The sequence below is a fragment of the Bradyrhizobium sp. LB8.2 genome (assembly GCF_040548035.1).
Taxonomy (GTDB): domain Bacteria; phylum Pseudomonadota; class Alphaproteobacteria; order Rhizobiales; family Xanthobacteraceae; genus Bradyrhizobium.
Genome location: NZ_JBEPQV010000019.1, coordinates 57,672 through 114,061, shown reverse-complemented (window position 1 = coordinate 114,061; position 56,390 = coordinate 57,672). Strand labels below are relative to the sequence as shown.

Below are 56,390 nucleotides of genomic sequence, written 5' to 3'. Positions count from 1 at the left end.
GAGAAACAGATCGTCATGGCCCGGCACCACGGCCGAGAAGTGGTTGCAGATGCCCTCCTCGAAGCCGTTGCGCGCCGCCATGCGGAAGCAGGCAGCGAGATCCTCGCGCGCGCTCCGGATCGCGTCGCTGACGAGATCCGGCCGGTTCGAGCGGAATGGCGCCGGCGTGGATGACGAAGAGTGAAGGCTGTGCGCCATGGCGGGAGGACACCTCTGTCGGTCGGGAGAGCTGCCCGCGTTGTACAGCGGCTGCGCCTGCGCGTCAGCCCCTGCGGGCGCCACCCTGCCCTTCGCAGCCCGCGCGGCGGCTTATTGCCGCCGCGGCACGCCGCCGGCGTTCATGCCGCCGTCGATGACGAGCTCGCTGCCGGTGACGTAGCGCGAGGCATCGGAGGCCAGATACAGCACGCCAGAGGCAATCTCGGCGGCCTGGCCGGCGCGGCCGAGCGGCGTGACGACGCGCGCACGCTCGTCCGGATCGATCGGCGCGTTGCCCTGGTTACCGGTCGCGCCGGTCGGGATCTTGCCCCAGATCGGCGTGTCGATGATGCCGGGATGGACGGAGTTGACGCGGATGCCGTCACCGGCGGCCGCACACTCCATCGCGATCGATTTTGCGAACAGCCGCACGCCACCCTTGGTCGCCGAATAGGCCGACAGCCCGGGCGAGCCGCGCAAGCCTGCGAGCGAGGACATCATGACGATCGAGCCGCCGCCGGTTTTGCGCATCAAGGGCAGGCAATGTTTGACGGAGAGAAACACGCCGTCGAGATTAATGGCGTTCTGCTTGCGCCAGTCACCGAGTGTCATGTCGACGATCGAGGGCACGGCAATGCCGATGCCGGCATTGGAGACCATGATGTCGAGCCGGCCATGGCGCTTTGCGATCTCAGCGACAATCTCGATCCAACGCTCTTCGCTGGTGACGTCCTGCTCCAGGAAAATCGCCTTGCCGCCGGCCTTGGTGATGCGACTGGCGAGTTCGGGGCCGCGCAACTCGTCGATGTCGGTGGCAATGACGGTGGCGCCCTCGCGCGCGAACAGCTCGACGATGGCTTCGCCAATTCCGGATGCGCCGCCGGTCACCAGCGCGACCTTGCCCTCAACCTGCCCTGCCATGTTTACTCCCTTTTTTGTTGTTTGCTTTTTGGTTGTTTGCCGGACCTATCTAATCATGGATGGTCCTTGGTCGGGTAGCGCGACGTCGATGACGCGGAATTGCACGCGCTCGGCGCCCTGGTAGCGATCGACCGACAATGATCCCGCGACATGCAATTGCTGGCCGCGATTGGCAACAAGCGCGTTGCCGAGCTTCTGTCCGATCGAACGGAACGCGATGCCGTTGACGATAGCACCGTCGCCCGACTTGAAGCGCAGCCTCAAATGCGCCTGTCCGACCTCGTCGGCATAGACGAGCTGATGCGCCGGCAGCGCCAGCACGGCTTCCGGATTGCCGCTACCGAAAGGACCTGCACGGTTGAGCGTGGTCGCAAGCTCCGTCGTCACCGCGCGCGCGGAAACCGCGCCGTCGATGTAGAGCTCGTTGACGTGGCGGGCCTCGGCAACATCGCGCGCCAATGCATTCTCGAGGTAGGCGCGAAATTCGGCGAGCTTCTCTTTTTTCAGCGTGACGCCCGCGGCCATCGCGTGGCCGCCGCCCTTGAGCAGAATGCCATCTGTCACCGCCTGCCGAACCGCCTTGCCGATGTCGACGCCGGCGATCGAGCGACCCGAGCCGGTACCGATGCCGCCCGGCTCCAGCGCGATCGCGAAGGCGGGCCGCGAGAACTTCTCCTTCAACCGGGACGCGACAAGACCGACCACGCCGGGATGCCAGCCTTCGGAGGCCGTGACGATGACGCCGAGCTTGTCCTCGAACCCGATCGAGGCGAGTGCCTCGGCTTCGGCCTGCGCTTCGGCGCCCTGCTCGATGACGCGGCGCTCGCTGTTGAGGCGGTCAAGCTCGGTGGCGATCCGCGCGGCCTCGACGCTGTCACCTTCGAGCAAGAGCCGCACGCCGAGGTCGGCGCGGCCGATGCGACCGCCGGCATTGATGCGCGGCCCCAGCATGAATCCGAGATGCCAAGCCTCCGGTGGGCCGTTGAGCCGCGACACGTCCATCAGCGCGGTGTGGCCGACATGGTCGCGCCGCCGCATCGCGATCAGGCCCTTGGCAACGAAAGCGCGGTTGAGACCGATCAGCGGCGCGACGTCGGCAACCGTGCCGAGCGCGACGTGATGCAGCATGCCAAGCAGATCAGGCTCAGGCAGCCCCGCACTCCAGAAGCCGCGCCGGCGCAGCTCGCGATTGACCGCGACCAGCGTCACCAGCACGAGGCCAACGGCGGCGAGATGACCGAGGCCGGAGAGATCGTCGAGCCGGTTCGGATTGACCAGCGCATCGACCTCCGGAAGCACGTCGCCGGCCTGGTGGTGGTCGATCACGACAACGGACATGCCGAGACGTTTTGCCTCGGCGAGCGGCTCGATGCTGGTGGTGCCGCAATCGACGGTGACGAGCAGCGTGGCGCCCTTCGCGGCCAGCCCGCGAACCGCTTCGACGTTGGGGCCGTAACCTTCAAAGATGCGGTCGGGAATGTGGATCAGCGGATCGAGACCGCAATGGCGCAGATGCCAGGTCAACAGCGCCGCCGAGGTCGCGCCGTCGACGTCATAGTCGCCGAAGATCGCAATCTTCTCGCCATTCGCGGCGGCATCCGCGATCCGCTTCGCGGCGGCTTCCATCTCGGTCACCGTGAACGGATCCGGCATGAGCTTGCGGATGGTCGGATCGAGGAAATCGGCAACCGCATCGGTGTCGACGCCGCGGCCCGCCAGCACCCGCGCCAGCAGCTCGGGCAATTGGTGCTGCTGCACGATGGCGAGCGCCTTGGCCGCCCCGCGCGCGTCCAGCCGGTCGCGCCAGAGCTTGTCGGTGAGCGAGCGCGCCACTCCCAGGAACGCCTGGGGTGCTTCGACAGGCAAGGCGGTGGCGGGCGGCGTCATGAATAGCTATCGGTTTGAGGAACCTGGGAGCCGGAGCCATCGCATCGCCCGGCCAGCGGGACGATTGACCCGGAATCGCTCGGGCTTTGCAATGTCTGCGCCGCACAAAGCGGTGGATTGCCGCTTTGCTACGCGGACTGACTATCATTTGAGCATTCCACAAAACAGCAAATTAAGCAGGCGTTAGGCGGAATCTTCGAAAAAGACTCGTATTCGATCTGTCAGTGATTGTTCCGGGTTCGTTGCAGATCAGACCTCATTGCCAAGGGAAGTCCCCCGATGTCTGCTGCGCTGGGTCTCAAAGCCAAGCCGATCGCGACCGAACCCGCCGACGATGATTCCGACATCTCCGCGCTGATCAACCGCCTCACGGCGGAGGTCAACCAGATCGCGGTCGACAAGACCAAGGCGATCCAGCAGATCACCAACCAGATGAAGATGCTGGCGCTGAACGCGCTGATCGAGAGCTCGCGCGCGGGTGCGCAGGGTGCGGGCTTCGCAGTGGTGGCGCAGGAGGTACGCGGCGTCGGCCAGCAGGTCGAGACCATCGCCCGCGAGCTCGAAAGTCAACTGACGAAACGCACCGGCGATCTCGTCGCCTCGATCGACCGCATGAGCCAGCGCTCGCGTGGCGAGCGCATGGTCGATCTGTCGCTCAACGCCATCGAGCTGATCGACCGTAACCTCTATGAACGTACCTGCGACGTCCGCTGGTGGGCGACCGATTCCGCTGTCGTCGATTGCGCGGCCTCGCCCGGCACGGCTGCCGTGTCCCATGCCTCGCAGCGCCTCGGCGTGATCCTCGGTGCCTACACCGTCTATCTCGACCTTTGGCTCTGCGACCTCGACGGCAATGTCATCGCCAATGGCCGCGCCGACCGCTTTCGCGCCGTCGGCCAGAACGTCGCCCACACCAAATGGTTTCGCGATGCGAAGACCTTGCGCTCCGGCGACGACTATGTCGCCGGCGACGTCGAGAACCAGCCGCTGCTCGGCAATGCGCAGGTCGCGACCTATTGCGCCAGCGTGCGCGCCGGCGGCCAGGCCAACGGCGCGCCGATCGGCGTGCTCGCCATACATTTCGACTGGGAGGCACAGGCCCGCGCCATCGTGCAAGGCGTGCGCGTCGGCGACAGCGACAAGGCGCGCGTGCTGCTGGTCGATTCCAATCTTCGCATCATCGCCGCCTCGGACGGCCAGGGCATTTTGAGCGAACGTATCTCGCTCTCGCTCAACGGACAGCGGGCAGGCTTCTATCAAGACCGCTCCGGCACGCTGGTCGCGTTCCATGCGACGCCCGGCTACGAGACTTATCGGGGGCTCGGCTGGTACGGCGTGATCGTCTGCGGGGCGTAGTGCCGATCGGTCAAGCCGACGACGGTCCGGCTCGCCTGCCAGACAAAAAAACCGGAAAACAACCCCATGCAAAGTAGCGCAGGGTGCAGGCATGATGCACGCTCACGCTGCATAAGCGTTTGATAGGTCAGGCAGAACGATGGCAGCTGCGCATCGCCCGCGAGATGCGGCGATCATATGCCTCCATCAGTTGGAAGTGACCGATGCATGGATCACGACACCATGCTGCTCGGCGATCGTCGCGACGGCCTGGACAGGCGGCATGCCTCCGCTGCGTCGTCCAAGCTCGTCGAAGGCGGCAAACATGCGATCGAGACCGGCGCCCGGCATCGCGAACACCAGCAGGCGCGCCGTATCCGTGCCGACATTGCGATAGCCGTGACGCCGATGGCGCGGAGCGAAAAGAAATGCACCGGTGCCAAGACGCAACGGACCGGTCGCACCTTCGATGTCCATAACCACCTCGCCGCTCAGCACATAGAATGCCTCGTCCTCGCGGCTGTGCGTATGCGCTGGCGCCCCGCGACCCGGCGGCACGATCGATTCCCACACGGAGAATTGTTGGCCGGTATCGCTCGCCATCGCCTTGTAGCTATGCGTCACACCGAGCACGTCGAGCGTGGGTCCGCTCCCCGGCGCCCGGAACAACGCGCTCAATGACGGACAATTGCGGGTTGCATCGCTGCTCATGGCAGTTCCCTCCAAGGATCGGGTTGCGATGCGCTGTCTTCCAGCGAAAATGAACCCGCCCGACGCCATAACGTTCCGCACCCAGATGGGCTTCGCCCACCGATATCGCGCAGCGGCGGAACCGGCGTATCCCCTGCTGGAACGACACTTGCCGCACCTCCAGCGCTTCCCAAATGAACGGGTGGTCGCACCGCTTGAATTCCGAAAAAGCGGGAGGCCCGTCTCAGGATCTCCTCCGAGGAGACCAACATGCCGTCACCGGCGCCCACAAACGAAACAGAACGGCTCGCCGCCCTGCGCGCACTCGACATCATCGACAGTGCGCCGGAGGCCGCTTACGACGAAATTACCGAGCTTGCGGCGCAACTCTGCGGCTGCCCGATCTCCTATGTCAGCTTCATCGATGACGACCGGCGGTGGCTCAAGGCGAGATATGGCCTGCCGGCCGAAGTCACCGACGCACCACGCGAGAGCGCCATCTGCGCAACGACAATTTGCGGCGCCGAACTGCTCGTCATTCCCGACTTGAAACAGGATCCGCGATTTCAGAACAGTCCGATGGTCGCGCTAAGGCCATCCTGCCGGTTCTATTGCGGCATGCCGCTGATTACCGATGAAGGCTATGCGCTCGGAACGCTCTGTGTGATGGACTTCGAGCCGCGGCAGCTTTCCTTCGAGCAGACGGAAGCGCTGCGAATGCTTTCGCATCAGGTGCTGGCGCAACTGGAGCTCCGCCGCAAGCTGCTCGAGTACGGCCAGACCATCAGGGAGCTCGAGCAGGCACGACTGGAGGCCGCTGCCGAGCGCGCGCGTGCTGAAGCCCTGCTGCGCAATGTCCTGCCGACGTCGATCGCCGACGAACTCAAGCGCAGCGGCAGGGTCCAGCCCAGATACACGCGATCGGCGACCATCCTGTTCGCAGATATCCAGGGCTTTACACTGCTGGCCGAACGGACCGAGCCGGCCCGGCTCATCAATCTCCTCGATGAGTATTTCTCGACCCTGGACGAAATCGGCGCCCGATATGGTCTGGAGAAGGTCAAGACCATAGGCGACGCCTACATGGCGGTGGCCGGCGTGCTATCGCCCGGCCGGCGGCACTCGATTGATGTTTGCCTGGCGGCGCTGCAGATGCGCGCCCGGCTTGATCGCCTGAAGGCGCAATACGAAGCAGTTGGCGAACATGGCCCGCAACTGCGCATTGGTATCCATACCGGGCCCGTCATTTCTGGCGTCGTCGGCCTGCGCAGGATGACCTTCGACATCTGGGGCGATGCAGTCAACACCGCATGGTTCATGGAAGCGTCTGGAGTCGCAGGACGGATCAACGTGTCGGAAACCGTGGCCGGACATGTCCACGGGCTGTTCGCGCTGGAGTCACGCGGCGCTGTCGAGGCCAAGCACGAACGCGCCCATCAAATGTTCTTCCTCAATGGCTTGAAGACCGAGTATTCGCGCGATGGCGGCGGCCATTTGCCGAATGACCAGTTTCTTGCCGAGTATCACCGTATCGGCGGTTCCCGGTTGGCGCCGGATTGACGGGAGCGCGCACGGTCCGTCTGATACGTCGGGCAAAACAGCGGCAACCTGAGATCGTCGTGCAGTCCGCAAACGCGGCCGTTCACCTCGTCTAAAGTCAGGCGCCTGCGTGAACACCCCGACGATGCGACGCTTATGTGCGCTTCTCCGCGAGGTGGGCTGACGTCGCCAAAAGGGGAACAATCCCTTACCAATTGTCGTATCGCGACGAAATCTCTGGAGCATTTTCCGGCAAGGCAGGCCCGTTACAGGCAAGAGCTTGCCCCATTGCTCGGGTAAGAGTCGCTTCGCATTGCGTTCATCGACGTGAGAGCGTGAGTACCCATTGGCTTTGACCATCCCACACTCGCAAAATACCGAGGAGACATGCCATGAAGATCGTCGTGATCGGCGGGACCGGATTGATCGGATCCAAGCTCGTAGCGAAGCTCAAGCAGCAGGGCCACGAGGCCGTGGCAGCTTCGCCGAAATCAGGCGTCAACGCCGTGACCGGGGAAGGCCTCGCAGCAGTGCTGGCGGGCGCGGATGTCGTCGTTGACGTCGCTAACGCGCCGTCGTGGGAGCCTGCCGCCGTGCTGGAATTCTTCGAGCGTTCGAGCAAGAACCTCGCCGCGACCGAGGCGGCCGCCGCCGTGAAGCATCACGTGGCGCTCTCGATCGTGGGAACCGATCGATCGCCCGACATCGCCTATTTTCGTGCAAAACTCGCGCAGGAGACCATCGTCAAGGCATCTCCGGTGCCCTACTCGATCGTCCGCGCCACCCAGTTCTTCGAATTCCTCGGCGCCATCGGCGATATGGGTGCGACCGAGGACCGGATTGTCGTTCCATCGGCGTTGTTTCAGCCGATCGCGGCCGAGGACGTCGCCGATCGCCTCGCGGAGGTCGCGATGGGCCAGCCGCTCAACGGCACGATCGATATCGCAGGGCCCGAGAAGGCTCCCTTCAATGAATTTATCGCACGGCGCCTGAAGGCGTCTGGCGACGCCCGACCTGTGGTGGGAGATCCAAAAGCAACCTATTACGGCGCTCCCATTGACGACAGATCGCTGAACCCGCTCGGCGAGGCGCGGCTCGGAAAAACCCCGCTCGCGACATGGCTCGAGACGCTCTGAAGACTCGCAAGTCCCACAGATCACGACAGAAACGGCAATAAAGGGAATCCCATGCGCAGATTGCTGATCGCAACGGCGATTTATACCGCATCTCTCCTGACGGCACACGCCGCCGAGACCGCTACGCCATCGGCCAAGGTGACGGTCGTGTTCGATCAGGCGCTGCCGAATGTCCCGGGCAAGAGCATGAAGGGCGTGCTGGTCGAATACGGCCCTGGAGGCTCCTCGCCGGCCCACGTGCACCCGCGCTCCGCATTCATCTATGCCACCATCCTGGAAGGAGCGATCCGCAGTCAGGTCAATGACGAGCCTGCCAAGGTTTATCACAAGGGAGAGAACTTTTCCGAAAAGCCCGGCGACCGCCATTCCGTTAGCGCCAACGCCAGCGACACCGAGCCCGCGAAGCTGCTGGCGGTCTTTGTGGTGGATACAGCGGACAAGGAGCTCGTGACGCCTGTCGCGAAGTAACGCCAGGTCAGCGCGTGCAATCAGGCAGCACGCGGCGCGGCCATCTCCGCCGCGAGCAGCACCGCGGCGCGACTGGCGCCGATCGACGCGGTGCCCTGGCCTGCGATGTCGTAGGCAGTGCCATGCGCCGGTGTGCAGATCGGGAACGGAAAGCCGCCGAGCAACGTCACGCCGCGATCGAAACCCATCAGCTTCATCGCGATCTGGCCCTGGTCGTGATACATCGTCAGCACCGCATCGAAGGCGCCGCCCTTGGCGCGCAGGAATACGGTGTCGGCGGGAAACGGTCCCTCCACGGCGATGCCATCCCGCTGCCCGGCTGCGACGACCGGCGCAATAACATCGATCTCCTCACGGCCGAAATTGCCTCCGTCGCCGGCATGCGGATTGAGCCCGGCGACCGCGATGCGCGGCCGCGCGAAGCCCGCATTGCGCATGCAGGAATCGGTCAGCTTGAGCGCGCGATGGATGCGTTCGCTGGACAGTCGCGCGGCGACGTCCTTGAGCGGGATGTGGGACGTCACGCGTGCGTTCCAGATCCGGTCCAACACATTGAATTCGCTTGCAGGGGTTTTGAGTCCGACCACTTCCGCGGAGAACGCGATCTCGTCGTCATACTCGGCGCGGGCGAGCCGCATCGCCTGCTTGTTGAACGGGGTGAAGCAAACGGCATCGACGCGGTTGTCGCGGCCGAGTTCGAGCGCGTGCTTGTAGTTGGCAAGCGCGAACCTGCCGCCGGCAAGGCTGGCAACTCCCCGCTGGACGTCGTTGGGATCGAGGTGGCCGAGATCGACGAACAGCGTCTCGCCCTTCGCTGCGCGGAAGTCGGCTCCCTGCTCCATTGTCTTCAGCTCGGGCTTGACGCCGGCAATGCGCGCGCCCTGGTCGAAGATGCGGCGGTCACCGACCACGACGATCCGGCTGCAGGCGCGGATATCGTCCTGCACCACGAGCCTTGCAGTCAGCTCCGGGCTGATGCCGGCGGGATCTCCCATTGCCAGTGCAATGAGCGGCTTTGCGGTCATATGATCACCTTCTCTCGAGCTGTCTCTTGAGCTGTCTCTTGAGCTGTCTCTTGAGCTGTCTCTTGAGCTTTCTCTTGGGCCGTTGTCCCGGTCGCGGCAGATGCGGGTTTGCGCCAGAGGCGCGGGAGCTGCAGCACGAGCGGAAGCAGCAACAGCGTGATGCCGGCCACGATCAGGCACGTCACCAGCTTGTTGGCAAAGAAGATTCCGAGCGATCCCTTGGACATCAGCATCGACTGCCGAAACGCGTCCTCGGCCTTGTCGCCGATGACGATCGCGAGCACGAGTGGCGCCAGCGGATAGAACAGCTTCTTGAAGAGATAACCGACGATGCCAAAGCCGAGCATCATGACGACGTCGAGATAGGAGTTCGACACCGAATAGGCGCCGACGACGCAGATGATCACGATCAGCGGCGCGATGATCACGAAGGGAATCCGCATCAGGGCGGCGAAGACCGGGACGGTCAGCAGCACCAGCGCGACGGCGACGATGTTGCCGACATACATCGAGGCGATCAGGCCCCAGACAAAGTCCTTCTGGTCGACAAACAGCATCGGCCCGGGATTGAGACCCCAGATCATCAGCCCGCCCATCATGACTGCCGCGGTCGCCGAGCCGGGAATGCCGAGCGAAAGCATCGGCAGCAGCGCGCTGGTGCCGGCGGCGTGATCTGCCGTCTCCGGCGAGATGATACCTTCGACCTCTCCGGTGCCGAAGTATTTACCACGGCGCGAGAAGCGGCGGGCGATGCCGTAGCTCATGAAGGATGCCGCGGTCGGGCCGCCCGGCGTGATCCCCATCCAGCACCCAATCGCCGCGCTGCGCAGCAATGCAACACTATGCCGTGGCAGGCGGCCGATCGCGCGAAACACCTCGCGCCACTCGATCTTCGAGGAGACCGCGCGGGCATGAAATTCTTCCTCGACCGCGACCAGCAGCTCGCCGATGCCGAACAGGCCCATCACGGCGACGACGAAGTTCACGCCCTTGACCAACTCGTCGACGCCCATGGTGAGGCGCACGCTGCCGGAGACGGTGTCGATGCCGATCGCGGCAATGGCAAAACCGATCGCGAGCGCCACGAGGGTCTTGCTCGGCGCCGCGCCGCCCATGCCGACGAAGCTCGCGAAGGCGAGGAAATAGACCGCAAAATATTCCGCCGGCCCGAAGGCAAGCGCGACCTGCGCCACCCATGATGCGAGGAAGGTGATCAGGATGACGCCGACCAGCGCACCGAACGCCGCCGAGCCGAAGGCGGTCGCGAGCGCCGTGGTCGGCCGGCCGTCGCGGGCCATCGGATAGCCGTCGAAGGTGGTCGCGACCGACGACGGCTCGCCCGGAATGTTGAATAGGATCGAGGTGACCGAGCCGCCGAACAGCGCGCCCCAGTACATGCTCGAGAGCAGGATGATCGCCGACACCGGCTGCATGCCGAAGGTCAGCGGCAGCAGCAGCGACACCCCATTCGGCGCACCAAGCCCTGGCAGCACGCCGACGAGAATACCGAGCAGCACGCCGACAACCATCAGCACCAGATGCGGCACTGTGATCGCGATGCTGAAGCCGTGAAGGAGTTCCCTAAAATTGTCCATCGGCCTCTCCGTCAGAAGCCAAGCGCCGCGGCGAGCGCGCCATGCGGCAAACTCACCTGGAACATGCGCTCGAACACGACATAGAGCGCGAGCGCCGTTCCCGCCGCCATGGCCAGAGCACGCGGCAAGGATTGGTACTTGGGGATCGCAAGCACTGCGAAGACATAGAGCGACGAGGCGACATACATCCCGGCCAAGGGGATCGCGGCAACGAAAATCGCGGCCGGCACGAACAGGCCGGCAAGCCGGCGCAGCTCGATCGGCGTGATCGCGATGGGAACATTTGCGAGTGCCGCAACCGGCACGACGCCTCGCACCAGATTGTAGACGCTTCCGAGCACGATGATGATTCCGGTCAGGAACGGGAACGTCCCGGCATCCACGCCCGCGCTGGACCAGCCGATGCCGTTGTCGAGACTGGAGACGACGACGGCCACGCCAAAGCTGCCGGTGAGGATGGCGGTCGCAAGTTCAAGCGCACGGCGCGAGATCATCGAGGGCTCCGGTTCGTCACGAGACGTCAGAACATCGTTGCGGTATCACCGCCTTACTTGACCAACCAGCCCTGCTCGCTCGCAACCAGCCTGACGCGCTCGAGGTCCTCCTTGATGAAATTGTCGAACTCGGTGCCGGTCAGGAACGTGTCGATCTGGGAGCTCTTCTCGATGTAGTCCTTCCATTCCGGCGTCGCCTGCACCTTCTTCATCAAGTCGATATAGAACGCGGTCTGGTCCGGAGTGACCTTGCCGGGCAACCACACCGTCCGCGGCTGCTCATATTGCTTGATGTCGAGGCCCTGTTCGACACAGGTCGGAACGTCGCCCCAGCCTTCGGTCGCGGTGATTTTGGCGCCCTGCGGCAGTCGCTTCGGACTGAAAACGCAAAGCGGGCGCTGCGTTCCACCGCGCCATTGCCCAAGGCTCTCGCTGGGATTGTTGACATGGGAATCGAGGTGTCCGCCGGCGAGCTGCACGGCGGTTTCAGCGCCGCTCTTGAAGGGGATGTAGGTCATCTTGATATGACCTGCCTTCTCGATCATGCGGGTCAGCACCTCGTCGGTATCCTTCGACTGAGCGCCGCCCATCTTGAATTCGCCCGATGCGGCCGCCTTCAGATAGTCGCCCGCCGTCTTGAAAGGCGAGTCCTGCTTGACCCAGAGCAGGAACTCGTCCTGCGCCATCGCCGCGATCGGGGTGAGATCGGTGTAGTTGAAGGCGACCCTGGAGACGAGCGGCTGCTGCCAGGCATTCGACGTGCCGAAGATCACCTTGTAGGGATCGCCGGCGGACGCCTTGCCGTAGACATAGCCTTCCGCGCCGCTGCCACCGCCCTTGTTGACGACGACGATCGGCTGCTCCGTCATCTTGTGCTTGGTGATGATGTTCTGCACGGCGCGCGCGAGATTGTCGGTGCCGCCGCCGGGCCCGGCGGTCGCCACGAACTCGATCGGCTTTTGCGGCTGCCAGGCCGAGAGCGCCGGCATCGTGCCGGCGAGCAGGGTTGCGGCTGCGGAGAGCAGAGATATTGACGTCCGACCCATGATGTCCTCCAGCTGATTTTTGTCTTTTGTTCTTGTCGTTTTCGACGCCCGGTCAGGCGACGCGTTCCTCGCGTCTTCCTGAGGCCAGGACGATTGCGCCTTCTTGTTCGAGCGCTTCGATCTGCGTCTGGTCGAACCCGTGCTCGACCAGCACCTCGCGTGTATGCTCACCGTAGACCGGCGCGCCCGTGCGCACTTTTCCTGGGGTCTCCGAAAACTTGACGGGAAGACCGATCGTCTTCACCGGACCGAGCGTGGAATGCTCGACCTCGACGACCATCTCGCGCGCCAGCGTCTGCGGATCGCTCAGGGCCTCCAGCATGTCGTGGACGGGTCCGCACGGCACGCCCTTCTCGTCCAGCGCCGCGAGCCAGTGCGCCCGCGTCTGGGTGCGGAAGCGCTCGCTCAGGACGGCTTCGAGCTCCTTCAAATGCGCCATGCGGTCGGCCCCGGTGACGAAGCGCGGATCGGCGGCGAGTTCGCTCGCGCCGAGGGCCTCTAGCATCAACAGCCAGTGCTTCTTGTTGGCGCCGCCGACCACGAGCCAGCCGTCCGAGGCCTCGAACGCCTGATACGGCGCGTTGAGCGGATGCGCAGAGCCCATCGCGCGCGGCGCGGTGCCCGCGGCCAGCGCAATGGTCGATTGCCAATAGGTCTGCACCAGCGCGGCCTCATAGAGCGAGGTCTCGACCCACTGCCCTTCGCCGGTCTTGAGGCGGTGCGTATACGCCGCGAGGATTCCCATGCTCGCGAGCAGTCCAGCGGTGATGTCGGACAGCGGCGGACCGCACTTCACGGGCGGACCGTCGGGACGTTCGCCGGTAAAGCTCATGATGCCGCTCATGGCCTGGGCGACCAGATCGAAGCCGCGGCGGTGCTTGTAAGGACCGGTACGGCCGAAGCCCGACAGCGAGCAATAGATCAGCGTCGGGAATTTTTCGTGCAGCGCCTCGTATCCGAAGCCGAGGCGCTCCATCGCGCCGGGCGCAAAGTTCTCGACCAGCACGTCGGCGTCCGCGATCAGCCGTCGCAGCACCGCTTTGCCGCCGTCGGTCTTGAGGTCCAGCACGATGCCGCGCTTGTTGCGGTTCATCATCAGGAAGGAGGCCGCCTCATCGCCGATCTTCGGCGGCACCGAATGGCGGGTGTCGTCGCCATTCGGCGATTTCTCGATCTTGATGACGTCGGCGCCCATGTCGGCCAGCATCAGGGTGCAGGTCGGCCCGGCCATGACATGGGTGAGATCGATGACCTTGAGGCCGGCAAGCGGCCCCGAACGGCGGGAGATTGATTGCGATCGATCGCTTTGCATCGGCCCGTCCTATTGGCCGCGCCATTGCGGCGCGCGCTTGGTGAGGAAAGCATCGAGCCCTTCGCGAAAATCCTGGCTCGTGTAGCACATCAGGATGAGGTCTTCGCCCTCGTCCCGCGTCAGCCGCCTTTGCAGGCGCGCCACGGCCTGCTTGGTCGCATTCAGCGTCAGCGGCGCATGGCTGGCGACGAGCCGCGCGACCTCGTCGGCACGCCGGTCGAGCGCGGCAAGATCCTCGACGACCTCGCCGAGCAGCCCGACGCTTGCGGCCTCCGTGGCGTCAACGAGGCGCGCGGTGAAGATCAGATCCTTGACGCGCGCGGCGCCGATCAGCGCCGTGAGACGGCTGACATTGGACATCGACAGGCAATTGCCCAGTGTCCGGGCGATGGGAAAGCCGATTTTCGCGCTTCTGGTGCCGATGCGAAGGTCACAGGCCGCCGCAATGCCCGCACCGCCGCCGGTGCAGAACCCGTTGATCGCCGCGATCGTCGGCACCCGGCACGCCTCGAGCGTGGTCAGCACCCGATCGATCCGGTTCTCGTAGTCGATCGCGTCCTGCGGCGACTTGAACTCGCGGAACTGATTGATGTCGGTGCCTGAGGCAAACGCCTTGTCGCCGGCCCCGCGCAGCACCAGCACCTTGATCGCATGATCGTCATTGACCTCTTCGCAGATCGCGGCGAGCCGCTCGTACATCGCGAAGGTGAAGGCGTTGCGCGCCTGCGGTCGGTTGAAAGTGATCCGCCCGATGCCGTCCTGGCGCTCGAAAACGAGGTCTTCCGCCTCGACCTGCTGGTCCATTTCCTCATGTCCTTCTGTTTTTTACATTTTTGAATGCAAAATTATCGATTTTCAAGCTAAAACTTGCAATACTTCGCATGTATCTTCGATTTTGCATTCAAATGGACCTGAGACCCATGCTTCATGAGGACGTCGTCGGCCGTATCCGCGCCATCCTGCTCGACGGCGAAATCCCGCCGGGTGCGCGGATTCCCGAGCGCGAGCTGTGCGAGCGGCTCGAGATTTCGCGCACACCGCTGCGCGAGGCGCTCAAGGTGCTCGCAGCCGAAGGGCTCGTGCAGCTCCTGCCCCATCGCGGCTCACGCGCGGCGAAACTGACTGACAAGGACATGCGCGACCTGTTCGAGGTCTGCCAGGGTCTCGAGGCGCTCGCCGGGGAGCTCGCCTGCGAACGCATCACCGATGCCGAGATCGACGCGATCGCCGCCGCGCACGCGGACATGGTGCGGCATTATCGCGAGGGCGATTTGATCCAGTACTATCGCGGCAACCGCGCCATTCACGAAGGCATCGTCGCTGCGGCCGGAAACCCGGTGCTTGCGGGGCTGTATACGTCCGTGACCGCGCGCATCCGCCGCGCGCGCTATGTCACGCCGATGACGCCGCAGCGTTGGGCATTTGCCGTCAGCGAACACGAGGCGATCCTGAACGCGCTGCAGCGGCGCGATGGCGCCGGCCTCTCGCACATCCTGCGTGCGCATCTGCGCCACAAGCGCGAAGAGGTCTTGCAGGCGGGCTTTGCAGAGACGGAAGGCAATGACCTCACGCTGAGAATTGCGTGAGACAGCGTTCGCGACGTAAAAAATCTTACCGTCCCATCGCATGGCGCGGTTAGGCGACATAATCGCGACACAATCATTGACTGCATTGCGGCAAGCTTGACCGGATCATGCTGACGACAAAAATCAGCAACGAACGTCTTTTGTCGCGCGCCGGAATTGCACCGCCAACTGCGACAAGCCGCGATCATCCGCAAACCAATTCCACTTGCTAGCGTGTCTGAACCGGCGCAGCATCTCACCGCTGGCTTCAGGCCGACATAACGCGCGACAAATTCGCTTAGCTCAAAAGAAAAAGTGGAGGAAACGAATGACACTCAATGTCTCACGTCGATCCTTGCTGTCGCTTGGCGCCGGACTTGGTGCCAGCGCCATGTTCGGCAGCAGCGCGATGGCGCGCGCTCCCAAGCTCGGCACGCAAACGCCCTACTGGCACCGCTTCGTGCTGGGCGACGCAGAAGTCACCGTCGTCTCCGACGGACCGCTGCCGCTCGGCGATCCCTCCGGCACCTTCACCGGCGTTTCCAAGGAAGAGGTGAAGAAGATGCTCGCCGACAATTTCCTGTCGCCGGACAATGTCGTGCTGGAGCAGAATTCGCCGATCGTGAACACGGGCGACAAGCTCATCCTGTTCGATACCGGCATGGGCTCATCCAAGATGTTCGGCGCCACCACCGGCCGGCAGCAGAAGAGCATGACCGAGGCTGGCATCAAGCCTGATGACATCGATGCGGTGGTCTGCTCGCATGCCCATATCGACCACATCGGGGGCATCGTGGACGACGGCGGCAAGCCGCTGTTTCCGAACGCGCAGATCTACATTTCGCAGACCGATTTCGATTTCTGGACCGACGAAGGCAAGCTTGGCAACCCGGAAAAGGACTTCGTGGTTCACGCCCGCAAGAACCTGCTGCCGGTCCGTGACCGCATCGTGTTCTTCAAGGACGGCCAGGAATTCCTGCCCGGCATACAGGCAATCGCAGCGCCCGGTCACACCGTCGGCCACACCATCTTCATGGTCTCGTCGGCCGGCAAGTCCTTCGCCTTCCTCGGCGATCTCTCACATCATCCCGTGCTGCTGCTCGAGCGGCCGCGGATGGAATTCTCCTACGACACCGACCCGAAGCAGGCGGCCGAGTCGCGCGTGAAACTGCTGACCATGCTTGCGGCGAACAAGACCCCCGTGATGTCCTATCACTTCGCCTGGCCCGGCTACGGCCATGTCGCCAAGGCCGGTGACGGCTTCCACTATTATCCCGAACCGATGCAGATGACGTTGTAGATCGTCGGATCAGGTCCGGGTGGCGCACGCGCCGCCCGGACCATCCGAACGATCACCGCCGTCCGGCCGACCGGCAAAGAACTGCAATTCGTGAGGCCTCCGGCGGCGTTGGCAAACGGGCATTTTGGGGCTGCTGAACTGCACTTACTAGTTGCAAATGAAGCTAATTTCACGCGGTTGTGTTTGGGAGCGTCAATGTCCCGCGAGAACGATGGTTTTGTCTTCCATCGTGACCTGCTCCAAGGGGTCTAGGACGTTGTCTATCGGGCCATCAACTTCTTTGTCACATGGGACAAACTGCCGACCCTGCTCGGAGCTGCCAATCTTTCGGCGTTCCGCGACCGGCTGCGGAAGCACAATCTGCACCATACCGGCTACGGCACGACATTGCCTGGCTGGAGCACGGGCAATGACCGGTGGCGCTCCGCCGACGGCTCCTTCAACAGCCTCGACCATCCGCGCATGGGGATGGCTGGTGCCCGGTTCGGACGCAATTTCGCGCTGCCGGAATGCGTGCCGGACAGCGTAGACGATCTGCTCGAACCCAATCCGCGCGTGATTTCGAAGGAATTGCTGGCGCGCGACGAATTTATTCCCGCGACCAGCCTCAATCTGCTGGCTGCGGCCTGGATCCAGTTCGAAACCCATAACTGGTTCAGCCACGGGGTGCCTGGGTCGGGAAGCGAGTTCAAAATCCCGCTCAAGCCGGGCGACACTTGGCCCAAGGAGGAGCGGATCGACGGCTGCATGAAGATCCGTCGGACCGTTTGCGACGAGACGCCACGTGAACCATGGCTCGGCGCGATCCCCACGTTCCGCAACCTCAACTCGCACTGGTGGGACGCCGGACAGATCTACGGCAGCGACCGCGCGAGGCAGATGCAGATCCGTTCCGGGCTCGATGGAAAGATCACGGTCGGCGATGATGGGATGCTTCCAGCCGATCCAGTCCATCCGGGCGCCGATCTCACTGGCTTCAATGACAATTGGTGGGTCGGGCTCAGCCTGCTGCACAACCTCTTCGCACGCGAGCACAATATCATCTGCGACGGCTTGAAGACGCGGTATCCGACCTGGGATGACGAGGAGCTATTCCAGCGTGCGCGCCTGATCAACGCGGCCCTGATCGCCAAGATCCACACCGTCGAATGGACGCCAGGCATCCTCGGCCATCCTGCGCTGGACTTCAGCATGCACGCCAATTGGTCGGGGATACCATATCGGGTGCTGCGCGCGGTGCTCGGCAAGAACAGCGAAGCCGCCTATGGCATCATCGGTTCTCCGACGGAGCAGCACAGCGCGCCCTACGCGATGACGGAGGAATTCACCGCCGTCTACCGCCTGCACCCGCTGATCCCGGACGACATGGATGTTCGGCTGCTCGAAGCCGCAGAGGTCGAACACTGCAAGCTGGTCGATATGCAGGGAAGCGTCTCCCGCAAGTTCATGGAGACGCACGGCTTCGCCAACCTGATGTACTCCTTCGGCACCGCTCATCCCGGCGCCATTCGCCTCCATAATTATCCCAACTTCCTGCGCCAGTTCACGAAAGACGGCCAGCCGTTGCTCGATGTGGCCGCGATCGATATCATGCGCGACCGCGAGCGCGGCGTGCCGCGCTACAACCGTTTCCGCGAGCTGGTCGGAAAGAGGCGGGTCAAGACATTCGAGGAAATCACCAGCATTCCCGGCGCGGCCAGGAAGATGCGCGCGATCTACAAGGGCGACGTCGATCGCGTTGATCTGATGGTCGGACTATTGGCCGAGGACCTGCCGGACGGTTTTGGCTTCAGCGATACCGCCTTCCGCATCTTCATACTGATGGCATCGCGGCGTCTCAAGAGCGACCGGTTTTTCACCGACGACTACCGGGCGGAAGTCTACACCAACTTCGGTCTGGACTGGATCCACAACAACGGAATGAAATCGGTCCTGCTGCGGCATGTGCCGCAACTCGGACCGGCGATCGAGGGCGTAAACAACGCCTTTGCCCCCTGGAACGTGCTGCGAGGCTGAGTCATGGCCCTCATCTTCAGCATCCGGGCCTCGTCCGCCTCGCATGGGTGTCAGCCGGCCTAGCACCCGAGCTTGTCGGCGATGCCGCCAAAGTCCTTGGCGACGATGTCCCAATTGCCGGTGGCCTCGAAATCGACTTTCTGGAGCGGACCGTATTCGGTCGGCCGCGCCACGAAGGCGGTCTTCAGCCCGTTCTTCTGCGCGGCGGCGAGATCGCCGTTGTGGGCGGCGACCATCATCACCTGCTCCGGCTTGAGGCACAGCAGGCGCGCGGCGCCAAGGTAGGTTTCGGGATCGGGCTTGTAGTGCTCGAACAGCTCGGCCGACATGACGAGGTCCCAGGGAAGCCCTGCGAACTTCGCCATGTTGGTCAGCAGCGCGACATTGCCGTTCGACAGCGGCGAGATCACGAATTTCGACTTCAGCCGCGTCAGGCCCGCAACGCTGTCGGGCCACGGATGCAACCGGTGCCAGCCTCTGCTGAGGTGATCGAGATCGGCTTCGGCCAGGCCCTTGATCGAAAATTGCTCGACCAGCTTGTCCAGCGAGCGGCGATGCAGGTCGTCGAGCATGACATAGCCGCGCTCGGGATGTTTGCGCACGTCGTCCATCGAGGCCATGTACATGCCGCGCCAGCCGTCGACCAACGCGGTCCAGTCGGCGGAAATGCCGCGCCCCTTCGCCCACCACATGAAATCGGTGATCAAGCTCGTGCGCCAGTCCACGACGGTGCCGAACACGTCGAACACCAGGGCTTTGACGGCGGTGAGGTCAGACATCGACGCTTCCCTGTATATCGCTTGTTCTTGGTCATGCCGGGGGGCCGCGAGGCGCAGGCCCGGAATGACGGCCGCACGTTGTGACTTAGTCCAGGTGGAACTTCGCCAGCTCGCGGTGCTCGGCCTTGATGTAGCGCACGGTGCCGGTGACGGAGCGCATCACGACCGTCTCGGTCTCGATCACGCCATCCTTGCGGAATTTGACGCCCGAGAGCAGCGAGCCCGTGGTGACGCCGGTGGCGGCGAACAGGCAGTCGCCGCGGGCCATGTCCTCAATGCCGTAGATCATCTTGGGGTCGTTGACGCCCATCTTGGCGGCACGCTCGCGCTTCTCGTCGGAGTCGAGGATGAGGCGGCACTGCATCTGGCCGCCGATGCAGCGCAGCGCCACGGCCGCGAGCACGCCTTCCGGCGCACCGCCGGTGCCGAGATACATATCGACGCCGGTATTGTCGGGGTCGGCGCAATGGATCACGCCGGCGACATCGCCGTCCGTGATCAGACGCACGGCGGCACCCGTCGAGCGCACGCTCTCGATGATGCTGGCATGGCGCGGACGGTCGAGCACGAGAACGGTGATGCCGTCCGGCTGGACACCCTTGGCCTTGGCGAGGCGGCGGACGTTGTCAGCCGGCGTGGCATCGAGATCGACGACGCCCTTGGCGTAACCGGGACCGATCGCGAGCTTCTGCATGTAGACGTCGGGCGCGTGCAGCAGCGTGCCGCCGTCGGCCATTGCCATGGTGGCAATCGAGCCCGGCATGGCCTTGGCGCACAGCGTGGTGCCTTCGAGCGGGTCGACCGCGATGTCGACTTTCGGGCCGGCGTTCATGCCGACCTTCTCGCCGATGAAGAGCATCGGCGCCTCGTCGCGCTCACCCTCGCCGATCACGATGGTGCCTTCGATCGGCAGCTTGTTGAGCTCGCGCCGCATCGCGTCCACCGCGGCCTGGTCGGCAGCCTTCTCATTGCCGTGCCCGCGCAGACGCGCCGAAGACACCGCCGCCCGCTCCGTCACGCGCACGATCTCCAGCGTGAGAATCCGCTCGAGCAACGCTTGCGGCGGGACTGAAATATGGGTCGACATCGGCTAACTCCTTCGCAACAGTTTGGACGGAAATCTCCACCCGCATCAACTCGTAACACCCACAGTTCGTTCGAACCGTGTCATTGTTTAAGCATGCTCTTTCCGGAAAACCACTTCACACTTTTCCGGAGCATGCCCTAGTTCTTCTCGATCCGGATCACCTGCGGCCGCCCGCTGATCACCTTGTCGCGCTGCACGGCCGCGAGCGCGCGGCGCACGGCGTCCTCGTGCGTGGCATAGGTGATCAGGATGACGGGCACCGGGACCGCCTTGCCGTTTGCCGGCGCAGCGCCGCCATTGGGATGGCGCTGCACGATCGACTCGATCGAAATCTTCTGCTCCGCGAGCCGGGTCGCGATCGCAGCCGCGGTGCCCGGGAAATCGCGTGCCAGAAGGCGGATGTAGTAGCCGCCCTCGTGGCGCTCCATCGGCGCCTTCTTGGTGTCGCGCAGCTGCGAAATCGGCCGGCCGAACGGATTGGCGCGAATGCCGCGCGCGACATCGGCGATGTCGGCAACGACGGCGGATGCGGTCGCCGCGCCGCCGGCACCGGGGCCGACCAGCGTGATCGGCGGGATGCCCTCGCCGTCGATCGTGACCGCATTGGTGACACCCATCACCTGTGCGATCGAGGAGGATTTTGGAACCATGGTCGGATGCACGCGCTGCTCGATGCCCTTGGCGGTGCGAACCGCGACGCCGAGCAGCTTGAGCCGGTAACCGAGATCGTCAGCGGCACGGAGATCTTCCGGTGCGATGGAGGAGATGCCTTCGACATACACCGCGCTTTGAGCAACTTTCGTGCCGAAAGCGAGGCTGGCAAGAATAGCGAGTTTTTGCGCGGTGTCGTGGCCGTCGACATCGAAGGACGGATTGGCCTCGGCATAGCCGAGCCGCTGCGCATCCTTCAGGCATTCGGCGAACGACAGGCCCTCCTGCTCCATCCGGGTCAGGATGTAATTGCAGGTGCCGTTGAGGATGCCGTAGACGCGGTTGATGCCGGTTCCGGCAAGACCCTCGCGTAACGTTTTGATGACGGGGATCGCGGCGCCGACCGCTGCCTCGAAATTCAGCGCGCCGCCGTGCTTTTCAGCGGCTTTTGCCAGCTTGAGGCCGTGCTTGGCGAGCAGCGCCTTGTTGGCGGTGACGACGGACTTACCGGCGCTGAGCGCGGCTTCGACCGCGGCCAGCGCGGGATCGCCCGAGCCGCCCATCAACTCGACGAAACAGTCGATGCCGGGATGCATGGCGAGGGCAAGCGGATCCTTGACCCATTCGACACCGCGCAGGTCGACGGCGCGCTTCTTGGCCTTCGAGCGCGCGGTGACGGCGACGACGCGGATACCGCGTCCGCTGCGGCCCGCGAGCACGCGGGCCTGCGTTTCAATCAAACGGAGAACTTCGGCGCCCACGGTGCCGAGCCCCGCTATGCCCACTTTCAGGGGTGCAACCATGATGCTTCAGAAAACCTGCGGAAGAGAACTTAACGCCGATTGGCGAGCGGAACGACGTTGTGCAACGTTTCGATGCCGCTTTCAAGGAAGCGGCGCACGCCGCGCGCGGCCTGCCTGATCCGTTGCTCGTTTTCCACCATGGCGATGCGGATATATCCTTCACCATGCTCGCCGAAGCCGACGCCGGGCGAGACCGCGACGCCGGATTTCTCCACCATCAGGGTCGCGAACTGCATGCTGCCGACGGTGCGGAAGGCTTCCGGCAGCGGCACCCAGGCGAACATCGAGGCCTCCGGCGGCGGGATCTCCCAGCCGGCACGGCCGAACGATTCCACCAGCGCGTCGCGCCGCTTGCGGTAAGTGTCGCGCATCTCCCTGATGCAATCGTCGGGGCCGTTCAGCGCGGCGGTCGCGGCGACCTGCACCGGTGTGAACGCGCCGTAGTCGAGATAGGATTTGACGCGCGCGAGCGCCGCGATCACGCGCTCATTGCCGACCGCAAAGCCCATGCGCCAGCCGGCCATCGAATAGGTCTTCGACATCGAGGTGAACTCGACGGTGACGTCCATCGCGCCGGGCACCTGCAGCACCGAGGGCGGTGGGTTGTTTTCGTCGAAATAGACCTCGGCGTAAGCGAGATCGGACAGGATCAGGATTTCGTGCTTCTTCGCGAACGCGACCAGGTCCTTGTAGAAGTCGAGGCTCGCGACATAGGCGGTCGGGTTCGAGGGGTAACAGACGACCAGCGCCAGCGGCTTCGGAATCGAGTGGACGATCGCACGCTCCACCGCCTCGAAGAACTGCGGGGTTGGCTCCGAAGGCACCGAGCGGATCACGCCGCCCGCCATCAAAAAGCCGAACGCGTGAATCGGATAGCTCGGGTTCGGGCAGAGGATGACGTCGCCTGGCGCAGTGATCGCCTGCGCCACGTTGGCAAAGCCCTCCTTGGAGCCGAGCGTCGCCACGACCTGGGTGTCGGGATTGAGCTTCACGCCAAAGCGGCGGGCGTAGTAGCCGGCCTGGGCCTTGCGCAAGCCGTTGATGCCACGAGAGGCCGAGTAGCGGTCGGTGCGCGGCTTGCCCAGTGTCTCCTTCAGCTTCTCCAGCACGTGTGCTGGCGCCGGCAGGTCCGGATTGCCCATGCCGAGGTCGATGATGTCGGCGCCGGCATTCCGCGCGGCCGCCTTGGCCCGGTTCACCTGCTCGAACACGTAAGGCGGAAGGCGGCGGATGCGGTAAAATTCTTCCATGGCTCTCTCGGCTCCGGGCAACCGGTCAGGACAGAATCGACAGGCCATAACGACCATGCGAAAATGCGCCCGCCTCGTTCACGAAAATCACTCAAAATCAAATGGTTAGAGCAATCATCGACGGCGGTGGCTGAAGTCGTTCGCCCTGACTCTCGGCTGAACTGAGGTCTTTTAGCACGGCAAGGCGGAGGCGCCAGCGATTACCTTGCAGCGTCTTACTTCACGTCCTTGCCGGCAGCGGCCTGACGGTCGCGCGCGGCAGCGAGCTCGGCCTCGATCTTAGCGCGTTGGTCCGGCGGGATGACCGCCTGATCGCGATCCGGCGGCAGGTCGTGCACCGGCAGATAGCTGCCGGGCTCCCTGGGATGCGCTTGCGCATCGGCGGGCGTCATGTCCGCGAGCTGGCTCGAGCAGCCGCCCATGGCAAGCGCCGCCATCACCAGCGCGCCACAGATCAGCCGCGACTTTTGCAGATCCCTCAACGCCAACACTTGGGAAATCCCCTACTCGTCCCAAAGCACGGCCCCGGCAACCTTACCGAGGTCCGCACCCAAGCTCAAACCATTGCTGCCCAAATGGCGCGAGCGAGAAAACAGCCCGGGACCACCAAGCCGAGCGGTGCGGCTCGATTGTGACGGAACCAAGAAAATTTGTCGCACTGCAACACATCTTCGAGAGTGTTTAACGCCAAACATGCGAGCTTCGCGGTGACGAATACGGAATGAATCGTTACTGTTCTGCTCATGAGCATGGCCACGACCGACACGCCCAAACCCGAGACGAAGTTCGATGCGGAAGCCTTCGCGATGAATGTCGCGCGGGCGATGGAGAGCGGCGGCAAGGCGCTCGCGGCGTACCTCGAGCCCCGCGAGAGCGGCGAGGTGCAGGATCGTCCGCCGGCCGAGCTTACCGAGGTCGTCAAGACCTTCACCGCGGTCGCCGAATACTGGCTGTCGGATACATCACGCGCGTCCGATCTCCAGACCAGGCTCGCCAAGGACTATCTGGACCTCTGGGGCTCGGCGGCGCGCCGCATGGCTGGCCAGGACGTTCCGCCCGCGATCGCGCCCTCGCCGCGCGACAAGCGCTTTGCCGATCCGGAATGGAAGTCGAACCAGCTCTTCGATTTCGTGATGCAGCTCTATCTGCTCACGACCAAATTCGCGCATGAGCTGGTGCGCGACGCCGAGGGGCTCGATCCACAGACCCGCCGCAAAGCGGAGTTCTACATCCAGCAGGTCACCAACGCGCTGTCGCCGTCCAACTTCGTGCTGACCAATCCGGAAGTGCTGCGCGCGACGGTGGCCAGCAACGGCGAAAATCTCGCGCGCGGCCTGAAGATGCTGGCCGAGGACATCGCAGCCGGCAAGGGCGTCCTGAAGATCCGACAGTCCAATCCGGACAATCTCGTCGTCGGCGTCAACATGGCGACGACGCCGGGCAAAGTGATCTACCAGAACGAGATGATGCAGCTGATCCAGTATTCTCCGACCACGGAGAATGTGCTGCGCACGCCGCTCCTGATCATCCCGCCGTGGATCAACAAGTTCTACATCCTCGATCTCAAGCCGGAGAAATCCTACATCAAGTGGTGCGTCGACCAGGGCGTCACCGTGTTCGTGATCTCATGGGTCAATCCCGACAAGCGGCTCGGCACCAAGAGCTGGGAAGACTACATGAAGGAAGGCCCGCTCACGGCGATGGACGTGATCGAGAAGGTCACTGGCGAGATGAAGGTGCACACCGCCGGCTATTGCGTCGGCGGCACCATGCTCGCGACGACGCTGGCCTGGCTCGCCGAGAAGCGCCGCCAGCGCGTGGCGTCCGCGACGTTCTTCGCGGCACAGGTCGACTTCACCCATGCGGGCGACCTTCTCGTGTTCGTCGACGAGGAGCAGATCGCTGCGCTGGAGCAGGACATGAAGGCGGCCGGCGTGCTCGAAGGGTCCAAGATGGCGATGGCCTTCAACATGCTGCGCTCCAACGATTTGATCTGGTCCTATGTCGTCAGCAATTACCTCAAAGGCCAGCAGCCGAGCGCGTTCGACCTGCTGCACTGGAATTCGGACGCCACGCGCATGACGGCGTCGAACCATTCCTACTATCTGCGCAATTGCTATCTGGAGAACCGGCTGTCGACCGGCACGATGGTGCTCGACAACACCCTGCTCGACCTCTCCAAGGTCATGGTGCCCGTCTACAATCTTGCCACCCGCGAAGACCACATCGCGCCGGCGGAATCGGTGCTGTACGGCTCGCAGTTCTTCGGCGGTCCGGTGAAATATGTGCTGTCCGGCTCGGGCCACATCGCCGGCGTCGTCAACCCGCCCGCCTCGAACAAGTACCAGTACTGGACCAACGACAACGTCAAGGACGTCAACGTCGCCGAGTGGATGAAGGGCGCGGTCGAGCACAAGGGCTCGTGGTGGCCGGACTGGCGCCAATGGCTTGGCACACTCGATCCCGCGGAGGTGCCGGCGCGCACGGTCGGCAGCGAAGCGCTGCCTCCGATCGAGGACGCCCCCGGCAGCTATGTCAGAGTTCGCGCATAGTGGAGAATTGTTTGCGCATGGCGCAATCTTGCGCGCTTGTATAAGCTCGCTCTCAACACAGCGACGACAGAGGGGACCGGGTTATGACGCGTGAACTGTTCTGGCTGACACTGACGGTGGTCCTGACCGGAATCCTCTGGATTCCCTACACCATCAACCGCTGCCAGATTCGCGGTCTCGGTGGCGCGATGGCCAATCCCTCGCGCGCCGACAAGCCGCAGTCGGAATGGGCGAACCGCCTGATGTTCGCGCATGACAATGCCGTCGAGAACCTCGTGCTGTTCGCACCGCTGGTGCTGATCCTGAACGCCATCGACTATTCCTCGAAATGGACGGTGCTTGCTTGCGCCGTCTATTTCTGGTCGCGCGTCGCGCATCTGATCGTCTATGCGCTCGGGATCCCGATCTTCCGCACGTTGGCCTTCACCGTCGGCTTCGTCGCACAGGCGGTGCTGGCGGTGGCGATCTTCAAGGCGGTTTGAGCTCAGGCCCTGCTTTGAGATCAGGCCTTGCGAACGACGAGATGCAGCATGTTCGCCGGCGTCTCGTCAAAGCTCTGGATCACGTTCCTGTCCGACGACAGCGTGATCCATGGCCCCGCGGTGGCGTAGGCCGCCTCGAGCCATTCTGGCGACGCATAATTGTAATAGCGCCCCAGGCTGTCCCGGCCGTCGCCCTCGCCCATCTTGTAGCTGGCATAGAACACGCCTGACGGCCTGAGCGCGCGATGAATCCGCGCCAGGATGCTGGCGAGCTCGTCGCGCGGCACGTGCAGGAGGCAGGCGCTGGCCCAGGCGCCGTCATAGGCCTCGTGCGCGTCAAGCTGGTCGAACCGCATCGCCTCGACGGGATGACCGAGCCGCCGCGACGCGATCTCGGCCATTTCAGGCGAGCCGTCGGTAGCGCGAACCGAAAAACCTTCGGCCAGCATCACCGCCGAATGATTGCCGGCACCACAGCCGAGTTCGAGGATCGAGCTACTGGGTTGCAGCAAAGCCAGAAAACCGCGCAGCCGCGTCGAGGGCGCCTTGGCCCATCCGGCATAAGACTCGGCGTTCTCCCGGTAGAACTGCAACGTGGTCTCATCCATGGCGTCACTCACTTCGGCAGGTCCTTAGCTAGACCAGCCTGCCTACTCTGCAAGCAGCCCCGGCATCAACCGGCGGTGTTGCGGAAGGGTGACATTGCGGCAAAAACAACCGGCGTCCCGGATTGCCTCTACAGGTTGTCACCCGTCCGCAGCTATATTCGCTCATCGCAATTGATTGATTCGGGGCAAACATGAACTGGAAGATGATATCCGCGCTCGGCGCGATCTCACTCGCAACCGTCGTGACCCAGGCCAACGCCGCTGATCTCGCCGCCCGCCCTTACACCAAGGCGCCGCCGATGATCGCTGCGGTCTACAATTGGAGCGGCTTCTACATTGGCGCCAACGGCGGCTATGGCACGTCGCACAAGTGCTGGGACCAGACGGTTGGTTTCTCCCCTGCAACTGCCGAGGGATGCCATGATGCGACGGGCGCCGTCGCTGGCGGCCAGATCGGCTATCGCTGGCAGAGCAGCGCCTTCGTGTTCGGTCTCGAAGCGCAGGGCGACTGGGCCGACCTCTCCGGCCGGAATACCAGCGCCGTGTTCGGCGTCGCGAACCGCACCCGCGTCGATGCCTTCGGCCTCTTCACCGGCCAGGTCGGCTACGCCTGGAACAACGCACTGCTTTACGCGAAGGGCGGCGCCGCCGTCACCCGCGATCGCTACCGCGGCATCGGTACGGGCGGTCTGGCCGGGGCCGAGTTCGACGGCGCCGACGAGACCCGCTGGGGCGGCACGGTCGGCGTCGGCATCGAATACGGCTTTGCGCCGAACTGGTCGGTCGGCCTCGAATACGACCATCTGTTCATGGGCCGGCGCGACGTTACCCTCACGGCCAACGGCGTGCTGGCGCCCGTCGGCACGTTCTCACGTACCGACCGCATCGGCCAGGACGTCGACTTGATCACCGCCCGCATTAACTACAGGTTCGGCGGCCCGATCATCGCGAAGTACTGAGGCCTCCTGTCCCGGACGCGCGAAGCGCGAACCGGGACCCAGAAGGCTGCAGCAAAGTAACAATGGGCCCCGGCTCTGCAGCGCACCGCCAAGAGGCGCTGCGCTGCGTCCGGGGCACTACCGTGCCCTACTCCTCCGGCAGGCCCAGCATCAGCCGCATGTTCTGCACGGCGGCCCCCGAGGCGCCCTTGCCGAGATTGTCGAGCCGCGCGACCAGCACCGCCTGATGGTACTTGTCGCTGGCGAAGACGTAGAGCTCGAGCATGTTGGTCTCGTTGAGCGCTTCTGGCTCGAGTTTGCGGCCCTTGGTCGTCTCGTTCTGAAGCGGCATCACCGAAACATACTTCGAGCCGGCGTAACGCTTTGCCAGTGCGGCTTGCAGGTCCGCACCATCAGACTTGCCGGGCAGCGTGTCGAGTTGAAGCGGCACCGAGACCAGCATGCCCTGCCGGTAGTTGCCGACCGACGGGATGAAGATCGGCCGTCGCGTCAGGTTCGAATAGAGCTGCATCTCCGGCAGATGTTTGTGCTCGAAGCCGAGGCCGTAGAGCTCGAAGGACGGCGCGCTGCCGTCTTCGAAGCTTGCGATCATCGACTTGCCGCCGCCGGAATAGCCGCTCACCGCATTGACGGTGACGGGATAGTCCGAAGGCAACAGGCCGGCATCGACGATCGGCCGCAATAGCGCGATCGCGCCGGTCGGATAGCAACCGGGATTGGACACCTTCTTCGCCGCCTTGATCTTGCCGGCCTGGTCGGGCGTCAGCTCCGGAAAGCCATAGGCCCAGTCGGGCGCGACCCTGTACGCGGTCGAGGCGTCCAGCACCTTCGGGCCCGACGGTCCCATGCTGTCGATGAGCGCGACGGTTTCCCTGGCAGCAGCATCCGGCAGGCAGAGGATGACGAGATCCACCTCCTCCATCAGCGCCTTCTTGGCTGCGGGGTCTTTGCGCTTGTCGTCGGCGATCGTCTTCACCGCAACGTCGCTCTGGAGCTTCAGCCGCTCGTTGATGCCGAGGCCGGTGGTGCCCGAGCCGCCGTCGACGAAGACGGTGGCCGGCTTCTTCGTAGCGCCAGTGGTCGGTGCTTTCGTCGTTTCAGTCAGGCTCATGGCGCGCTCCTTTCGAGCATGTTCGTTTCATTCGCGAAGGCTTCCGGCCTCACGTCCTGCATCAGTTGCGCGATCTCCCTCGCGTCGGCAGCGGGCTGCGCGCCGAGCGCATTGGCAATCGCCGCATAATCGGCGTCGGACTTGTGCTGGTTGAGCTTGAAGCTGCCTTCGACCACCTCAACCGTCATGACCAGCCCTACAATTCCCTTCTTCAACGCTTCCAGCCTGCCGGCCGTCATCTTGCCCGACGTCCACGGCGTCTTCGGCAACAGCCAGTTTTCGAACTTCTCGCTGAGCGTGTCGATCTGCACCGCCAGCTCGTCATCCGACAGGAGCCGCACCGGCCCGCTCAGATGCACCGACTGGTAGAGCCAGGTCGGCACCTGATCCGGCGAGACGTACCAGTCCGGCGACACATAGGCATCGGGGCCGTTGACCGCGAGCAGCCAGGACGCCGCGTCGCCTGCCAGTTTTAGCAGCGGATTGTGACGGGCGACATGAAAGGCGGCCTGCGGCGTGCCGTCAGCGGCATAGGTCAGGTAGAACGGCAGCGGCGAGGCGACAGGCTTGCGGCCGTCGAAGGCGCACATGGTGCCGAAGCCGCGCTCGCCTGCGAATTTCAGGCTCGCGGTGCGGTCCTGCTTGAAAAAGGGTGGCGTGTACATCGTGGTCTCCTGCTGGCCTCCTTGGGGGCCGCCGGATCAGATCGCGCTGACAGGAGAAAGAATGCCGCGGATCGGATCCGGCGGCAAAGACGATGATCTCAAACGCGATCGACCGCCCAAACCGCAAGACTGCGGCGGCGGCGACGGGCGAACAGAATGGTCGCGGCGTTGATCATGGCGCGCGGCTATAAAGCCATATCCGGTTTTCGTCAAGGTTTAGGCGTCAGATCACCCGCCAGAGCCATTCCATGAACTTCGCAAGCACGTCGCCGAACAGAAGCAGCGCGGCCGACCAGACCAGCGCCGAGACGAAATTGGCGGCCTGGAAGCTCCAATAGGGCATCTCGAAGATGCCGGCTGCGAGCGGCACCGACGCACGCAACGGACCGAAGAAGCGGCCGATGAAGATGCTGGGCACGCCCCAGCTCCGCACGAAGGCCTCGCCCCTGGGCAGGAGTTCCGGATAGCGCGAGAGCGGCCACATCTGGGCGACCCGCTCCTTGTAGCGATAGCCGAACCAGTAGGAGACCCAGTCGCCCAGCGCCGCGCCGATGCCGCCGGCGATCCAGACTGGATAGAAGCTGATGCCGCTGGCGCCGATCAGCGCGCCGATCGCGACTAACGCGCCCCAGGCCGGGATCAAAAGCGAGATGAAGGCGAGCGACTCCCCGAAGGCCAGCAGGAACACGATCGGGGCCGCCCAGGCCTGGTGAGCACGCACGAAGTCGGCCAGTGCGTGCGCATAATGCTCCATTCCAGATCGCCTTCCCGCCCCACCTTGAGGTCTGCTCGATGAAAAAGACTGGTAAGCCAAGGGCTTGTGTGACATCAAGTCACAAATCCCGACCCAGATCGGGCGCAGACGTCAAATTGCCGGGAATTGGTGGGCCTGTGGCGTAAAATCGCTGGCATCGGCTGCCGCGCAGACCGGCCAGCCGGCACGCGATGACCTTTTCAAACGAGCCGTGGCATAGTCGGCGTAACCGATTCGCCGCCTCCGCGGCCCTGAAAGCACATCAAGATACATGTCCAAGCAATTGAAACCGAAAGCCAAAGACGACTTTTTTGGCGGTGACGAGCCCAAATCCCGCGCGCCCGCCAAGGCACCCTCGCGTGCGAGCGGTGCGGAGGCCGACTACACCGCGGCCGATATCGAGGTGCTCGAAGGCCTGGAACCGGTGCGCCGCCGGCCCGGCATGTATATCGGCGGCACCGACGAGAAGGCGTTGCATCACCTTTTCGCCGAGGTCATCGACAATTCAATGGACGAGGCGCTGGCAGGGCATGCGACCTTCATCGGAGTCGACTTGAGCGCGGACGGCTTTTTGACCGTCATCGACAACGGGCGCGGCATCCCGATTGATCCGCATCCGAAGTTTCCGAAGAAGTCGGCGCTCGAAGTCATCATGTGCACGCTGCACTCGGGCGGCAAGTTCGACTCCAAGGTCTACGAGACCTCGGGCGGCCTGCACGGCGTCGGCATCTCCGTGGTGAACGCCCTCTCCTCGCTGCTCGAGGTCGAGGTCGCGCGCAGCCAGAAGCTCTATCGCATGACGTTCGAGCGCGGCCACCCCAAGGGCAAGCTCGAGGATCTCGGCAAGGTCAACAATCGCCGCGGCACGCGTGTGCGCTTCAAGCCCGACACCGACATCTTCGGCGCCAAGGCCGTGTTCAAGCCGCAGCGCCTGTTCAAGATGACGCGTTCGAAGGCGTATCTGTTCGGCGGCGTCGAGATCCGCTGGAACTGCGCGCCCGAACTGCTCAAGGGCGTCGAGGACGTGCCGGCGGAGGCGACGTTCCACTTCCCCGGTGGCCTCAAGGATTATCTGGCGGCTGCGATCCACGCCGACACGCTGGTGCATCCTGACGTCTTCTCCGGCAAATCGGGCCGCAACGGCGCGCATGGCGCCTGCGAATGGGCCGTGGCCTGGACCGCCGATGCCGATGGCTTCCTCTCCTCCTACACCAACACCGTGCCGACGCCGGACGGCGGCACGCACGAATCCGGCCTGCGCAGCGCGCTTCTGCGCGGCCTGAAGGATCACGCCGAGCGCGTCGGCCAGGGCAAGCGTGCGTCGTCCATTACGTCGGAAGACGTGATGGTGGGTGCAGCCGTGATGCTCTCGGTGTTCGTGCGCGAGCCTGAATTCCAGGGTCAGACCAAGGACCGTCTCGCCACAGCGGAAGCGCAGCGCATCGTCGAACAGGCGATGAAGGATCCGTTCGACCATTGGCTGTCGGGCAATCCGAATATGGCCAACAGGCTGCTCGACTTCGTGATCGACCGCGCCGAAGACCGGCTGCGGCGCCGCCAGGAAAAGGAAACCGCGCGCAAGACCGCCGGCAAGAAGCTTCGCCTGCCCGGCAAGCTCGCCGACTGCAGCGATGCGGGCTTGGACGGCTCAGAACTCTTCATCGTCGAGGGCGATTCGGCCGGCGGCAGCGCCAAGCAGGCGCGCGACCGCAAGACCCAGGCCGTGCTGCCGCTGCGCGGCAAGATCCTCAACGTCGCCTCGGCCGGCAAGGACAAGCTGACGGCGAACACGCAGCTCGCCGATCTCGTGCAGGCGATCGGCTGCGGCATGCTTGCGCAGTATCGCGAAGAGGACCTGCGCTACCAGCGCATCATCATCATGACCGACGCCGACGTCGACGGCGCGCACATTGCCTCGCTGCTGATCACCTTCTTCTACCGGCAGATGCCGCGGCTGATCGACGAGGGCCACCTCTTCCTGGCCGTGCCGCCGCTCTACAAGCTGACCAACGGCACGAAGTCGATCTATGCCCGCGACGACGCGCACAAGGCGGCGTTGATCAAGAGCGAGTTCAGCGCCAACGCCAAAGTCGAGGTGAACCGCTTCAAAGGCCTCGGCGAGATGATGCCGGCGCAGCTCAAGGAAACCACCATGGATCCCGCCAAGCGCACCATGCTGAAGGTGGTCCTGCTTGCCGACGACCGCGACACCACCGCGGATTCGGTGGAGCGCCTGATGGGCACCAAGGCCGAGGCACGCTTCGCATTCATTTCGGACAAGGCCGAGTTCGCCAATGAGGAACTGCTGGACGTCTGACCCTCAGACGCTGCACGCTCCGCGTCCCCATCAAGAGCCCCGGCGTGATGCCGGGGCTCTTTTGCTTGTGGGGACGACAACCGCCTTTCCCCAACGATCCCGCCAACGATTCGCCTCGACTTCGTGATTCCGGCGCCGCAAGCCGACTCAGCCAACGACTCAGCGGGCCAAGGCTGATGCAGGATTGCCTCGATTTCGGACAAAGCCAGATTTGCTAACCAAAAGTTACCGGGATCAGAAACTCGGAAATTGACGTAACGCACTGGAAATGTAGCATTATTTCAAGCTTCAGCGACGGTGCTTGGATTCCCTGCCGTGAGGCGTTTCCCGGCGACTGTGCCTGTCCTGCAACAGCATTTCGACGGGAAGCGTCTATAGTCCGGGCATCAGATCACTCGGACTTCAGTGCGCTCGCGCCTGCCAGACAGACCAAAGCTTGGGGATTTAAAATGAAGAAGATTTTGCTCGCACTGACCGCGGTTGCCGCGATGACCGGTTCGGCCTCGGCCGCTGACCTTGCTGCCCGTCCCTACGTGAAGGCCCCGATGCCGGCGCCCGTCGCCAACTGGACCGGCTTCTACATCTTCGGCGGCGGCGGCGGCGGCATCTCGGCCTCCGACCAGCACGTGCAGACCACGGTTGGCGCAGTTCCCCTGACGATCGATCAGCGCCAGGGTGGCTCGGGTTGGTTCGGCACCGTCGGTCTCGGCTACGACTGGCAGTTCAGCGGCACCTGGGTCGCCGGCGTGTTCGCTGACGGTCAGTTTGGCAGCATCCGCGCCACCATCCAGGATCCGATTACTCTCGGCGGCATCACCGGGAACCAGAAGCTGGAAGACTCTTGGGCCGCCGGTATCCGCCTCGGCTATCTGGTCGCTCCGAACGTTCTCTCCTACGTCAACGGCGGTTACTCCGGAGCTCACTTCGGCCAGACCAACTTCATGACGCTGGCCGGCGTTCCCGCTGGTGTCCATCTCAACAGCTACAACCGCAACGGCTGGTTCATCGGCGGTGGCGTCGAGAACAACCTGAACATCTTCGGCATCCAGTCGCCCGGCTGGTTCATGAAGACCGAGTATCGTTCGGCCTTCTACAATGCGAAGACCCAGGACACCCTCACCGACGTTGGTAATCTTCCGATCGGCACCAGCATCCGCGCCAACAGCTGGAACCAGACGATCTCGACCTCGCTGGTCTACCGCTTCAACTGGACCGGTCCGCTCGTCGCCAAGTACTGATCTGATCTAACCTTTCAGACGTCAAAGCCCCGGCATCGCCCGGGGCTTTTTCGTTTTGCGGTAGCTGCTGATGCCTGCTTTCAGCGATCGGTGCCCGTCTCGGGTTGTAGCCGCAACGCCCTTGGACAATCTTGCACACGGACATGCATCCTCGCTGCGGCCTGCATCAACAGCCATTGTATCCGAACCACAGCTACGGCTAGTCTTCCGGCAAGTTTTCGGGCCGCGGCAATCGTTCATGCCGCGTCGCGACAGAAGCCGACCAACGGGGAGGAATGCATGCGCAGATTTCTGCTGATCGCAGGCCTGTTTGCTCTCGCCGTCGGGCTGCTCTGGATCGGACAGGGCACGGGCACCATCGCCTGGCCGCGATCGAGCTTCATGGTCAACCAGTTGCGATGGGCCGGCTATGGCGCAGCCATGGCCGGCTTCGGGCTGGTGCTGATCTGGCAGAGCAACCAATAGAAGAAACCAGGGAATAGCAGCATGACATCCAGTCGTTTCGATCTCCGCGGCAAGGCCGCGATTGTCACGGGAGGCAATGGCGGCATCGGGCTCGGCATGGCCCGCGGCCTCGCCGATGCCGGCGCCAACATCGCCGTGGTTGGACGCAACGAAACCAAATCCGCCGCCGCCGTCGCCGATCTCAGTCAGCGCGGCGTGAAGGCGATCTCTGTTCCCACCGACGTCACCGACAAGGCGGCGGTCGCGGCGATGATCGATCGCGTCGTCCGGGATCTCGGCCGCATCGACATCCTCATCAACAATGCCGGCATGAGCATCCGCAAGCCGCCGCACGAGCTCGAGCTCGACGAGTGGAACAAGGTGATCGACACCAACCTCACAAGCGCCTTCGTGTGCTCGAAGCTGGCCTATCCGGCGCTGAAGGCGTCCGGCAACGGCAAGGTGATCAACATCGGCTCGATGATGTCCATCTTCGGCGCGACCTTCGCCGCGGCCTATGCAGCGAGCAAGGGCGGCATCGTGCAGTACACGCGTGCCTGCGCCAATGCATGGGCACCCGACAACATCCAGGTCAACGCCATCCTGCCGGGCTGGATCGACACCGACCTGACCCGCGGTGCGCGGCAGCAGGTCTCGGGGTTGCACGAACGGGTGCTGGCGCGCACGCCTGCGGGGCGGTGGGGCGACATCGACGACTTCGCCGGCATCACCGTGTTCCTGGCCTCGTCCGCCTCGAACTTCGTCACCGGCACTGCGATCCCCGTCGACGGCGGGTTCTCGGTGATGGCGTAGGCCTTACACGAAAACCTGCACACGAAAAAAGAAGCCCCGGACAATGCCGGGGCTTTTAAATTTGGGCAGTGATCGTCTTTTATAGTTGCTTGGTCGTACGTTGACGCACTCAGTAACGCGCGATGACCGGCGCGTCGAACTTGTAGCTCGCGCGCACGACGGCCCACTGGATGTCGCGCGGCTTGGCCTCGAAACTGTAATTGCCTGAGGTGCCGCCAAGTTGATAGGTCTGGCTGGCGAAGGCTGCGTAATTGTACTCGAGGCCGACGATCCAGTTGCGGGTGATGCCGTACTCCCAGCCGGCACCGACGGTCCAGCCATTGGCCCAGTGGGTCTGACCGCCGGAGCCGGTGGCCGGGCCGACCGTGTCGGTGACCGACAGACGGTTGTTCACGCCGGCATAGCCGCCCTTGATGTAGAACAAATTATTCTGCACGGCGAAGCCCGCACGGGCGACGACGGTCGCGAGCACGTTGGCGCGCCAGGAGAACACATCGTCACCCGCACCGAACGCGGTGTTCAAGAACGAGCCCTTGTTGTCCAGGCCGGAGATCGTGCCCTCCATGCCGAACACGTAGTTGTTGGCCTGCCAATTGTAGCCGATCTGGGCGCCGCCCAGGACGCCCGAGTTACGCTGACGGTAACCTTGGCCCGGCACCAGATCGCCGAACGGCGCGCCGATTCCGTTGTTGATGAACTGCTCGTTGGTCCAGGCGCCGCCGACGTGGCCGCCGACATAGAAGCCGGTCCAGTTGAACATCGACTCCATATAGGCCGGCGCCTTCGTGTAGCGCGCGCCGAGATCGGCGGCGGAAGCAGCACCGGTCGAAACCAGAGCCGTCGTGCAGACGAAGGCGGCAATCAATTTGTTACGCATGGTACACCCCGTATCCTTTGATGGGTGCACGCTCACACGCAGTTCTTACTCAAATTTGAATCAAGAAAGTTAAGACGCCGGATTGGCAAGCAGCGCGGTTTGAATCCGTTTTCGCTGTTGCACGCAGGCAACGCACCGGGTGCGATTTAACGCGACATTATCCCTACCGGGTCCTTGCACTACGGTGCCGGCGCCGCCTTCGACCGGACATGCTCGGGTCGGACGCCAAGCGCCAGCAGGCGCGCCGGAATGCCCTGGAGCCACGGCAGCGCGGTGATGAGGCGCACGATCAGCGGCACTTTCAGTGGCCGATCGCCGCCCTGCAGGGCGCCGCTGATGATGTTGTTCTGCACGATCATCTGCATTCGCTGCGTCATCTTCACCGGGAATTCGCGGCGACGGCGCACGGCGTCGAGCTCGTTCTCCGACGGGCAGCCGTGCTGCATCTTGTCCGCCAGCAGGTTTGCGGTCGCGACTGCATCCTGCACGGCGAGATTGACGCCGACGCCGCCGACCGGCGACATCGCATGCGCGGCATCGCCGATGAGAAGCAGGCCCGGTCGCGTCCAGCGCGTCAGGCGGTTGATCGCGACGGTGAGCAGCTTGAGATCGTCGAAGCTCTTGACGTCGGCAATGCCACTTTTCAGGATCGGCGCCATGCAAACGACATCGTCGCGCAGCGCCTGCAATCCCCTCGCCTTCACCGCGTCGTATTGTCCCTTGGCGATGACATAGGCACATTGCCAGTAGTCGCCCCGGTCAAAGGTGATCATCATCTTGCCGCGCTCGACGCGCGCGAACAGGTTCTCGCTCTCGTCCGCCTTGCGGCCGACGCGGAACCACAGCACATCCATTGGCGCGCCGATCTCCTCGACCTCGAGACCGGCCCGCTCGCGCACGGTCGAATGCCGGCCGTCACAGGCAATCGTGAGATCGGCTTCGATGTCCACGATGCCGTCCGGCGTCTTCGCCCGCACGCCGGTGATCGTCTCGCCGCGGCGGATCAGGTCGACGGCTTCCGTGTTCATCATCACCTTCAGCGAGCCGAAGCGCTTGCCGGCCTCGCGGAGGAAATTGAGAAAATCCCATTGCGGCATGAAGGCGATGAAGGGGTACTTGGTGCGGAGGCGGCTGAGATCGGCGATACGAACGGGCGTACCGCCGAACAGGCCGTCCATCTTCTGCAAGCGCTGGTGCGGTAACTTCAGGAAGCCGTCGATCAGGCCGAGTTCGTCCATCACCTGGAGCGTCGAGGGATGCACGGTGTCGCCGCGGAAGTCGCGGAAGAAATCCGCGTGCTTCTCCAGCACCACGACATCGATGCCGGCGCGCCCCAGGAGATAGCCGAGCATCATGCCGGCCGGGCCGCCGCCGACAATGCAACAGCGCACTTTTACAGTGGAACCTTGCGGAGCCTGTGACGCATCTGGTTTCACGACGGGTCCCTCGTTTCTGACTTAAGTTTTCTGTGCGATGCAGCAAACAAGATTCATTTGCCGCAATTGCGAATGGCCGTTAGCGTCGCCACACATTACGATTGATTTCAGGAAAGTGCAGTGCGGACTATCCTTATCGTGCTCGGCGCCTGGATCTTGATCAACGCGCTCATCGTCCTGATCATGATTCCGCCGCGCAAGCCGCGGAAGTCGGGTCCGCGGCAGACGGGCGCGCTTGCGCCGGTGCCGATCGACCAGAACGGCTATCCGTTCGAGAAGCAGGAAAAGCCCCTGCGGCACGTCATCGTCTCGATTGCGATGGGCGCGTTCTTCTCGCTGGCTCCGCCCTTGATCGAAGCCGTCGATTCCGTCAAGCGCTTCATCAGGAAGCGCCGCGGGTAGCGGAAGCGTGTGCGACGCCTCCGCCCGCGTCATCAATTGTTGCTGCGGTTGGCGCTGCGGAAGCTCTTGATCTCCGACACGCTGCCGTCGCGATAGGTCAGCTCCACCGAGATGAACTGCGTTGCCGGCGCGAGCTTCATGTAAAGCGGCATGCCGGCGCTGATCGCGCTGGGATCGCGCAGGTCGCAGCCCGGCATCTTCAACACCTGGTTCGGAACGGCGGTGTCGATGCCGATGCGCACCTCGCGGATGGCGCAGCGGTAGGACACGAGATGCGTGTAGTACACCAGCAGCCCGTTGAACTCGCGGAATGACAGCCAGCTCGTCGCGGTCATGTCGAGGATCTTGCGCTGGTCCCGAATCAGCGCGGCCTCGGGATCGAACCTGATCGGGAACGGCCCCTGCATGTCGCCGGACTGGTCGACATAGCGGATCTCGATGGTGCCGGCCACAGCGTCCGGCGGCAATTCGATCGATGGGTTCGGCATCCTCTTGCGCGTGCGCGGGTCGAGCGTATCGATGAAGCCGGTTTCGCGGAAATCGCCGTTGCCGGCCATGCGCCAGGAAATGCCGAGGGTCGGATCGGCGAAGGAGAACACGACGCTCCAGCCGCCATTGTGCCGCGAGAAGCTCGCGATCGGCGCGTTGGTGGTCTCCTCCTTCGGCACGCGCGGCACCGACACCGGCGGCAGCGCCGCGAGCTTCTGCGCCGGCGGATCGGCGGGGCGCGCCGCAGCGGCGGACGTGTCGTTGGCGCCGCCGCTAAGGAAGACGTCGTCGACCATCTGATCGAAATAGACCGGTACCTGCCTGTGCTTGACGGTATCGGCCATCTCGCTGACCAGACGGCGCGTCCGCTGCGCCACCTGCACCAGGTTCTCGCCGGGCTGGAGCAGCTCCTTGGCGAAGGTGCGCGTGAACACCGAATTAGGATTGGCGTCGTCGTTGGAGAGGCGGTCGAGCGCGGTCTGGCGCGGGCCTGCGGAGAATACCGAGAACACGCCTTCGGGCAGCTGCACCATCGGGGCAAGCCCGCCACCACCGGAGAAGGCGCGGGTGCCCTTGCGCTCGAACGGGTTGTTGCGGCAGGCGTCGAACACCAGGATCGAGGTTCGCGCCTTCTTGTTCTGGAGGCGCTCGACGATGCGGTCGGCCAGGATGGATGCGTCACGCACCAGCTCTTCCTGCCCTTCCGTCGCCGCCGGCACGTCGGTCGGCAGCAGATAGTTCTGGCCGGCGATCTCGAAGCCGTGGCCGGCATAGAAGAAGAACGCGGTGTCGCCGGGCTCGATCGCCCGATCGAACGCGAGCAGCGTCTCGGAAAATTGCTGCCGGTTCTGGTTCTCGGCGACCATCACCGAGAAGCCGAGTTGCTTCAGCGTGTCACCCATGGTGCGGGCGTCGTTGACCGCCTTGAGCAGCTTTGGAACGTTCCTGTAGTCGTTGTTGCCGACGACGAGCGCGACGCGCTTCTCGGCATAGGCGGGAAGCGCGAAACCGCTGAGGCCGGCCGCGAGACCAAGCAATGCCAGAATTCTGAAAAGCTGACGCGTCATCGAAAATCCTTCAAGAACGGCCCACGCCGGCTCCCTCGAACGACGGTTCGTTGGAACCCCGCCGTTGATGTGATAGTCGGCCCAGCCATACCACCGGTTCAACAGCCCTGAGGACTCAGGTTCCGTGTTCTGGCTATAGTCGACTCCGCCGAAATCTGCTTTTTCTTAGGCAATTCTTGTGGGCAATTCCGCTGGAAGCGAGGGGCAGCCGTGTATCACTGGTGCACCGACGAGGTCGAGCCGCACGACCGCTTCGACTATTGGCGCGAAGTGCGCGCCAAGGGCCTGTTCGGCGTCACCGCCGAACTCGAGCGCGAACGCCGCGCGGACTTCTTCGGCGAATTCTCGCTGCGCCAGATTGGCGGCGGCGGTCTCGTCGAACTGAAGGCCTCGCACTACACGGTCGAGCGCAGCACGTCCGACATCGCCCACGCGCCCGGTGACAGCATCTGCGTCTATCAGCAGCTCGGCAGCGGCGGCTGGTTCGGCGGCATGCGTGGCAGCGACTTCGCGATCGCCAATGGCAGCTTCGCCACCAGCCATACCGACCTGCCTTATCGCACTGCGCCGCTGGGCGCAGGAGGCTTCCACCTGCGGATCCTGAAGATCCCTCTGAGCGGCCTCGCCAGGCAGGACAAGCGCATGCGCGAGCTTGCGCCCCGGACGTTCGACGATCGCAGCCTTGCGCCCCTGCTCGGCGCCTGCTTCGCAGATCTCGGCGAGGCCGCCGCTGACGATGATAGCGGCGCCGATGCGGCTTCCCTCGTCCAGGCTTTGGCCCATCTGGCGCTGATCGAGCGCGGCATCGTGCGGCCCGGCAGCCGCCTCGGGCAAGCCGCGCTGCGGACAGCCCGGCTCTCGCAGGCACGGCGCCTGATCGCGCGTCACCTGCAGGACCCGGATCTGACGCCGATGATGGTCGCCGACCTGCTCGGCATCTCCGTACGTCACCTGCACATGCTGTTCGAAAGCGCGACGAAGAGTTTTTCGCAAACCGTGACGGATGAGCGCCTGAAACACAGCCGCCGTCTGATGCGCGAAGCCCCGGACCGGCTGATCGCCGACATCGCGGCCTCCTGCGGCTTCGACAGCCTGGCGACCTATTATCGCGTCTTCAACGCCGCTTACGGGATGGCCCCCGGCGACTTCCGCGCCCAAGGTCCGGAGGGGCGTTAGCCGACTTTGGACAGTTCCGGCTGACTGCTGGATTGGGCGGAAAACCGCTGTCGCGCCCGCTATTTGGGCGAAAACATCAGGTTTTTAGGGCCTTCCCGCGGCTGCTCCATTGACTTTGGCTGATTCCCGCCTATGTTCCGGACGACGCGGCTCGGTATCGAAGAGCGATTCCTGAGCCTGGCGCTTTGTTCGCGTGAGTCAGCACCCCCAGCTTCTTTGAGAGCGCGCCGTTTCGGGGTGGAACGCGACAGCCTTAATCACCCTCGATTCCGAACGGCGGTTTCGACCAGAGGCTCAATGTCCTTTTCAGATCTCGGACTATCCGAAAAAGTCCTCGCCGCAGTCGCGGCTACCGGTTACACCACCCCCACCCCCATTCAGGAACAGGCGATCCCTCACGTCCTTGCTCGCAAGGACGTGCTCGGCATCGCCCAGACCGGCACCGGCAAGACCGCGGCGTTCGTGCTGCCGATGCTCACCATCCTCGAAAAGGGTCGCGCCCGGGCGCGCATGCCACGCACCCTGATCCTTGAGCCAACCCGCGAGCTCGCGGCGCAGGTGAAGGAAAACTTCGACCGCTACGGCGCGGGCCAGAAACTCAACGTCGCCCTGCTGATCGGCGGCGTTTCCTTCGGCGACCAGGATGCCAAGCTGACGCGCGGCGTCGACGTGCTGATCGCCACTCCCGGCCGCCTGCTCGACCATACCGAGCGCGGTGGCCTGCTGCTCACGGGCGTCGAGCTGCTCGTCATCGACGAAGCCGACCGCATGCTGGACATGGGCTTCATTCCCGACATCGAGCGCGTCTGCAAGCTCGTCCCGTTCACGCGGCAGACCCTGTTCTTCACCGCGACCATGCCGCCGGAGATCCGGCGCATCACCGAAGCCTTCCTGCACAATCCGCAGAAGGTGGAGGTGTCGAAGCCCGCCACTACCGCTGTCACCGTTACGCAGTGTCAGGTCCCGGCCGGGCGCGAGGTGCATGAGAAGCGCGAGCTGCTTCGCCGACTGCTGCGCGAGGCCAAGGATCTCCAGAACGCGATCATCTTCTGCAATCGCAAGCGCGAGGTCGCCGTCGTTCACAAATCGCTGCAAAAGCACGGCTTCAGCGTCGGCGCGCTGCACGGCGACATGGACCAGTCGGCCCGCACGGCGGCGCTCGAACAGTTCCGCAAGGGCGAGCTGCCCCTCCTGGTCGCATCCGACGTCGCCGCCCGCGGCCTCGACATTCCAGAGGTCAGCCACGTCTTCAATTTCGACGTCCCCCACCATCCCGACGACTATGTTCACCGCGTCGGCCGCACCGGCCGCGCAGGCCGGTCCGGCATGGCGATCTCGCTCGTCACGCCGCTTGACCAGAAGTCGATGGTGGCGATCGAGAAGCTGATCGGCCAGAGCATTCCACGCGCCGAAGGTGATTACGAAGTCCGCACCGATGCTTCCGATGCGGGCGAGCGTCCGCGCGAGCAGCGCGGCCGTGAACGTTCACGCGGCGGACGCGGCAAGCCGCAGCGCGGTCGTGATCGTGAGCGCAGCCACGAGCCGCGCGAACCGCGTGGCGAGGCACAGCCTTCAGCCGAAGCACGGTCCGCTCCCGAGGCAAGGCCCGCTTCCGAAGCAAGGCCCGCACGCGAGGCAAGGCCTCCGCGTGAAGCAAGACTTCCGCGTGAAGCCAAGCCATCGTCCGAGCCGCGTGACGGCGCGCGCCAGCAGGCCAATCCGTCGCATGTGCCGTCGATCGGCCGTCCCGAGCCGCGCCGCCAACGCGAGGCCGACAGCGAGCCGGGCGATCATTCGCATCTGCCGGCATTTCTGCTGCGGCCGGTTCGCTCCCCCGCCGGAGCCTGAAGCGCGATGCGCTCCAGGTTTCGGTTGAGATAAAGCTGGCGCGCAATTTTTTGGATGCATTCGGGGACGTATATTTACGGGGCCTTCACGATCGTCCGTTAGCCTACGAACATAATTTAAGAATTTCTGCGGTCGACGGCGCGCCGATCGCTGTGGGGTATGTTTCGTGGTCAAGGTGCTCGACGAACACGAACGCACGATGGCGTTCGCCGAGGTAGCGCTCGGTCAAATCCGATCGCTGCGGCAGACGGCAATTCCCCGCAATTACGAGATCTGGTATGTCTACGCCACCGGCTACAACGCGCCGCTCAACAAGATCATCAACGAGACGCTGGCGCGGAGCGGCAAGCTGACCGAAGCCGATCTCGAGCAGATCTACGAGACCTACCTCTCCCACATCAAAACCACCGACCGCATCGACAAGGTCGGCGCGCGCGTCATCGGCGAGATCGACGACGTCATGAAGGTTCTCGGCGACGCACTCGGGATGTCCGGTTCCTATGACGCCAGCCTGTCGGGCGCGACCGAACAGCTGTCATCGGCCAAGAGCCGCGAGCAGATCAAGTCGATCGTCGAGACGCTGTTGCGTTCGACCAGTGAAATGCGCGAGACCAACAAGGCGCTGGAAGGCCGGCTGACCCTGTCGAAGAGCGAGATCAGCAACCTCCAGCAGAGCCTGGAGGCGATCCGTGCCGAGAGCCTGACCGACCCGCTGACGGGGCTCGGCAACCGCAAATATTTCGATCGCATGATCGGCATGGCCGTGCAAAGCGCACTCGCCTCCGGCGAGCCGCTGTCGCTGCTGCTGGTCGACATCGATCATTTCAAGTCGTTCAACGATTCCTACGGACATCTCACCGGCGACCAGGTACTGCGGCTCGTCGGCCTGTCCCTGAAACAGACCATCAAGGGCCAGGACATCACCGCGCGCTATGGCGGCGAGGAATTTGCGGTCGTGCTGCCCAACACTGCGCTGCGCCAGGCCCTCACCGTGGCCGATCACATCCGCCGCGCGGTGATGGCGAAGGAATTGAAGAAGAAGTCCACCGGCGAAATCCTCGGCCGCGTCACCATCTCCGTCGGCGTCTCCATGCTCAAGCAGGGCGACGACACCGAGGCGCTGATCGAACGGGCGGATGCCTGCCTCTATGCCGCCAAGCGCAACGGCCGCAACCGCGTGATCTGCGAGGCCGATCCGGAATTCGCGGTCGAGACGCACAACCGGGTGGCGTGACGCCGAAGCCGCGCGCCGCCACCCGCGCTTGACATTCCGACCTGACCAACGACATTTTCCTCATCGCCTGACTGCCAGCACCGAGGACTTGTCGCCTTGCCCAACCCGCATGATTTTCACACACCGCAGCCGTCCTACACGAAAGACGAACTGCTGAGATCGAGCGAAGGCGGCTATTTCGGCCCTGGCAACGCGCAATTGCCGGCACCGCCGATGCTGATGATGGATCGCATCACGGAGATCAGCCTAGACGGCGGCGGGTTTGGCAAAGGCCATATCGTCGGCGAACTCGACATCACGCCAGCCCATTGGTTTTTCGATTGCCACTTTCGCGGCGACGCCATGATGCCGGCTTCCCTGGGATTGGACGCAATGTGGCAGATGATCGGCTATTGGCTGGGATGGTCGGGCTCGGCGGGCAAGGGCCGCGCCATCGGCGTCGGCGAGGTGGAGTTCACGGGATCCATCACACCGGACACAGGATGTGTGCGCTATGAGGTCACCATGCGCCAGGTGAGGCGCGGCAGGCTGGTTCTAGGATTTGCCGACGGTCGCGTGCTTGCCGACGGCGTCTGTGTCTTCACGGCCAAGGATATGAGGGTTGGCCTGACGAAGGCCGTGGATTGATCCTCAAGCCCTTCGCTTGGCGCGCTTGCGAGCCGGGCTGTTCTTGCCCGCTTTCCTCGCCGCTTTCGCGGGCTTGGCGACCTTCTTCGCTGGCTGGTTCGCTGGCTTCTTGACCGCCTTCTTCGCCTTCGGCCGCTTCTTCACCTTGGCGCGCTGGGCGGCGGCGAGCGCCGCCTTCGCCCATTGCGCAAGCTCCGCGGAATCATCGAACAGGCGGGCCGGCAGCTCCCAATAGGAGTTCACCAGCACGGTCTTGGCGCGGGTCGAATACTGGAACGGCTTTGAGCCTTCGGCCTCAAAGTCCGGGATGGTCATCTCGTCGGCGCGGAAAAAAAGGCCGGCGCGCAAGGCCAGTGCGAAGTTGATGCCGTCGGCGGAGATGCCGTAGCCGGAAAACATTTTTCGGATGGCGACGGGGCCGAAATCGGCGAACAGGTCGATCAGGAATTCGCGGTCCATGGCGGGCTCTCTCGTGCCCCCCACGCAGCGCAGCGTGAAACGGTGCGCTGCTGAGCCGGGGCCCAGTCGTCTTGTACCGGTGACCATAGCGTGGGTCCCGGCTCTGCGCAGCAGCGCAAGCGCGCTGCAGCGCGTCCGGGACACGAGAGCAACGTGAGAAGACTACCCGTCGATCGTCGCCGGGCGCAGCTCGACCGATTCGCCGCAGCCGCAGGCGGAGATCTGGTTGGGGTTGTTGAAGACGAACTGGGCCTGCATCTTGTCGGCCTTGTAGTCCATCTCGGTTCCGAGCAGGAACAGCACGGCCTTGGGATCGACCAGGATCTTGACGCCCTTGTCCTCGACGACTTCGTCGGTCGGACGGACGTCATGGGCGTATTCGACCGTGTAGGACTGGCCGGCGCAGCCGCCGTTCTTGACGCCGACGCGCAGGCCCACGATCTCGGAATCGGCGCGCTGGGTCAGCTCGCTGATGCGCTGGGCGGCAGCGTCCGTCAGCCGCATCACCTGCGGGCGGGGCCGCCTCGGCTTTGGAGTGGATGCTGGTGTCGAGCCTGACGATATCTGTGTCATGTCAGTGATGTGGTCCGTTGCCGAGCGAATTCAATACCAAGGATCCAACAAGGATCTAAAGCCAAGGTTACGCGTCACCACATATTGAGCACGAGGCGGGCCTCGTCGCTCATACGTTCCGGCGTCCAGGCCGGCTCCCAGATCACCTTGACGTCGACCACGCCGACGCCGGGAACGCTGGCGACCGCGTTCTCGACCATCGTCGGCAGCTCGCCGGCGGCCGGACAGTTCGGCGTCGTCAGCGTCATCTGGACGTCGACCGAGCGATCGTCCTTGATCTCGACCTTGTAGATCAGGCCGAGCTCGTAGATGTCGGCCGGGATTTCCGGATCGAACACGGTCTTGAGCCCGGCGATGATCTCGGTGGTCAAACGTTCGGTCTCCTCAGGCGGCAGTGCCGACCGGGTTTCCATCGGATTGGCTTTGATTTCGGCCGTGTCACTCATGCGAACAAATCCCGCGCCTTCAACAGCGCCTGTGCCAGATGATCGACTTCTTCCCGCGTATTATACATGCCGAACGACGCCCGGCATGTGGCCGTGACGTTGAACCGCTCTAAAAGCGGCATCACGCAATGGGTGCCGGCGCGCACCGCGATGCCCTGGCGGTCGATCACGGTGGCGACGTCATGGGCGTGCGCGCCCTTCATCTCGAAGGAGATCACCGGGCCCTTGTCGCGCGCGGTGCCGATCAGCCGCAGCGAGTTGATCTCGCGCAGCTTCTCCTGGGCGTAGGTGACGAGATCGTGCTCGTGCGCGGCGATGCGCTCCTTGCCGATCGAATTGACGTAGTCGATGGCGGTACCAAGTCCGACGGCCTCGACGATCGCGGGCGTGCCTGCCTCGAATTTGTGCGGGGGATCGCCGTAGGTGACGACGTCGCGCGAGACCTCGCGGATCATCTCGCCGCCGCCGTTAAACGGCCGCATCGCGACGAGGTGGTCGTACTTGGCCCAGAGCACGCCGATGCCGGTCGGACCATAGACCTTGTGGCCCGTGAAGACATAGAAGTCGCAGCCGATGTCCTGGACATCGACCGGCAGATGCACGGCGCCCTGGCTGCCGTCGACCAGCACGGGAATGCCGCGGGCGTGAGCGATCTTCACGACCTCCTTGACCGGGACGATGGTGCCGAGCGCGTTCGACATCTGCGTGATCGCGACCAGCTTGGTCTTCGCCGTCAAGAGCTTCTCGAACTCGTCGATGAGGAAATTGCCCTCGTCGTCGACCGGCGCCCATTTGATCACGGCACCATGGCGTTCCCTGAGGAAATGCCAGGGCACGATGTTGGAGTGGTGCTCCATGATCGAGATGACGATCTCGTCGCCGGCTTTGATATTGGGCTCGCCCCAGGACGAGGCGACGAGGTTGATCGCCTCGGTCGCATTGCGGGTGAAGATCACTTCCTCAGTCCGCGGCGCATTGATGAACTGCGCCACCTTGGTGCGGCCGCCCTCATAGGCCTCGGTCGCGGCGTTGGCGAGATAATGCAGGCCGCGATGCACGTTGGCGTATTCGGAGGTATAGGCCTGCGTCATGCGGTCGAGGACGGCACTCGGCTTCTGCGCCGAGGCGGCGTTGTCGAGATAGACCAGCGGCTTGCCGTAGATCTGCATGGCCAGCGCCGGAAAATCCTGGCGCACGCGCGCAACGTCATAGGCACCGTTCTTGACTGCGGGATGCGTGCTCATTGGCGCCGCTCCAGCCAGCGCTCGGCAATGCCGATCACATGCTCGCGCAGATTATCATCGGCGATCTGCTCGATCGCCTCGCCGACGAAAGCCTGGATCAGCAGCGCCTGGGCCTGCTTCTCCGGCAGGCCGCGCGCCTTCAGATAGAACAAGAGATTGTCGTCAAGCGCGCCGGCGGTGGCGCCGTGACCGCACGAGACGTCGTCAGCGAAGATTTCGAGCTCGGGCTTGTTGTCGGCTTCTGCCTCGTCCGAGAGCAGCAGCGCACGGATCATCATTTTGCCGTCGGTCTTCTGCGCATCGGGACGGACGATGATACGCCCCTGAAACACCGAGTGCGCACGGTCGTCGATCACGGCGCGAAAAACTTCGCGGCTGAAGCAGTTCGGCACGGCATGGTCGACGACCAGCGTGGTGTCGCCATGTTCGGTCTTCTGCAACAGGTTCACGCCGTTGACCGAGAGCTCGCTGCCCTCGCCCGCCAGCGTGACGAAGCCCTGGAGGCGGCTGACCGCAGCACCGGTGGTCATGTTGAAGAAGTTGAGCTTTGTATTCGCGCCAACAGTGACGAATTGCGAGGTGATGTTCACCGCATCCGGCGAATCGTCCATCAGGCGGATATGCGCGAGGTCGGTGTTGTCGCCGACCGAGAGGATGACGGCATCGTTGACCTGGTAAGCCTTAGCGCCGGCCGCGACAAAGCTCTCGATGATGGTGGCGCGAGCGCCCTTCCCGACCGCGACCTGCGAGCGTGTGAACGTCGATGCCGAAGCCGCGGTCGCGATGTGAATGATCTGGATCGGCGCCGACAGCTGCGCGCCGTCGGCGATATCAAGCACGACACCGTCGGTCGCCATCGCCGCGTTCAACGCGATCACGGCATCGGTGGCCGCGGTCTTCAACAGACCGGAATCCTTCTCCAGCGTCTCCCGCAAGGTCCTGAAGCCCGCCTCGGAGGCGAGCGCCTTGACGTCGGAGAGATCGGGCGCGAACACACCGTCGACCAGCACCAGCTTGCGGGCGCCGGCGATCGCATGCGCTTTCACCGCGTCCGCGGCGCGCTTCAACGCAGCCGCATCGGGCGAAGCCGCAAGCGGAAGCACCTCGCCGACCAGCGCACGCAGATCGGTGTACTTCCATTCCTCGATCCGGCGGTGCGGCAGGCCGAGACGCTCATAGGTCTCGAACGCCTCGCGGCGCACCGCGATCACAGAAGGCGAACCCGGCAGGCGGCCTTCGGCGCGGGCGAACAGATCGCTCACCGCGCGGCCGTTTCCGGTCTTTGCCACAGCAACGTTCATCTCAAACAATCCTTACGCGGCGTCCTCGAACTGGGCGTAGCCGGACGCTTCCAGCTCCAGCGCCAGTTCCTTGCCGCCGCTCTTCACGACACGGCCCTTCGACATCACGTGCACGATGTCGGGCACGATGTAGTTCAGCAGCCGCTGATAATGGGTGATGACGACCATCGCGCGCTTGGGGGAGTGCAGCGCGTTGACGCCGTCGGCTGCGATGCGCAGCGCGTCGATGTCGAGGCCTGAATCCATCTCGTCGAGGATGCACAGGCTCGGCTCGAACAGCGCCATCTGCAGCACCTCGTTGCGCTTCTTCTCGCCGCCGGAGAAGCCGACATTGACGCCGCGCTTGAGCATGTCCTGCGGGATGTTGAGCGACTTCGAGACTTCGCGAACCTTCTTCAAGAAGTCAGGCGTCGAATATTCGCTCTCGCCGCGCGCCTTGCGCTGCGCATTCAGCGCGGTGCGCAGGAAATTCATGGTGGAGACGCCGGGAATCTCGACCGGATACTGGAACGCCAGGAACACGCCCTTGGCGGCGCGCTCGTTGGGGGCCATCGCGAGCAGGTCTTCGCCCTTGAACAGGATCTCGCCGTCGGTGACCTCGTAACCGGGCTTGCCGGCGATGACGTGGGACAGCGTCGACTTGCCGGAGCCGTTCGGCCCCATGATCGCGTGGATCTCGCCCTCGTTCACGGTCAGCGTCAGCCCGTGGAGGATCTCACGCTCCTCGACACGAACCTTGAGGTCTTTCACTTCAAGCAAAGCCATCTTGGTGTCCAGTTTATTCAAATGATGCATAGGGCGCGCGATGCGCACCGCGAGGGTCGGAGTTAGCCGACCGATCCTTCGAGCGAGATCGAGATCAGCTTCTGCGCTTCCACCGCGAATTCCATCGGCAGCTGCTGAAGCACGTCCTTGACGAAACCGTTGACGACGAGGCCAACCGCCTCCTCCTGCGTGAGGCCGCGCTGGATGCAATAGAACAGCACGTCCTCGGAGATCTTCGATGTGGTGGCCTCGTGCTCGAACGTCGCCGACGAGTTCTTGGCTTCGATATACGGCACGGTGTGCGCGCCGCATTTGTCGCCGATCAGCAGGGAATCGCAGGCCGTGAAGTTGCGCGCGCCGGTCGCCTTGCGATGCGCCGTGACGAGCCCACGATAGGTGTTCTGCGACTTGCCGGCGGCGATGCCCTTGGAGATGATCCGGCTCGACGTGTTCTTGCCGAGGTGGATCATCTTGGTGCCGGAGTCGACCTGCTGATAACCGTTGGAGATCGCGATCGAATAGAATTCGCCGCTGGAATTGTCGCCGCGCAGAATGCAGCTCGGGTACTTCCAGGTGATCGCCGAACCGGTCTCGACCTGGGTCCAGGAGATCTTGGAATTGTTGCCGCGGCAGTCACCACGCTTGGTGACGAAATTGTAGATGCCGCCCTTGCCTTCCGAATTGCCGGGATACCAGTTTTGCACCGTCGAATATTTGATCTCGGCGTCGTCGTGCGTGACGAGTTCGACCACGGCTGCGTGCAGCTGGTTCTCGTCGCGCTGCGGCGCGGTGCAGCCCTCGAGGTAGGAGACGTAGGAGCCCTTGTCGGCGATGATCAGCGTGCGCTCGAACTGGCCGGTGTTGCGCTCGTTGATGCGGAAGTAAGTGGACAGCTCCATCGGGCAACGGACGCCCGGCGGCACATAGACGAACGAGCCGTCCGAAAACACCGCCGAGTTCAGCGTCGCGTAGAAATTGTCCGACGTCGGCACCACGGAGCCGAGATATTTCTGCACCAGCTCGGGATGCTCGCGGATCGCCTCCGAGATCGGCATGAAGATCACGCCGGCCTTCTTCAGCTCAGCCTGGAACGTAGTCGCAACCGACACCGAATCGAAGACCGCGTCGACCGCGATCTTGCGCCTGTTAGGATCCTGATCGCCGGGCTTGGGCTCGACGCCTTCGAGCATCGCGACTTCACGCAGGGGAATGCCGAGCTTCTCGTAGGTCTTCAGAATCTCCGGATCGATCTCGTCGAGCGAACTGATCGTCTTCTTCGGCTTCGGCGCCGAATAGTAATAGAGGTCCTGGAAGTCGATCTTGGGATAGTCGACGCGCGCCCAGGTCGGCTCGGTCATGGTCAGCCAGCGCCGATAGGCCTCAAGCCGCCACTGGAGCATCCAGGCGGGTTCGTTCTTCTTCTCGGAGATGAACTTGACGGTCTCTTCCGACAGACCCTTGGGGGCCTTGTCGGACTCGATCAGGGTCTCAAACCCATAACGATACTGATCGACGTCGATGCGCTTCACGCGCTCGACCGTCTCTTGCACGGCTGGCATTCTATCCTCCGCTCGCGGTTTCAAGGACCGCGGTGGATCATCAAACTCGGACGACTATTACGATGTTTCTTGGCGAGACGCACGCGCTTAGAACCGTTCAAGCTGTGTTTCGTCGCTTATCCCTTAAGTAGGGTATTACCGAGCTTTCGCCAAGCCTCCAACGCCCTGTTGATGTCATCCGGTCCCGTAGACCAGCCCAGACTGAGACGCACCGCTCCCTGGGCGATGGCAGCATCATACCCCATTGCCGACAGCACGTGAGACGGCTGCACCTTGCCGGAGGAACAGGCTGAGCCCGAGGATACCGCGACGCCTTCGAGGTCGAAGCCGATCACCGCGGTCTCGGCCTTCAGGCCGGGGGCCGTGAAGAGAACGGTATTTGGCAGCCGCTCAACGTCGTTTGAGAAGACGATCGCGCCCGTGACCCTGCGGATGCCATTTTCCAAGCGATCCCTGAGGGTTACCATCCGCTCCGCATCCTCCGGCAAAGCCTGAAGGGCGATCCTCACCGCTGCTCCGAAGCCGGCAATGCCGGCGACATTCTCGGTTCCCGCGCGCCGGTTGAGCTCCTGCCCGCCACCCCGCAGCACCGGTTCCAGTCCGGCCACTCCGTCGGCCACGACCAGCGCGCCGACGCCCTTGGGGCCGCCGATCTTGTGCGCAGAAAAGGTCGCAAGATCCGTACCGATAGCCTTGATATCAAAAGGGATTTTTCCAAGGGCCTGGATTGCATCGACATGCAGGAGGCCCCTCGCCTCGTGAACGATCGCCGCGGCCTCGGCGACCGGCTGGAGCGCGCCCGTCTCGTTGTTGGCCGCCATGATGGAAACCAGCGCCGGCGGGCCGTCACTGAGCAGCGCCTTCAAATGGTCGAGGTCGATCACGCCGGACCGCATGACCCGGATCTGACCGATCTCACCGGCCGGGAACCGTCCGCCTGTCAGCACCGAAGCATGTTCTATGGCCGAGACCAGCAGGCGCTCGACAGGCCGGCCAGACGGCCCCCGCAGGCCCGGCGACAGCGCCAGCGCGTTGGCTTCGGTTCCCGCGGAGGTGAAGACGACGTTCCGCGGCAGCGCACCTACGGCAGCCGCAAGCGTGGCACGCGCATCCTCGACCAACCGCCGCGCCTCCCGCCCCTCGGCATGGACCGAAGATGGATTGCCGATCAGTTCGTAGGCTGCGAGCATTGCGCTTCGCGCCTCTGCGCGGAGCGGCGTGGTCGCATTCCAGTCAAGGTAAATACGGCTCGGCATGAAGTATTATGTTACCATGCGGGTGGGTTGCTTCGCCCGCGCTGGTACCCGACATGGGGCCCCATGGCGCACTTGGCAATCTCGATTCCGAATCCCCATCGCGCGATGGCGCCGCCATGACGCGCTAACACCTTGAGCTCATTGGGCGATGTTCAAGATGCTTGCTTTTTGACCCTCGCCTCATGCTAGAACGCGCGCGTCAGTTCACCGCGCGCCGCTCGCGCATCATCCGAGGGCGCCCCGCTCCATACTTCCATTCGCGCTTCCGTCGGCGTCGCTGCCGATGAGGCTACAATCGGTTGATTGCTGAAGAGCGTCTTCAAGAGATCAATCAAGAGATCATCCATGCCCGAAGTTATTTTCACCGGCCCTGCTGGCCGTCTCGAAGGCCGCTATCATCCGGCCAAGCAGAAGAACGCGCCGATCGCGATGGTCCTGCATCCGCACCCGCAGTTTCACGGCACGATGAATCATCAGATCATCTACCAGTGCTACTACGCGTTCGCGCATCGCGGCTTCTCGGTGCTGCGCTTCAACTTCCGTGGCGTCGGCCGCAGCCAGGGCTCGTTCGACCACGGCACCGGCGAGTTGTCGGATGCGGCCGCCGCGCTCGACTGGGCGCAGACCATCAATCCCGAAGCGCGCGCCTGCTGGGTTGCCGGCTTCTCCTTCGGCGCCTGGATCGGCATGCAGCTGCTAATGCGCCGCCCCGAGGTCGAGGGCTTCATCTCGATCGCGCCGCCCGCCAACCTCTACGACTTCTCGTTCCTCGCGCCCTGCCCGTCCTCGGGCCTGATCGTGCATGGCGAGAAGGATGCGGTGGTTCCGCCCAAGGACGTCAACACGCTGGTTGAGAAGCTGAAGACGCAGAAGGGCATCGTGATCGACCAGCAGGTCATTCCCGGCGCCAACCATTTCTTCGACGCCAAGCTCGAGCCGCTGATGGAAACCATCACGGCCTATCTCGACATGCGCCTCGCCAACGTGCGCTGAGGCCTCAAATGGGCTCGTTCCTCGCCCTGCTGCGTGCCGTGAATGTCGGCGGCACCGGCAAGCTGCCGATGAGCGAGCTCAAGACGATGTGTGAGGAGCTCGGCTTCGACGCCGTGCGCACCTACATCGCCAGCGGCAACGTGGTTTTTAACAGCCGCAAATCGGAATCCGCGATCAAGGCCGCGCTGGAAAGGCGACTGCACGCCTACGCCGGCGCGCCGGTCGGCGTCCTCGTGCGCAGCGGCGCCGAGATGGCAGAGGTCGCTGCTCAAAATCCGTTTCCGAAAATGGCGCCTAACCGCACGGTCGCGATCTTTCTCGACAAGGCGCCGCCCGCAGATACGCTCGCGGGCGTTCGCGGTCAGAAGGATGAAGAGGTCAAGCTCGGCCGCCGCGAGATCTATGTGCACTATGGCGATGGCATGGCGTCGTCAAAACTCGTCATCCCCGCCGCGAAGACCGGCACAGCGCGCAACATGAACACGATCGCAACGCTGGCGAAGATGGCCGCGGAGCTGTGACGGCTCAAGCCAGCTTGAGCGCGACGATTCCCATCAAGACGAGCGCGATGCCCGCAAGCTTCATCGCGCTCAAGGTCTCGCCGAACAGCACTACGCCCATGATAAAGGTGCCGGCTGCGCCGATGCCGGTCCAGACCGAATAGGCGACGCCGACCTCGAGCACCTTCAGGGCGCGCCCGAGCAGGACAACGAAGGCTGCGAGCAGCACGAGCGAGACGATGCTCCAGCCAACGCGCGTGTAGCCCTCCGCATATTTCATCGAGATCGCCCAGCCGACGTCCAGCACGCCGGCGATTACCAGTATGAGCCATGCCAATGACGATGACATCGGCGTGCGCTCAGGCCGCAAGCTTGAGCAGATGCGCATCATGACGCACGAGGAAGGCGCGCAGCAATTGCGGATAGTCCGCGCCGACCGCGGTGCGAACACTCGGACGGCTCGCCAGCGCGGCGCGCCACGCCCTCACCTTCGGCAGATCCTTGAAGATGCCGAGTTCGGTCAGCTCATCGAACACGTCGAAATAACGGAAGACAGGTGCGAACACCGCATCGACGAGGCTGAACGCATTGCCGGCGAAGAACGGGCCTGCGCCTAGCGCAGCCTCGACACGCGCGAACTTTGTCACGAGCGCCTGGCGCTTGGCTTCGAATGTTGCCGGATCGGTCGTCGTCTCCAAACCCCAGAGGTCACCGAGGGTCGCTGAACCGAACTCCATCCACGCACGATGCTCAGCGCGCGTCAGTGCCTCCGCCGGATGCAACGCGACGCCGCCTTGCGTCTCCTCGATGTACTCGCAGATCACATTGCTTTCGAACAGCGCGACCTCGCCCTTGTCGGTCGTCACCACCAGCACCGGCACCTTGCCGAGCGGCGACAGCTTCGAGAACCAGTCGGGCTTGTTGGCGAGATCGATATCGACCCGCTCGAACGGCACGCCCTTCTCTTTCAGCGCAATCACCGCGCGCTGCACGTAGGGACAAAGCGTGTGGCTGATCAGTTTGAGCGAAGCGGTCACGGCAAGAACCCCGGCACTTGGATGCAATTGCATGCAAAGATAGATGCATTTGCATGCACCGTCAAGTTCAATGCATTTGCATCAACCGGCATGATCCCGGGCTTGGACCTCAGGGCCGCGCGATCACCCCGCCGGTCATCGGCATCGGCACACCCGTGGTAGCCGGATAGGACAGCGGCAAGCCCTTCAAACCGCGCGCGGCGAGGAAGCCGAAGGCCTGCGCCTCGATGGCGTCGGAAGCCCAGCCGAGCGCCTCGGCGGCCTCGACAGTCGCGGACCCGACACGCTCCCGCAGCATCTGGAGCATGGTCCGGTTGCGGGCGCCGCCGCCGCAGACGATCCAGCTCCGCGGCCTTCGTGGCAGCAGGGGGATGACGCGGGCGATCGCCGCGGCGGTGAAGGCGGTCAGCGTCGCGGCGCCGTCGGCCGGCACCACCTCGCCAAGCTTCAGCGCGGCAAAGTCGTTGCGGTCGAGCGATTTCGGCGGCGGGCTTGCGAAGAACGGCAGCTCCAGCGCCCGCGCGATCCAGGCTTCATCCACCTTGCCGAGTGCGGCGAACTTTCCTTCGGCGTCGAACGCCTGGTTCATGGTGCGGTACATGAAATCGTCGAGCAGCGCGTTGCCGGGCCCGGTATCGCAGGCCATCAGCGTATCGTTGCCGTCGATATAGGTGATGTTGGAGACGCCGCCGATATTGACCACCACGATCGGCCCCTCACGGTCCAGCGAGTTGGCGAGCGCCCGGTGATAGACCGGCACGAATGGCGCGCCCTGGCCGCCGGCCTCGACATCGGCGGCGCGGAAATCATGCATCACGGGAATATGGATTGCCCTGGCCAGCGCCGGCGCATCGCCGATCTGCACCGTCAGCCGCTTCTCGGGGCGGTGCAGCACGGTCTGGCCGTGGAATCCGACGATGTCGATGTCTTCCGGTTTCATCCGGTTCTGGGCGATAAACGCGGCCACGGCCTCGGCGTGCACGAGCGTCACCGCGCGCTCGGCCTCGGCCAGAATTCCCGGCCGGGCATCGCGTTGCGCCAGGTGCACGGCCTCGCTCAGCGCCTGGCGCAGCAAATTGCGCTCCGCCGGGCTATAGGGCCGGTAGCCGGACGGCCCGAACGCCTTCACTTGCTTTCCGTCGGTTTCGATCAGCGCGACATCCACCCCGTCCAGCGAGGTGCCGCTCATCAAACCAAGTGCCGTCAACATCATGGATCAGCGTCCTCAAGAGAACCCCTCCGGCATGCCGATCTTGTGCCTGAGGGACACATCTTATAATGCCACAGGCCAAAGTGGCGGGCGGCAATCGAGTTCCCAAGTAGATCCTTAAATTGCCCCCAGAACAGTAAACCAAGAATTGTCAGGCACGCCGACAAATGACTGCATTCAAATCGGATTTCCTCAATACCCTGCAGGAACGTGGATTCATCCACCAGTGCTCCGATTTTGAGGGGCTGGACGCGCTCGCGGCCAAGGGCGAGGCGACGGCTTATGTCGGCTACGATTGCACCGCCCCCTCCCTGCACATCGGCAACTACCTGACCATGATGATGCTGCACTGGCTGCAGCAGTCCGGCAACAAGCCGATCACGCTGATGGGCGGCGGCACCACCATGGTCGGCGACCCCTCCGGCAAGGACGAGACGCGTGCGATCCGCACCGTCGCCGAGATCGAGGCCAACAAAGCCTCGATCCGCGGCGTGTTCGCAAAGGTGCTGCGCTATGGCGACGGCAAGAGCGACGCCATCATGCTCGACAATGCCGAGTGGCTGACCAAGCTCAACTGGATCGAGATGCTGCGCGACGTCGGCCGGCACTTCTCGGTCAACCGTATGCTGACGATGGACTCCGTGCGGCTCCGCCTCGAGCGCGAGCAGGAGATGAGCTTCATCGAATTCAACTACATGATCTGCCAGGCTTACGATTATGTCGAGCTCGCCAGACGCACCGGCTGCAGCTTGCAGATGGGCGGCTCGGACCAGTGGGGCAACATCATCATGGGCGTCGATCTCGGCCGCCGGATGGGCACCCACCAATTGTTCGCGCTGACGACGCCGCTG

Annotated in this window: 55 protein-coding genes (2 of these 55 cut by a window edge); 22 read left to right on the top strand and 33 right to left on the bottom strand. The window is 63.7% G+C overall.

Annotated elements, in window-relative coordinates; all coding sequences use genetic code 11:
* The 3 genes from ABIB06_RS22735 to recJ form a co-directional block, all read right to left on the bottom strand.
* On the bottom strand, positions 1-198 hold the 5' portion of the coding sequence (locus ABIB06_RS22735) for an aldolase (RefSeq protein ID WP_354048589.1). It extends 600 nt beyond the left edge of the window; only the first 198 of its 798 coding nucleotides appear in the window; its start codon is at positions 196-198; the stop codon falls past the left edge of the window.
* Between the two features lie 111 nt (positions 199-309).
* Complete coding sequence (locus ABIB06_RS22730; protein ID WP_354048591.1) at positions 310-1,119, bottom strand: SDR family NAD(P)-dependent oxidoreductase; 810 nt, start codon at positions 1,117-1,119, stop codon at positions 310-312.
* 45 nt (positions 1,120-1,164) lie between these two features.
* Positions 1,165-3,006, bottom strand: coding sequence for a single-stranded-DNA-specific exonuclease RecJ (gene recJ, locus ABIB06_RS22725; protein WP_354048593.1), 1,842 nt, complete (start codon positions 3,004-3,006; stop codon positions 1,165-1,167).
* A gap of 279 nt (positions 3,007-3,285) precedes the next feature.
* Between recJ and ABIB06_RS22720 the strand changes: the two genes are divergently transcribed.
* Positions 3,286-4,362, top strand: coding sequence for a methyl-accepting chemotaxis protein (locus ABIB06_RS22720; RefSeq protein ID WP_354048595.1), 1,077 nt, complete (start codon positions 3,286-3,288; stop codon positions 4,360-4,362).
* A 186-nt stretch (positions 4,363-4,548) separates the two neighbouring features.
* Here ABIB06_RS22720 and ABIB06_RS22715 read toward each other — a convergent pair whose 3' ends face one another.
* Positions 4,549-5,052 carry a cupin domain-containing protein gene (locus tag ABIB06_RS22715; RefSeq protein ID WP_354048597.1) on the bottom strand — a complete coding sequence of 168 codons (504 nt, stop codon included), beginning with the start codon at positions 5,050-5,052 and terminating at the stop codon, positions 4,549-4,551.
* A gap of 249 nt (positions 5,053-5,301) precedes the next feature.
* Between ABIB06_RS22715 and ABIB06_RS22710 the strand changes: the two genes are divergently transcribed.
* The 3 genes from ABIB06_RS22710 to ABIB06_RS22700 all read left to right on the top strand — a co-directional run bounded on the left by ABIB06_RS22710 (position 5,302) and on the right by ABIB06_RS22700 (position 8,174).
* Positions 5,302-6,591, top strand: a complete 1,290-nt coding sequence (locus tag ABIB06_RS22710; protein ID WP_354048599.1) for an adenylate/guanylate cyclase domain-containing protein — start codon at positions 5,302-5,304, stop codon at positions 6,589-6,591.
* A gap of 371 nt (positions 6,592-6,962) precedes the next feature.
* Positions 6,963-7,706 (top strand): SDR family oxidoreductase, encoded by a 744-nt coding sequence (locus ABIB06_RS22705; protein ID WP_354048601.1) that lies wholly within the window; start codon positions 6,963-6,965, stop codon positions 7,704-7,706.
* 51 nt (positions 7,707-7,757) lie between these two features.
* Positions 7,758-8,174: a cupin domain-containing protein gene (locus ABIB06_RS22700; RefSeq protein WP_354048603.1), complete on the top strand. Its 417-nt coding sequence runs from the start codon at positions 7,758-7,760 to the stop codon at positions 8,172-8,174.
* 20 nt (positions 8,175-8,194) lie between these two features.
* Here the strand turns inward: ABIB06_RS22700 and ABIB06_RS22695 are convergent, their stop codons facing one another.
* From ABIB06_RS22695 to ABIB06_RS22670, 6 genes are read right to left on the bottom strand one after another with little or no spacing between them, the layout of a single operon-like run.
* On the bottom strand, positions 8,195-9,199 hold the full coding sequence (locus ABIB06_RS22695; RefSeq protein WP_247347076.1) for a 4-hydroxythreonine-4-phosphate dehydrogenase PdxA: 1,005 nt from the start codon (positions 9,197-9,199) through the stop codon (positions 8,195-8,197).
* Entirely contained in the window at positions 9,196-10,794 is a 1,599-nt protein-coding gene (locus tag ABIB06_RS22690) for a tripartite tricarboxylate transporter permease (protein WP_354069362.1), read from the bottom strand. Before ABIB06_RS22690 ends, ABIB06_RS22695 begins: the two co-directional genes overlap by 4 nt.
* An 11-nt stretch (positions 10,795-10,805) precedes the next feature.
* On the bottom strand, positions 10,806-11,288 hold the full coding sequence (locus tag ABIB06_RS22685; protein WP_354048607.1) for a tripartite tricarboxylate transporter TctB family protein: 483 nt from the start codon (positions 11,286-11,288) through the stop codon (positions 10,806-10,808).
* 53 nt (positions 11,289-11,341) lie between these two features.
* Positions 11,342-12,334, bottom strand: a complete 993-nt coding sequence (locus ABIB06_RS22680; protein WP_354048609.1) for a Bug family tripartite tricarboxylate transporter substrate binding protein — start codon at positions 12,332-12,334, stop codon at positions 11,342-11,344.
* A gap of 52 nt (positions 12,335-12,386) precedes the next feature.
* Positions 12,387-13,646 carry a CaiB/BaiF CoA transferase family protein gene (locus ABIB06_RS22675; protein ID WP_354048611.1) on the bottom strand — a complete coding sequence of 420 codons (1,260 nt, stop codon included), beginning with the start codon at positions 13,644-13,646 and terminating at the stop codon, positions 12,387-12,389.
* 9 nt (positions 13,647-13,655) lie between these two features.
* Entirely contained in the window at positions 13,656-14,450 is a 795-nt protein-coding gene (locus ABIB06_RS22670) for an enoyl-CoA hydratase/isomerase family protein (protein ID WP_354048613.1), read from the bottom strand.
* Between the two features lie 116 nt (positions 14,451-14,566).
* On the opposite strand from ABIB06_RS22670, the gene ABIB06_RS22665 reads away from it, so the two are divergent.
* The 3 genes from ABIB06_RS22665 to ABIB06_RS22655 all read left to right on the top strand — a co-directional run bounded on the left by ABIB06_RS22665 (position 14,567) and on the right by ABIB06_RS22655 (position 18,527).
* Positions 14,567-15,232 carry a GntR family transcriptional regulator gene (locus ABIB06_RS22665; protein WP_247347086.1) on the top strand — a complete coding sequence of 222 codons (666 nt, stop codon included), beginning with the start codon at positions 14,567-14,569 and terminating at the stop codon, positions 15,230-15,232.
* A gap of 307 nt (positions 15,233-15,539) precedes the next feature.
* Positions 15,540-16,511, top strand: coding sequence for an MBL fold metallo-hydrolase (locus ABIB06_RS22660; protein ID WP_354048614.1), 972 nt, complete (start codon positions 15,540-15,542; stop codon positions 16,509-16,511).
* A gap of 387 nt (positions 16,512-16,898) precedes the next feature.
* Positions 16,899-18,527, top strand: coding sequence for a peroxidase family protein (locus ABIB06_RS22655; RefSeq protein ID WP_354048615.1), 1,629 nt, complete (start codon positions 16,899-16,901; stop codon positions 18,525-18,527).
* A 59-nt stretch (positions 18,528-18,586) separates the two neighbouring features.
* Here ABIB06_RS22655 and ABIB06_RS22650 read toward each other — a convergent pair whose 3' ends face one another.
* From ABIB06_RS22650 to ABIB06_RS22630, 5 genes are all read right to left on the bottom strand, one after another.
* Entirely contained in the window at positions 18,587-19,306 is a 720-nt protein-coding gene (locus ABIB06_RS22650) for a haloacid dehalogenase type II (protein ID WP_354048617.1), read from the bottom strand.
* 85 nt (positions 19,307-19,391) lie between these two features.
* Positions 19,392-20,393, bottom strand: a complete 1,002-nt coding sequence (gene glpX / locus ABIB06_RS22645) for a class II fructose-bisphosphatase (RefSeq protein ID WP_247347093.1) — start codon at positions 20,391-20,393, stop codon at positions 19,392-19,394.
* Positions 20,394-20,530: 137 nt separating this feature from the next.
* Positions 20,531-21,847 (bottom strand): homoserine dehydrogenase, encoded by a 1,317-nt coding sequence (locus tag ABIB06_RS22640; protein ID WP_354048619.1) that lies wholly within the window; start codon positions 21,845-21,847, stop codon positions 20,531-20,533.
* Positions 21,848-21,876: 29 nt separating this feature from the next.
* The gene (locus tag ABIB06_RS22635) at positions 21,877-23,097 is read right to left on the bottom strand and encodes an LL-diaminopimelate aminotransferase (RefSeq protein ID WP_354048621.1); all 1,221 of its coding nucleotides are present in this window, start codon (positions 23,095-23,097) and stop codon (positions 21,877-21,879) included.
* A 215-nt stretch (positions 23,098-23,312) separates the two neighbouring features.
* On the bottom strand, positions 23,313-23,588 hold the full coding sequence (locus ABIB06_RS22630; protein ID WP_354048623.1) for a hypothetical protein: 276 nt from the start codon (positions 23,586-23,588) through the stop codon (positions 23,313-23,315).
* Between the two features lie 252 nt (positions 23,589-23,840).
* On the opposite strand from ABIB06_RS22630, the gene ABIB06_RS22625 reads away from it, so the two are divergent.
* Positions 23,841-25,649, top strand: a complete 1,809-nt coding sequence (locus ABIB06_RS22625) for a PHA/PHB synthase family protein (protein ID WP_354069360.1) — start codon at positions 23,841-23,843, stop codon at positions 25,647-25,649.
* Positions 25,650-25,732: 83 nt separating this feature from the next.
* Positions 25,733-26,131 carry an MAPEG family protein gene (locus ABIB06_RS22620; RefSeq protein WP_247347103.1) on the top strand — a complete coding sequence of 133 codons (399 nt, stop codon included), beginning with the start codon at positions 25,733-25,735 and terminating at the stop codon, positions 26,129-26,131.
* Between the two features lie 20 nt (positions 26,132-26,151).
* On the opposite strand, the gene ABIB06_RS22615 is transcribed toward ABIB06_RS22620, so the two are convergent.
* Complete coding sequence (locus ABIB06_RS22615; protein WP_354048830.1) at positions 26,152-26,739, bottom strand: class I SAM-dependent DNA methyltransferase; 588 nt, start codon at positions 26,737-26,739, stop codon at positions 26,152-26,154.
* Positions 26,740-26,930: 191 nt separating this feature from the next.
* On the opposite strand from ABIB06_RS22615, the gene ABIB06_RS22610 reads away from it, so the two are divergent.
* Complete coding sequence (locus ABIB06_RS22610) at positions 26,931-27,698, top strand: outer membrane protein (RefSeq protein WP_354048626.1); 768 nt, start codon at positions 26,931-26,933, stop codon at positions 27,696-27,698.
* Positions 27,699-27,825: 127 nt separating this feature from the next.
* On the opposite strand, the gene argC is transcribed toward ABIB06_RS22610, so the two are convergent.
* From argC to ABIB06_RS22595, 3 genes are all read right to left on the bottom strand, one after another.
* Complete coding sequence (gene argC / locus ABIB06_RS22605; RefSeq protein ID WP_354048628.1) at positions 27,826-28,809, bottom strand: N-acetyl-gamma-glutamyl-phosphate reductase; 984 nt, start codon at positions 28,807-28,809, stop codon at positions 27,826-27,828.
* Positions 28,806-29,474: an FMN-binding negative transcriptional regulator gene (locus tag ABIB06_RS22600; protein ID WP_354048630.1), complete on the bottom strand. Its 669-nt coding sequence runs from the start codon at positions 29,472-29,474 to the stop codon at positions 28,806-28,808. Before ABIB06_RS22600 ends, argC begins: the two co-directional genes overlap by 4 nt.
* Positions 29,475-29,697: 223 nt before the next feature.
* Positions 29,698-30,228, bottom strand: coding sequence for a DedA family protein (locus ABIB06_RS22595; RefSeq protein ID WP_247445531.1), 531 nt, complete (start codon positions 30,226-30,228; stop codon positions 29,698-29,700).
* A 271-nt stretch (positions 30,229-30,499) separates the two neighbouring features.
* On the opposite strand from ABIB06_RS22595, the gene parE reads away from it, so the two are divergent.
* The 4 genes from parE (at position 30,500) to ABIB06_RS22575 (ending at position 35,040) form a co-directional block, all read left to right on the top strand.
* Positions 30,500-32,545, top strand: a complete 2,046-nt coding sequence (gene parE / locus ABIB06_RS22590) for a DNA topoisomerase IV subunit B (protein ID WP_354048632.1) — start codon at positions 30,500-30,502, stop codon at positions 32,543-32,545.
* 449 nt (positions 32,546-32,994) lie between these two features.
* Positions 32,995-33,783 (top strand): outer membrane protein, encoded by a 789-nt coding sequence (locus ABIB06_RS22585; RefSeq protein ID WP_247440622.1) that lies wholly within the window; start codon positions 32,995-32,997, stop codon positions 33,781-33,783.
* Between the two features lie 279 nt (positions 33,784-34,062).
* The gene (locus ABIB06_RS22580; protein ID WP_354048634.1) at positions 34,063-34,248 is read left to right on the top strand and encodes a hypothetical protein; all 186 of its coding nucleotides are present in this window, start codon (positions 34,063-34,065) and stop codon (positions 34,246-34,248) included.
* 21 nt (positions 34,249-34,269) lie between these two features.
* Positions 34,270-35,040 (top strand): SDR family NAD(P)-dependent oxidoreductase, encoded by a 771-nt coding sequence (locus ABIB06_RS22575; protein ID WP_354048636.1) that lies wholly within the window; start codon positions 34,270-34,272, stop codon positions 35,038-35,040.
* A gap of 109 nt (positions 35,041-35,149) precedes the next feature.
* Here the strand turns inward: ABIB06_RS22575 and ABIB06_RS22570 are convergent, their stop codons facing one another.
* Entirely contained in the window at positions 35,150-35,917 is a 768-nt protein-coding gene (locus ABIB06_RS22570; protein WP_354048638.1) for an outer membrane protein, read from the bottom strand.
* 179 nt (positions 35,918-36,096) lie between these two features.
* Complete coding sequence (locus ABIB06_RS22565; protein WP_354048639.1) at positions 36,097-37,353, bottom strand: FAD-dependent oxidoreductase; 1,257 nt, start codon at positions 37,351-37,353, stop codon at positions 36,097-36,099.
* A 120-nt stretch (positions 37,354-37,473) separates the two neighbouring features.
* On the opposite strand from ABIB06_RS22565, the gene ABIB06_RS22560 reads away from it, so the two are divergent.
* The gene (locus ABIB06_RS22560; protein WP_354048641.1) at positions 37,474-37,755 is read left to right on the top strand and encodes a hypothetical protein; all 282 of its coding nucleotides are present in this window, start codon (positions 37,474-37,476) and stop codon (positions 37,753-37,755) included.
* A 32-nt stretch (positions 37,756-37,787) separates the two neighbouring features.
* Here ABIB06_RS22560 and ABIB06_RS22555 read toward each other — a convergent pair whose 3' ends face one another.
* Entirely contained in the window at positions 37,788-39,311 is a 1,524-nt protein-coding gene (locus ABIB06_RS22555) for a caspase family protein (RefSeq protein WP_354048643.1), read from the bottom strand.
* Between the two features lie 210 nt (positions 39,312-39,521).
* Between ABIB06_RS22555 and ABIB06_RS22550 the strand changes: the two genes are divergently transcribed.
* From ABIB06_RS22550 to fabA, 4 genes are all read left to right on the top strand, one after another.
* Positions 39,522-40,487 (top strand): helix-turn-helix transcriptional regulator, encoded by a 966-nt coding sequence (locus ABIB06_RS22550; RefSeq protein ID WP_354048645.1) that lies wholly within the window; start codon positions 39,522-39,524, stop codon positions 40,485-40,487.
* 297 nt (positions 40,488-40,784) lie between these two features.
* Complete coding sequence (locus tag ABIB06_RS22545) at positions 40,785-42,335, top strand: DEAD/DEAH box helicase (RefSeq protein WP_247440611.1); 1,551 nt, start codon at positions 40,785-40,787, stop codon at positions 42,333-42,335.
* Between the two features lie 166 nt (positions 42,336-42,501).
* The gene (locus ABIB06_RS22540; RefSeq protein ID WP_247440609.1) at positions 42,502-43,569 is read left to right on the top strand and encodes a GGDEF domain-containing protein; all 1,068 of its coding nucleotides are present in this window, start codon (positions 42,502-42,504) and stop codon (positions 43,567-43,569) included.
* A 96-nt stretch (positions 43,570-43,665) separates the two neighbouring features.
* A complete protein-coding gene (fabA, locus tag ABIB06_RS22535; protein ID WP_354048648.1) occupies positions 43,666-44,196 on the top strand; it encodes a bifunctional 3-hydroxydecanoyl-ACP dehydratase/trans-2-decenoyl-ACP isomerase in 531 nt (176 codons plus the stop codon).
* A gap of 3 nt (positions 44,197-44,199) precedes the next feature.
* Here fabA and ABIB06_RS22530 read toward each other — a convergent pair whose 3' ends face one another.
* The 8 genes from ABIB06_RS22530 to ABIB06_RS22495 form a co-directional block, all read right to left on the bottom strand.
* Positions 44,200-44,655, bottom strand: a complete 456-nt coding sequence (locus tag ABIB06_RS22530; protein ID WP_354048650.1) for a TfoX/Sxy family protein — start codon at positions 44,653-44,655, stop codon at positions 44,200-44,202.
* A gap of 162 nt (positions 44,656-44,817) precedes the next feature.
* Positions 44,818-45,159, bottom strand: coding sequence for a HesB/IscA family protein (locus ABIB06_RS22525; protein ID WP_247440641.1), 342 nt, complete (start codon positions 45,157-45,159; stop codon positions 44,818-44,820).
* 143 nt (positions 45,160-45,302) lie between these two features.
* The gene (locus ABIB06_RS22520) at positions 45,303-45,674 is read right to left on the bottom strand and encodes an SUF system Fe-S cluster assembly protein (protein WP_106950866.1); all 372 of its coding nucleotides are present in this window, start codon (positions 45,672-45,674) and stop codon (positions 45,303-45,305) included.
* Positions 45,671-46,918 carry a cysteine desulfurase gene (locus ABIB06_RS22515; protein ID WP_247347131.1) on the bottom strand — a complete coding sequence of 416 codons (1,248 nt, stop codon included), beginning with the start codon at positions 46,916-46,918 and terminating at the stop codon, positions 45,671-45,673. Before ABIB06_RS22515 ends, ABIB06_RS22520 begins: the two co-directional genes overlap by 4 nt.
* Positions 46,915-48,219 (bottom strand): Fe-S cluster assembly protein SufD, encoded by a 1,305-nt coding sequence (gene sufD / locus ABIB06_RS22510; protein WP_354048653.1) that lies wholly within the window; start codon positions 48,217-48,219, stop codon positions 46,915-46,917. Before sufD ends, ABIB06_RS22515 begins: the two co-directional genes overlap by 4 nt.
* 12 nt (positions 48,220-48,231) lie before the next feature.
* On the bottom strand, positions 48,232-48,984 hold the full coding sequence (sufC, locus tag ABIB06_RS22505; protein ID WP_007591556.1) for a Fe-S cluster assembly ATPase SufC: 753 nt from the start codon (positions 48,982-48,984) through the stop codon (positions 48,232-48,234).
* Between the two features lie 62 nt (positions 48,985-49,046).
* Entirely contained in the window at positions 49,047-50,543 is a 1,497-nt protein-coding gene (sufB, locus tag ABIB06_RS22500) for a Fe-S cluster assembly protein SufB (protein ID WP_354048655.1), read from the bottom strand.
* A gap of 116 nt (positions 50,544-50,659) precedes the next feature.
* Entirely contained in the window at positions 50,660-51,799 is a 1,140-nt protein-coding gene (locus ABIB06_RS22495; RefSeq protein WP_354048657.1) for a cysteine desulfurase family protein, read from the bottom strand.
* A gap of 345 nt (positions 51,800-52,144) precedes the next feature.
* Here ABIB06_RS22495 and ABIB06_RS22490 point away from each other — a divergent pair, with 345 nt between their 5' ends.
* On the top strand, positions 52,145-52,792 hold the full coding sequence (locus ABIB06_RS22490) for an alpha/beta hydrolase (RefSeq protein WP_007591562.1): 648 nt from the start codon (positions 52,145-52,147) through the stop codon (positions 52,790-52,792).
* An 8-nt stretch (positions 52,793-52,800) separates the two neighbouring features.
* The gene (locus ABIB06_RS22485; RefSeq protein ID WP_354048659.1) at positions 52,801-53,313 is read left to right on the top strand and encodes a DUF1697 domain-containing protein; all 513 of its coding nucleotides are present in this window, start codon (positions 52,801-52,803) and stop codon (positions 53,311-53,313) included.
* A gap of 4 nt (positions 53,314-53,317) precedes the next feature.
* Here the strand turns inward: ABIB06_RS22485 and ABIB06_RS22480 are convergent, their stop codons facing one another.
* From ABIB06_RS22480 to ABIB06_RS22470, 3 genes are all read right to left on the bottom strand, one after another.
* Positions 53,318-53,641 (bottom strand): DMT family transporter, encoded by a 324-nt coding sequence (locus ABIB06_RS22480; RefSeq protein ID WP_247347146.1) that lies wholly within the window; start codon positions 53,639-53,641, stop codon positions 53,318-53,320.
* Positions 53,642-53,651: 10 nt separating this feature from the next.
* Positions 53,652-54,329: a glutathione S-transferase family protein gene (locus tag ABIB06_RS22475; protein WP_247347149.1), complete on the bottom strand. Its 678-nt coding sequence runs from the start codon at positions 54,327-54,329 to the stop codon at positions 53,652-53,654.
* A gap of 109 nt (positions 54,330-54,438) precedes the next feature.
* Complete coding sequence (locus tag ABIB06_RS22470) at positions 54,439-55,542, bottom strand: anhydro-N-acetylmuramic acid kinase (protein WP_247347151.1); 1,104 nt, start codon at positions 55,540-55,542, stop codon at positions 54,439-54,441.
* 164 nt (positions 55,543-55,706) lie between these two features.
* Between ABIB06_RS22470 and tyrS the strand changes: the two genes are divergently transcribed.
* On the top strand, positions 55,707-56,390 hold the 5' portion of the coding sequence (tyrS, locus tag ABIB06_RS22465; RefSeq protein ID WP_354048663.1) for a tyrosine--tRNA ligase. The gene runs 570 nt beyond the window's last position; the window shows 684 of its 1,254 coding nt (coding positions 1-684); its start codon is at positions 55,707-55,709; its stop codon lies off the right edge, out of view.

Bases quoted from the DNA above. Each gene is read 5' to 3' on its own strand.
- ABIB06_RS22730 (WP_354048591.1), bottom strand. From the start codon at position 1,119: ATGGCAGGGCAGGTTGAGGGCAAGGTCGCGCTGGTGACCGGCGGCGCA.
- recJ (WP_354048593.1), bottom strand. From the start codon at position 3,006: ATGACGCCGCCCGCCACCGCCTTGCCTGTCGAAGCACCCCAGGCGTTC.
- ABIB06_RS22720 (WP_354048595.1), top strand. From the start codon at position 3,286: ATGTCTGCTGCGCTGGGTCTCAAAGCCAAGCCGATCGCGACCGAACCC.
- ABIB06_RS22715 (WP_354048597.1), bottom strand. From the start codon at position 5,052: ATGAGCAGCGATGCAACCCGCAATTGTCCGTCATTGAGCGCGTTGTTC.
- ABIB06_RS22710 (WP_354048599.1), top strand. From the start codon at position 5,302: ATGCCGTCACCGGCGCCCACAAACGAAACAGAACGGCTCGCCGCCCTG.
- ABIB06_RS22705 (WP_354048601.1), top strand. From the start codon at position 6,963: ATGAAGATCGTCGTGATCGGCGGGACCGGATTGATCGGATCCAAGCTC.
- ABIB06_RS22700 (WP_354048603.1), top strand. From the start codon at position 7,758: ATGCGCAGATTGCTGATCGCAACGGCGATTTATACCGCATCTCTCCTG.
- ABIB06_RS22695 (WP_247347076.1), bottom strand. From the start codon at position 9,199: ATGACCGCAAAGCCGCTCATTGCACTGGCAATGGGAGATCCCGCCGGC.
- ABIB06_RS22690 (WP_354069362.1), bottom strand. From the start codon at position 10,794: ATGGACAATTTTAGGGAACTCCTTCACGGCTTCAGCATCGCGATCACA.
- ABIB06_RS22685 (WP_354048607.1), bottom strand. From the start codon at position 11,288: ATGATCTCGCGCCGTGCGCTTGAACTTGCGACCGCCATCCTCACCGGC.
- ABIB06_RS22680 (WP_354048609.1), bottom strand. From the start codon at position 12,334: ATGGGTCGGACGTCAATATCTCTGCTCTCCGCAGCCGCAACCCTGCTC.
- ABIB06_RS22675 (WP_354048611.1), bottom strand. From the start codon at position 13,646: ATGCAAAGCGATCGATCGCAATCAATCTCCCGCCGTTCGGGGCCGCTT.
- ABIB06_RS22670 (WP_354048613.1), bottom strand. From the start codon at position 14,450: ATGGACCAGCAGGTCGAGGCGGAAGACCTCGTTTTCGAGCGCCAGGAC.
- ABIB06_RS22665 (WP_247347086.1), top strand. From the start codon at position 14,567: ATGCTTCATGAGGACGTCGTCGGCCGTATCCGCGCCATCCTGCTCGAC.
- ABIB06_RS22660 (WP_354048614.1), top strand. From the start codon at position 15,540: ATGACACTCAATGTCTCACGTCGATCCTTGCTGTCGCTTGGCGCCGGA.
- ABIB06_RS22650 (WP_354048617.1), bottom strand. From the start codon at position 19,306: ATGTCTGACCTCACCGCCGTCAAAGCCCTGGTGTTCGACGTGTTCGGC.
- glpX (WP_247347093.1), bottom strand. From the start codon at position 20,393: ATGTCGACCCATATTTCAGTCCCGCCGCAAGCGTTGCTCGAGCGGATT.
- ABIB06_RS22640 (WP_354048619.1), bottom strand. From the start codon at position 21,847: ATGGTTGCACCCCTGAAAGTGGGCATAGCGGGGCTCGGCACCGTGGGC.
- ABIB06_RS22635 (WP_354048621.1), bottom strand. From the start codon at position 23,097: ATGGAAGAATTTTACCGCATCCGCCGCCTTCCGCCTTACGTGTTCGAG.
- ABIB06_RS22625 (WP_354069360.1), top strand. From the start codon at position 23,841: ATGAGCATGGCCACGACCGACACGCCCAAACCCGAGACGAAGTTCGAT.
- ABIB06_RS22620 (WP_247347103.1), top strand. From the start codon at position 25,733: ATGACGCGTGAACTGTTCTGGCTGACACTGACGGTGGTCCTGACCGGA.
- ABIB06_RS22615 (WP_354048830.1), bottom strand. From the start codon at position 26,739: ATGGATGAGACCACGTTGCAGTTCTACCGGGAGAACGCCGAGTCTTAT.
- ABIB06_RS22610 (WP_354048626.1), top strand. From the start codon at position 26,931: ATGAACTGGAAGATGATATCCGCGCTCGGCGCGATCTCACTCGCAACC.
- argC (WP_354048628.1), bottom strand. From the start codon at position 28,809: ATGAGCCTGACTGAAACGACGAAAGCACCGACCACTGGCGCTACGAAG.
- ABIB06_RS22600 (WP_354048630.1), bottom strand. From the start codon at position 29,474: ATGTACACGCCACCCTTTTTCAAGCAGGACCGCACCGCGAGCCTGAAA.
- ABIB06_RS22595 (WP_247445531.1), bottom strand. From the start codon at position 30,228: ATGGAGCATTATGCGCACGCACTGGCCGACTTCGTGCGTGCTCACCAG.
- parE (WP_354048632.1), top strand. From the start codon at position 30,500: ATGTCCAAGCAATTGAAACCGAAAGCCAAAGACGACTTTTTTGGCGGT.
- ABIB06_RS22585 (WP_247440622.1), top strand. From the start codon at position 32,995: ATGAAGAAGATTTTGCTCGCACTGACCGCGGTTGCCGCGATGACCGGT.
- ABIB06_RS22580 (WP_354048634.1), top strand. From the start codon at position 34,063: ATGCGCAGATTTCTGCTGATCGCAGGCCTGTTTGCTCTCGCCGTCGGG.
- ABIB06_RS22575 (WP_354048636.1), top strand. From the start codon at position 34,270: ATGACATCCAGTCGTTTCGATCTCCGCGGCAAGGCCGCGATTGTCACG.
- ABIB06_RS22570 (WP_354048638.1), bottom strand. From the start codon at position 35,917: ATGCGTAACAAATTGATTGCCGCCTTCGTCTGCACGACGGCTCTGGTT.
- ABIB06_RS22555 (WP_354048643.1), bottom strand. From the start codon at position 39,311: ATGACGCGTCAGCTTTTCAGAATTCTGGCATTGCTTGGTCTCGCGGCC.
- ABIB06_RS22545 (WP_247440611.1), top strand. From the start codon at position 40,785: ATGTCCTTTTCAGATCTCGGACTATCCGAAAAAGTCCTCGCCGCAGTC.
- ABIB06_RS22530 (WP_354048650.1), bottom strand. From the start codon at position 44,655: ATGGACCGCGAATTCCTGATCGACCTGTTCGCCGATTTCGGCCCCGTC.
- ABIB06_RS22525 (WP_247440641.1), bottom strand. From the start codon at position 45,159: ATGCGGCTGACGGACGCTGCCGCCCAGCGCATCAGCGAGCTGACCCAG.
- ABIB06_RS22520 (WP_106950866.1), bottom strand. From the start codon at position 45,674: ATGAGTGACACGGCCGAAATCAAAGCCAATCCGATGGAAACCCGGTCG.
- ABIB06_RS22515 (WP_247347131.1), bottom strand. From the start codon at position 46,918: ATGAGCACGCATCCCGCAGTCAAGAACGGTGCCTATGACGTTGCGCGC.
- sufD (WP_354048653.1), bottom strand. From the start codon at position 48,219: ATGAACGTTGCTGTGGCAAAGACCGGAAACGGCCGCGCGGTGAGCGAT.
- sufC (WP_007591556.1), bottom strand. From the start codon at position 48,984: ATGGCTTTGCTTGAAGTGAAAGACCTCAAGGTTCGTGTCGAGGAGCGT.
- sufB (WP_354048655.1), bottom strand. From the start codon at position 50,543: ATGCCAGCCGTGCAAGAGACGGTCGAGCGCGTGAAGCGCATCGACGTC.
- ABIB06_RS22495 (WP_354048657.1), bottom strand. From the start codon at position 51,799: ATGCCGAGCCGTATTTACCTTGACTGGAATGCGACCACGCCGCTCCGC.
- ABIB06_RS22490 (WP_007591562.1), top strand. From the start codon at position 52,145: ATGCCCGAAGTTATTTTCACCGGCCCTGCTGGCCGTCTCGAAGGCCGC.
- ABIB06_RS22485 (WP_354048659.1), top strand. From the start codon at position 52,801: ATGGGCTCGTTCCTCGCCCTGCTGCGTGCCGTGAATGTCGGCGGCACC.
- ABIB06_RS22480 (WP_247347146.1), bottom strand. From the start codon at position 53,641: ATGTCATCGTCATTGGCATGGCTCATACTGGTAATCGCCGGCGTGCTG.
- ABIB06_RS22470 (WP_247347151.1), bottom strand. From the start codon at position 55,542: ATGATGTTGACGGCACTTGGTTTGATGAGCGGCACCTCGCTGGACGGG.